This window comes from Streptomyces ovatisporus (assembly GCF_042653885.1).
Taxonomy (GTDB): Bacteria; Actinomycetota; Actinomycetes; order Streptomycetales; family Streptomycetaceae; genus Streptomyces; species Streptomyces ovatisporus.
Window position 1 is genome coordinate 172878 of record NZ_JBHSFH010000005.1, and the last position, 57075, is coordinate 229952.

Sequence of the window (57075 nt, forward strand, 5' to 3'; positions counted from 1 at the left end):
GCCGACGAACTGTGGGACATACTGAGCGACGGCCGGGACGTCACGAGTGAGACGCCCGCCGACCGCTACGACGTGGACGCCCTGTACTCCCCCGCGGGAGAGCCCGGGACGGTCCGCAGCCGCCGCGCGGGATACATCGAGGACATGGCCGACTTCGACGCCGAGTTCTTCGAGATGTCCCGCACCGAGGCCGTCGAACTCGACCCGCAACACCGCCTGTTGATGATGGCGACCTGGGAGGCGCTGGAGGACGCCGGGCAGCGGCCCGACGCGCTCGCCGGCAGCAGAACGGGCGTCTACGTGGGCAACGCCCGGGCGGACTTCCTCGAACAGCGGTTCAGGGAGGGCCTGGAGAGCGTCACCCCGTCCGCGTTCCACAACTTCCGCTCGCTGCTTCCCGCCCGTCTCTCCTACGTGTTCGACTTCCGGGGCCCGAGCGTCACGATCGACACGGCGTGCTCGTCCTCGCTGGCCGCCGTCCACGCGGCCGTCCAGAGCCTGCGCGCCAAGGAGAGCCCCCTGGCGATCGCCGCCGGGGTGAACCTCGCGCTCCGTCCGGACGAGACCGTGATGATGACGCAGGCCGGGACCCTCGCCGGCGACGGCCGCAGCAAGTTCGGCGACGCGGACGCCGACGGCTTCGCCCCGAGCGACGGCGTCGGAGTCGTCATCCTCAAGCCGCTCACCGACGCGCGCGCCGACGGCGACCGCATCCGCGCGGTGATCCGCGGCAGCGCCGTCGGCAACGACGGGCGCACCAGCGACTCCCTGCTGACGCCCTCGCTGGCGGGCCAGGTCGAGGTGCTCAGGTGGGCCTACGAGGACGCCGGCGTCGCCGCGTCGGAAATCGACTTCGTCGAGGCCCACGGCACCGGCTCACCGGCGCTCGACCCGCTCGAACTCTGCGCGCTCGGCCAAGTCCTCGGTGAGGGAAGGCCGTTCGACCGTCCCTGCTACGTCGGGTCGGTGAAGACCAACATCGGGCACGCGGAGGCCGCGGGCAGCATGGCCGGTCTGATCAAGACCGTCCTGTGCCTCGAACACGGCCAGCTGCCGCCGACTCTCCACCACGAGTCCCCCAATCCGCTCGTGCCCTGGGAGGACCTGCCCCTGGAGGTCCCCACCAAGCTCCACGACCTGTCGGACCACGGCAGACCGGTCCTCGCGGGAATCACCGGGCAGGGCGCGTCCTGCCTGAACGCGCACCTCGTGGTCGCCCAGGGCGAGACCACCGCGGGCGGCAACACTCCGCTGCTGCGGCGGCCGCGGCTGACCAGCAAGGCGTACATGCTGCCGCTCTCGGCCCGGACACCCGCGGCGCTGGAGACACTCGTCCGCACCTACATCCGGTACCTGGGCCCCGAAGGAAAGGGCTCCACCTACCCGCTGCGCGACATCTGCTTCAGCGCCGCGACCCGCCGCCAGCACCACGCGCACCGGGTGGCTGTGACGGGCTTGTCGCACGACGAGATCGTCACCGCTCTCGAACGCTTCCTGAACGGCGAGGAGCAGGTGGAGGACAAGCGCACGAGGAAGCTGTCCGCCTTCGTCGAGCAGTACCTGGCCGGGCGTCCCGTCGACTCCGACCAGCTCTTCGGCTCCGGCTGCCGGTTCGTGCCGCTGCCGACGTACCCGTGGCAGACCCAGCGTTACTGGCCGGGCGAGCAGGACCCGTCGGAGGACAGCGCCGACCTGGCGGCAGCGGTGCTGCGCGAACACGCGCGCAACCCGCAGACGGAGTTCACCGACAGCTCGCTGCTGTCGGAGATCGGCATCGACTCCCTGGCGCGGCTGCAGATCACCGTCAAGCTGGCGGGCGACCACAACTACGACGTCGACGCAGAGGAACTGGCCGAGCTGCGCACTGTGGGCGAACTGCGGCATTGGCTCAACGGACTGGAGGCGCAGGCCGTATGAGCGACGCTGCGTACCGCACCACGAGCACCGGTCCACGGACTCTGTACGAGTGGTTCGCCGAGTCCGCAGTCGGATTCAGCGAGGAGACGGCGCTCGAAGTGGGCCGGTCCGCGCTGACGTACCGCCAACTGCATTTTCTCGCCGAAGAGTTGGCAGGGCGGCTGATCGCCGCCCACGGCGGGGCAGCTCCCCGCCGCGTCGGTCTCCTGGCCGGCCGTTCGGTGACCGCCTACGCCGGCTACCTCGCCGTACTGCGGACCGGCGCCGCCGTCGTACCCCTCAACCCGGACTTCCCGGCCACCCGCAACGCGGCGATGGCCGCGGCGGCCGGACTCGACCTGATCGTCACCGACACGCAGCAGTCCGCGGAGGCGGTGGCGGAGCTGGACGTGCCGCTGCTCACCGTCGATCCGGTGCAGTTGACGGAGACGGCACAGACGGCACAGCCAGGGGCAGAGGCCGGGGCCGGTCGGCGGGACGCTCTCCCCCCGTGCCCGTCCACCCCCGACGACATCGCCTACATCATCTTCACATCGGGATCCACCGGCACTCCCAAGGGAGTTCCGGTACTGCACCGCAACGTGGCCGCATACCTCTCCCATGTGGTTCCCCGGTACGAGGCCGGCCCCGGCAGCAGACTCTCCCAGGCCTTCGACCTGACCTTCGACGGCTCCGTGTACGACCTGTTCGTCGCCTGGGGTTCGGGCGGCACGCTCGTCGTGCCGATGCGCAGCCAGCTGATGTCCCCGGTGAAGTTCATCAACACCCGGCGGATCACCCACTGGTTCTCGGTGCCTTCGCTCGTCTCCTTCGCCTCCCGGCTCGGCACGCTCGTACCGGGGAGCATGCCCACCCTCCGCTGGAGCGTGTTCGGCGGTGAACCGCTGCCCATGGCACAGGCGTTGGAGTGGCAGGCCGCCGCCTCCCACAGCGCGCTGGAGATCCTGTACGGGCCGACCGAGGTCACGGTCTCCTGCACCGAGTACCTGCTGCCGCGCGACCCGCAACGGCTGCCCAGCCCCTCCAACGGGACCGTCCCGATCGGGACCTGCTACCCGTCCCTGGAACACCTCGTGCTGGACGAGGACGGCAGGCCGGCGGGCGAGGGCGAGTTGTGCGTCCGCGGCCCGCAGCGCTTCCCCGGCTACCTCGACCCCGCCAACAACGCGGGACGCTTCCTGTCCTTCGGCTCCGACGGCACGGTCCGGCCCTTCACCGGCGAGACACCTCTGACGGAGGAGCACTGGTACCGCACAGGTGACCGCGTCGGCCTCCAGGACGGTCAACTCGTCCATCTGGGACGGGTCGACCACCAGGTCAAGATCCGCGGCTACCGGATCGAGCTCGGAGAGATCGAAGCCATGCTCAGGGAACAGTCCGGCGTGCGGGACGCCGTGGTCCTGGCCGTACAGGGCCGCGACGGGCAGAACGACCTGGAGGCGGCGGTCACCGGGACGGGCGACCCCGAGCAGATGTACAAGGCGCTCAGCACGCGGCTGCCCGCCTACATGGTTCCCCGCAGAATCACAGTCGTCGACGAACTCCCGCTCAACGCGCACGGCAAGACCGACCGCAGAGCCCTCGCCGCGACGCTCGGCAGCCGCAGCCCCGACGGCGGCAGTCCCGACCGGGGCGACACCGCCGGAGCAACCGGTACCGGCGGCGCCCGCACTGCCGCGACCGGCACGGCGAGCAGCGTCCCCCGCTGACTCGACGGCCGACGGCCTCCGGCAGCTTCGGCCGGATGCCTCGGCCGGAAGCTTCGGCCGGAAATGGACTTGCAGCCGACGACGCCCGGCCAAGCACGGCCCGGCATGGGGCCGCGTTGCCCGGAACCTCGTATATTCCTTCTCTTTCGCGCCCTTCCCGCTCGTCCCCGTCAGGCCCCGCTGCCTCCCCCCGTTCCTGCGCGCCGACCTCTGTGAGGACAACATGTTCGATGCGATCGTCGTGGGGGCCCGCTGTGCCGGTTCCCCAACGGCCATGCTGCTGGCCCGCGCGGGATACCGGGTGCTGATGCTGGACCGGGCCGGATTCCCCTCCGACACGCTCTCCACGCACCTCATCCACCAGCCCGGCGTGGCCGCACTCGCCCGCTGGGGCCTGCTGGAGCGCGTACGCGCGTCGGGATGCCCGCCGCTGGACCAGGCGGTCTACGAGGTCGCCGACGTCCGCCTCGAAGGCTGCAGCCGGGGAGTCGAGGGTCAGCGCTGCGGCTATGCACCGCGCCGCCACGTGCTCGACGCGATCCTCGTGGACGGCGCTGTGGCCTCCGGCGTCGAGTTCCGGCCGCACTGCTCGGTCAGCGGGCTGCTGCGCGACGACTCCGGCCGGGTCACCGGCGTGGAAGGCACGTACGAGGGCCGCCGCTTCACCGAGCACGCGCACCTCGTCATCGGCGCCGACGGCATGCGCTCCCGGGTCGCCGCGCACAGCGGCGCGCAGTTCACCTCGCAGAAGCCGCGGCTGACGTGTGCCTACTACGCGTACTGGGAGGACGTGCCGGCCGACCTGGAGCTGTACGAAAGCCCCCGGAGCTGGGTGGCCGCGGTGCCGACCAACGACAACGCGACGCTCGTCCTCACCTACTTCCCCCAGGAACGCTTCGACGAAGTCCGTGCCGGTGCGGAGAACGCCTACCTCACCCAAGTACGCGAAGGGGCACCCGCGTTGCACGAGCGCCTCCGGGGCAGGAAGCGCGTCGAGCGGCTCCGCGGCACCGGCGACCAGCAGAACTTCTTCCGGCAGGCGGCCGGCGCGGGCTGGGCCCTCGTCGGTGACGCCGGACACCACAAGGACTCCATCACCGCACGCGGCATCAGCGACGCCTTCTTCCAGGCGGAGTGCCTGACCCGGCACATCGGCGACCGGCTCGGCGACCCCGCGCGGCTGGACGCCGCGCTGCACTCCTACGGGCAGGAGCGGGACGAGCAGCTGAGCGAAGGCTTCGAAGCGACGCTGTCCGCCGCGCAGTTGGATCCCCACGAGAAGCGCCTCGCACTGCTGCGCGCGGTACAGCGGGACCCGGAGCTCACCGCGACGTACTTCGACATCGTCGCCGGCATCAAGTCCGTCACGGACCTCTACACACCCCGGCTGCTGGCCCTGCTGTGACCCCCGTACGGCAGTCGGCCCGGCCGCCGTACGCGGAAGCGGAGATACCCGGACTGCCGGTCCGATGCGGTTCTTGAGGTGCCGGCCACTGGAAGGAATGCCGGGTACGGGAGGAATTCCCGTTTTCCGGCCCGGCCTTCCGTCCGGTCGTGTCCGGGCATGCCCGGAACGCTGCCGACGCGGACCGGGCCCGCTCTTCTGCATTTCCGGGAGAATCCACCGGAATCCCCGCCTCCCGCCTTTCCCCGGGAACTGATAGAACAAGGTTCCGTGAGAAGGAACTCCGCCCGGATCGACGGCCGCACGTACGCGGGAAGGTCCCGTCGTTCAGCGACGCCGACCCGCATTGTGCAAGGTCGCGGAGCAAGTGGCCTGCTCACGGCTACAGTTCGCGTTCGGGCTTCCTGCCGACCCTGGTACCGTGCACCGGGTCGGTCAACCGTTGGTGACGCCCCCTCAGCTCGTGGGACGACGCTCGCGGCACACCGTACGGACATTGTGCTCAGCTTCTCCGCACCTCCCTTGCACCTCCTCCATCGCCACCATCGTTCCGCTGCCGCACGAGGAATCAGATGCCAGGCATACGCGACCGGCACACAGTGCCCAGGGCCCTTCACCGCAGATCTCTGCGTTACTCGGTGGCCCTGCCCATCGTCATTCCCATGCTCGCTCTCACGGGATTGTGGGGATATGCGGCGAACGACCTCGTCCAGGAAGCGCTGACATTAAGGGCGGATGCGGAAACGGCCTCCACGGCGGGCAAGCCGGCTAACGCTCTCGCAGCACGGCTGCAGGACGAACGCCGGCTCACCGCCGCGTGGCAGGCCGCGTCCACCAAGTCCGCCCGTACCGCGCTGGACAACGCGCGCAGCGGCACCGACTCGGCGATCGCCGACTTCCGTGAGGCACGTGTGGGCCTGCAGTCCGCCGACCCCGCGGTCCGTGACCAGGCGGAGAACCTCAACGAGGCGCTGGGCAAGCTCTCCCAGCAGCGCAGCACCGTGAACGCCCGCAAGGTCTCCGCCCCGAGCGCCCTGCGCTACTACTCCGACATCACCGCGGAGGCCACCGGGCTGCTGGCGGCGTCGGCCCGCACGGACGACGGGGACCTGGCGCGCGCCTCGGCCGCGACGGCGTCGCTGGCGGACTTCACCGAGCTCCTCTCCCGGGAGGAGGCGCAGCTGGCCGGCCCGCGTCCGAAGGTCGCCCCGAATCCGCTCGCCGAGAACCCCACGGAGGCCGCGGAGCGCGCCGAGTTCGGCCGGTACCTCGCGGTCCAGCGGCAGAACCGCGCCGCGCTGCAGCCCGGAAACCTGCCCGCGGACGCCGCCGAGGCGTACGAGCAGCTCACGGAGACCGAGCAGTGGAAAACGCTGGTCCAGGCGGAGGAGACCGCCGCGTCGCGTCCCTCGGCGCTGACGCGGGAGACCGACGAGTGGCAGGAGTCGGCCGGCGTCGTCGGCAAGGAGCTGCGCCAGATCAGCTCCGACTCCCTCGACGGCGTCGTCGAGGGCGGTTCCGGCCGTGCGGACAGGCTGCTGCTCGGCGCGGCGATCGGCACCGTACTCGCCCTCGGAGTCCTCGCGTTCGCCGTCGTGCTGGCCGTGCGCTTCGCACGCTCCCTGACGGGACGCCTCTCCCGCCTCCAGCACGCGACCGGCGAGTGGGCGGGCACCACGTTCCCCCAGCTGATCGCGCAGCTCGACGAGGACGAGAGGTCCGAGCCCGCGCCGCAGCCCTCGCCCGGCGACTACGGCAGCGACGAGATCGCCTGGCTCGCCCAGGAGATCCAGCGGCAGTGGCAGACCGTCGTCGAGACGACGGTCCAGCAGGCGCGGGGCCGTGAGGGCGCGGAGACCGTCTTCCTCGGCCTCGCACGGCGTACGCAGGTCCTCATCAACCGGATGATCCCCAAGCTCGACAAGCTGGAGCGGGAACACGAGGACTCCAAGCTGCTGAAGGACATCTTCGCGGTCGACCACCTCGCAACCCGCGTGCGGCGGCACACGGAGAACCTGCTCATCCTCGGCGGCGCCCTCCCGGGACGCCGCTGGAGCAAGGCCGTACCCATCTACGACGTGCTGCGCAGCGCCATCTCCGAGACCGAGGACTACAGCAGGGTCGAGGCCCTGCCCGCCCCGCCGGTCTCGCTGGTGGGCCAGGCCGTCGCCGACGTCGGCCACCTGCTCGCCGAACTCATCGAGAACGGCACGTCCTTCTCCCCTCCGGACACCCGGGTGTGCGTCAGCGCCGAGAAGGTCGCCAAGGGCCTGGCACTCGAAGTCGTCGACCGCGGTCTGGGCATGCCCACCGAGCAGTACGACGAGTTGAACCGCATGCTCGCGGACCCGCCGAAGCCGGACATGATGACGCTGGGCGAAGCACCGCGCCTCGGTCTCTTCGTCGTGGCCCGGCTGGCGAACCGGCACGGCCTCGAAGTGACACTCCAGAAGTCGGCCTACGGCGGCACGCTGGCCGTCGTGCTTCTGCCCGGCGAACTGCTGGAGGAGACGCAGTCCCTGCTGTCGAGCCTCGTCACGGAGGCGCGTCAGGAGCCCGGGGAGCGGGAGGAGCTCCCGGCGGCTCCCGCCGCACCGGCGATCGCTTCCGCGTCACCGGCGCACGAGCTCACCAGCGCACCCGACACCTCGTTCGCGGAGCCGGTGCCGGCCGGCGCGGGCACGTACGCGAGCGCGCCCTCCGGCACCTCGGGACGTACGGCGGAGAGCAACGGGACGCGCCCGGCACCCGAGACGTACTCCAGCTCGGAGGACGCCACGCCGCGGCCCCACCTCGACCAGCACGGCGGCTACCCCGCATACGCGGGCGCCGGTCTGCTGCCGTCCACTCCGGGGGCCGACTCCCCCGAAGCCCTGGGCACGGCTCCGCTGAGCCCGGGAACGCTCAGCGTGCCGGGTCCGGGAATGCTCGACACCATCGGCCGGGGTATCAGTCTCGGCTCGATGACCATGAGTTCGCCGGGCTCCGGCAGGAGTCCGCACGGCGCGGGGCTCCACCCCGGGCCTGTGGACACGGACCCCTCCGTGGAGGACGCCCCCATGCCAGCGTCGCGGCCACACCCCCCACACAGCCTCACCGGCGAGGCGGAACCGCCCGGACCCGTCACGGGCCAGGCGCCCCAGGAGACGCGCGACCAGCCCCTGGCGTCCCCCGCCAGGCTCCCCGTCAGAGTGCGGGGGGAACACCTCGCCGAGCCTTTGCGCCAGTCGTCGCAGAGCTTCCCCGAGCCGGAGGACCCCACGGCCGGCATGTCCACCCCGGACAGAGCGGGAGCGACGATGGCCGCCATCCAGTCGGGAAGCAAACGCGCCCGCTCCTCGACGCCTGCAGAGCCCGACGGTGATCCGCAGGCGGAAACGCCCGGTCATGGAACGGGCGCCGATGATTCTGTGTGGAAGGACCTGTGATGACTGACCGGAACCAAACCGACGGCCGCCTGAATTGGCTGCTTGACAAGCTGGTGACGGGGGTCCCCGAGACTCACCACGCGATCGTGCTGTCTCAGGACGGGCTGCTGCTCGCGCGTTCCAAGGACCTCAGCAGGGACGACGCCGAGCACCTGTCAGCGGTGGCCTCCGGGCTGCAGAGCCTCTCCCGCGGTGCCGCACAGCGCTTCGAGGGCGGCCAGGTCCGTCAGACGGTCATCGAGATGGAGAACGCGTTCCTCTTCGTCACCAACGCGGGCCAGGGAGCACGGCTCGCCATGCTCGCCTCCTCCGGCGTCGACGCCGGGATGGCCGCGTACGAGATGACCAGGATCGTCCAGCAGGTCGGTGCCTACCTCAGCGCCGCGCCTCGCACGGGGGTCCCGGGGGTCCCGGCCGCCGGGCAGCCGCGGTAAGGGTCTGTGGCCTCGAAGAAGACGTCCTGGTTCGATGAAGGGTCCGGATACCTGATCCGGCCCTATGCCATCACCGGCGGACGTACACACCCAAACGGCGCCGACTTCCCGCTCATCACGCAGGTGGCCACCACAGGCTCTGCGAAGAGCAGTGAAGTCCAGGGCGTGCAGCCGGAGTTGGTGGCAATTCTCGATTTATGCCGGGAGCGGCCGCTGGCGATCGTCGAGATCGCGGCGCTTCTGGACCTGCCGGCCAGCGTGGTGAAAGTGCTCTGCGGGGACTTGCTCGCCAAGTCCCTGATCGCCATCAAGACGCCGGGCGAGGAGACAAGTGCCCCCAGCGTGGAACTACTTGAGAGGGTAATCCGTGGTATCCGCAAGCTCTGAGCGGCCGGGTGGCTCCGTCGCCATGCCGACAGCGCTGAAAATCCTGGTAGCAGGCGGCTTCGGGGTGGGCAAGACCACCATGATCAGCTCGGTGAGCGAGGTCCCGCCGCTGGAGACCGACGAGTACATGACGCAGGCCAGCCTCGGCGTCGACGACCTCGCCGGCACCCCGGACAAGTCGACCACGACCGTCGCCATGGATTTCGGCCGGATCACACTGGACCTCGACCATGTGCTCTACATGTTCGGCACTCCCGGCCAGGAGCGCTTCTGGTTCATGTGGGACGACCTCGCCCTGGGCTCGCTGGGCGCCGTCGTCCTCGCCGACCCGCGGCGCCTCACCGACAGCTTCGCGTCCGTCGACTTCTTCGAGCAGCGCCAGATCCCGTTCGCCGTGGGCGTCAACTGCTTCTGGGGGCAGTCCGACTTCTCGGCGCGGGAGGTCCAGACGGCCATGAACCTCCGCACCCCCGCCCCGGTCGTCATGTGCGACGTACGGCACCGGGGCTCCAGCAAGCAGGTGCTGCTGGCCCTGCTGGAGTCCGCCAAGGCCCAGGCGGCCCGCCGCCTCTCCCCGTCCCCGGGCTACTGACGGCGGGACGCTCCCGGCCCGGCTTGTCCCCGTCCGGTGCCGGGGCCACGGGCCGGCCCGGTCACGGTCACGGTCGCCGTCCCCATGCCTCCAGGTGTGCCCTGAGCAGGGCATCGAGCGCATCGTGAACTCCCGCTCCGCCGGCCACTGTCAGCGGGGCGCGCACGATCGCGGAATCGCACTCGCACTCGTGCGCCGCGACGACGAGACCGACGCTGTGGAGTGCGGGGCGGGCGCGGCGGGCCGGCGGGCCGGCGGGCCGGCGGGCCGGCGGGCCGCTTCGGGCTCCCTCAGGCGTACGGGCCCGCATGCCGACGGGGATGCCGAACATGTGGAGCCAGGCACGGGAGATGACGCTCGACCAGCGGCCTGAGGCGAGGTGCGGCCCCTTGCCGGCAAGCTGTGGCAGTTCCGCAACTGCGACGCGATGTCTCCGCTCAGAACGCAGTTGCCATACGAATGCCGCTCACGTCTTGCAGATGCGAAACTTTGCCCATACCTTGCGGGCATGCAGAGCTACACGATCGGCCAGGCGGCCCGCCTGCTCGGCGTCAGCCCCGACACAGCGCGCCGCTGGGCCGATGCGGGCAGAGTCGCCACCCACCGCGACGAAGGGGGCCGCCGCCTCGTCGACGGCAGGGATCTGGCCGCCTTCTCCGTCGAAGTGGGCCAGGGCGGCACCGGCGAAGAGGACGACTCCTACACCTCGGCCCGCAACGCCTTCCCCGGCATCGTGACCGCCGTCAAGGTCGGTGACGTCGCCGCACAGGTGGAGATCCAGGCCGGCCCGCACCGGCTCGTCTCGCTGTTGACGCGGGAGGCCGTCGAGGAACTGGGCCTGGAGGTCGGCATGCAGGCCACCGCCCGCGTGAAGTCGACCAACGTGCACATCGACCGCGCCTGAGCGCACGGATGCCATGAACCGCTTCAGCCGTCAGCCTCCCCGCCCGGCGCCCGCCCCTCCGGTTCCGCCCTTCCCTCCGCACCGCCGAGGAGCCTCGTCCCGCATGCCGTCCACGGTCATATGGCGACGTACCGCCGCCGCGCTCACCGCCGCCGCGCTCCTCGTACCGCTGACCTCCTGCGGCGGCGGCAAGAAGGACGGCGGCACCGAGGACGAGCCGGGGAGTGCGACGAAGGCCGAGCTGACGGTGCTGGCCGCCTCCTCGCTCACCGACGTCTTCAAGACCGCCGGGAAGACCTACGAGAAGAAGAACCGGGGCACGGAGGTGAAGTTCTCCTTCGCCGGCTCCCAGGAACTGGCCGCCCAGGTCGAGCAGGGCGCACCCGCGGACGTCCTGGTCACGGCGGACACCAGGACCATGGACGGACTGAAGTCCGACACCGGCGTCCCCACCGTCGTCGCGAAGAACCGTCTCGTCATCGTGACGGGCAAGGACGACCCGGAGAAGGTCGGGAAACTCGAGGACCTCGCCCGCCCCGGGCTGAAGGTCGTACTCGCCGCACCCGGGGTGCCCGCCGGCCGCTACAGCCGGCAGGTGCTGGACGCGCAGGACATCGACGTCGAGCCCGTCTCCCAGGAGCCCAACGTCCGGGCTGTCCTGAGCAAGGTCGGACTCGGAGAGGCCGACGCGGGCATCGTCTACAAGACCGACGCCTCCACGGCCCCCGGCAAGGTCGACACCGTCGGGATCCCCGACGGCCGGAACGCGGTCGCCTCGTACCCCGCCGCTGCCCTGAAGTCGTCGGAGAACCCCGGGGCGGCCGCCGCGTTCGTGAAGTGGCTGCGCACCGCGGAGGCGCAGCAGCTCCTCCGCGGCGCGGGCTTCCAGAAGCCGTGAACGCGCCGTCGGCCGCCCGGGGCCGTCCGGTGAGAGCGCCGGACGGGCCCGGTCCGCAGACAGCCGCAACCCCCTCGACCCCTGATCCCCGGACCCGTCGATGAGCCGCCTCCGCGTTCCCGGCACCCGCACGCCGACTGCTCTCGCGCTACCCGCGCTGCTCGCGGTCGCCTTCCTGCTGCTGCCGTTGGCCGGCATCCTCGCCCGCACCGAGTGGGGCGCGGTCGGCTCCCATCTGACCAGCCCCGGTGTCACCGACGCCCTCGGCCTCTCGCTGGTGGTGTCCTTCTGGGCGCTCGGGCTCTCCCTCGTACTCGGCGTGCCGCTGGCCTGGCTCCTGGCGCGCGTCAGCTTCCGCGGCAAGGCACTGGTGCGCTCGCTGGTGCTGCTGCCGATGGTGCTGCCGCCGACTGTCGGCGGTGTCGCCCTGCTGCTGGGCTTCGGCCGCCGTGGCCTGCTCGGCCCCTGGCTGGAGAGCGAACTCGGAATCGTCCTGCCCTTCCACACCTCCGGTGCCGTCGTCGCGGCGACCTTCGTCGCCATGCCGTTCCTGATCATCAGCCTCGAAGGCACCCTCGCCGGACTCCGGCCGAGCTACGAGGAGACCGCGGCCTCTCTGGGCGCCTCGCCCGTGCGGGTGTTCTTCACCGTCACCCTCCCCATGGTCGCCCCCGCGCTGGCGGCCGGGTCGGCCCTCACCTGGGCCCGTGCGCTCGGCGAGTTCGGCGCGACCATCACCTTCGCCGGGAACCTCCCCGGGACGACCCAGACGCTCCCGCTCCAGGTCTACCTCCTCCTGCAGGAACAGCCGGAGGCAGCGACCTCCGTCTCCCTGCTGCTGCTCGCGGTCGCCATGGCCGTCCTCGTCGCCCTGCGCGGCCGCTGGACCGGCATCGCCGGCGACCGCGCCCCGAGCAGGGACAGGCCGCCGGAGGAGGACGCGGAGCAGGCCGAGAACGCACGCAGCACTCCACACCCCCCGGCGGCACCCGCCACGCTGCAGCAGTGCTCCCTGCACACCGAAGTCAGCGGCTTCGACAACCTCACCCTCGACGCCCCGGCCGGCACCACCATCGCCGTGGTCGGACCCAACGGCGCCGGCAAGACGACACTTCTGCGCGCCCTCCTGGGACTCACCCCCCGCGCACACGCCGAGCTGCGCCTCGGCGACACCGACGCGACAGCCCTGCCCCCGCACCGCCGTGGAGTCGCCTGGGTACCGCAGGACGGAGCACTCTTCCCGCACCTCACCGCACTCGCCAACACCGCCTACGGGCTGCGGGCCCAGGGCGTGAACAGGGACGAGGCCCGCCGTACCGCGCAGGACTGGCTCGGCCGGCTCGGCGTCGGACACCTCGCACACCGCAGACCCGCCCAGCTCTCCGGCGGTCAGGCCCAGCGCGTCGCGCTGGCACGGGCGCTTGCCGCCCGCCCCCGGCTCCTGCTCCTCGACGAGCCCCTCGCCGCCCTCGACCAGACCACCCGCGCCCAGGTCCGCCACACCCTGCGCACACACCTCGAAGGCTTCGGTGGAGTCTGCCTGCTCGTCACCCACGACCCCGTCGAGGCCATCTCGCTGGGCGACCGCGTACTCGTCCTCGACGGCGGCCGGACCCTTCAGGACGACTCACCGGCCCAGGTGTCCCGGCATCCCCGCTCGCCGTGGGTGGCCCGGATGCTCGGCAGCAACGCCTGGCCGGGAACCGCCACTTCCGAGAGGACCCTCTCCCTCGACGGCGGAGGCACCCTCGTCGTCGCCGACCCCCTGACCGAAGGGACACAGGCCCTGGCGGTCATCGCCCCCGAAGCCGTCTCGGTGCACCGCCGCCGGCCCGCAGGCAGTCCCCGCAACGTGTGGCCCGGAACCGTCCGGGAGATCACCGCGGTCGGCAGCCGCCTGCGCGTGGTGGTCTCTTCGGACGAGAGCCCCGACCTGATCGCCGAAATCACCCCGCAGGCGGCGAGCGAACTCGCACTCGGCGACGGCACGGACGTGTGGACCAGCGTCAAAGCCACAGAAGTCACCGTCGTCACTCGGTGAGCGCCGCTGCGAGCCACGGTCGGTGATCGCGCTGGACCGCGGCTCCGTGGACCGAGCGGCCTCCGATCGCGTGCGACCGGTACCCGATGCCCTTCGACGTGGGCGGGTCGCTGATGTCCGCGACGCTGTCCAGCGGTACCAGGACGCTGGTCTCCGGACAGTACGAGGCAACGGAGTCACGCGCCGTGGGATACGCCACCACGCGGAGACCCTTCGCCCGACGCTCCGCGCCGTCGCGTCCCGCATCGCTCCGGGAGTCGTCCCAGCGGTCGGAGAGAGTCGGAAAGCTGAGGCGGCGTACCCGCGCACGTCCTGACGTGTGCCGCGGGTACGCCGGTCCTCAACGGGCGGACTCCACGGCGGTCTTGATGCGCTTGCCGAAATCGTCGGCCTCCTTGCGGGCCGCTTTCAGCGCGGCGCCGACGATCAGCTTGCCGGGACCGTGTCCCGTCAGTGTGTTGAACAGGCGCACCCGCGTCCTGCCGTCGCCCACGGGCTCCAGGTCGTAGCCGCCCTCCCCGGTGACCAGGTTCTTCGACGTCTCCGTCCAGCGGATCCTGCGGGGCGCGTCGAAGCCGGTGATCCTGAACTCCCTGCGGGTCTTGATCCCGGCGTCCTTGACCGTGCTCCGATAGACGGTGCCGACGCCCGCCGGCCCGTCCGTCGTCTTCGCGATCTCCAGGACCCGGGGGCTGAACTCCGGGTCGTTCTCACCATCCGCGAGGAAGGCGAAGACCTCCTCGATCGGCCGGTCGACCTCCGTAACCACATCGAACTGTCCAGCCATCACCTCTCCGCTCCGTCGAAAGCACGGCACCGTCCTTGTTCTGCGCGACGACGGTCAGGTCGAGGTCGCCGCCGAACTGCTCATCCGGTGGCGGCTCGCGCCGGCCCGTCGGTCAGACGGCCTCAGGGGCTCCCAGCATCGCGGAAGCCTGCTGGAACGGGTCGAGGACGCGCGTGGGCGCGGCCTGGGGAAGCCCGTGGCAGGTGAAGCCGAGCTGGGTCATGGCCCGGAGGACTTCGCGGGCGGTGAAATCGCGGCGGTCCTGGCCTGTGACGACCTGCCCGACCTGCTTGACGGGGTAGGTGCGGCGGCCGATGATCACGGACTCGCCGAAGACCTGCTCGGGCCTGACGCCCTTCATCGATTCCAGGACGCCGCTCTTGGTGAGGTCGAAGGGGAAGCGGGCGATGATACAGCGCATGATGCCTCACAGGGATCAGAGCGAAGGGGGATGGTTCTGCCGCGGTGAAATGGTTCAGCGGGCAAGGGCGTGGCGCCCGGAGCTCTGCCTTGTTCGTGGGCGGCAGGCAGGGCTTCGAACTGGGGGTAGAGCATCGTGTGCTCGGTTTCGGTCAACGTGGTCACGGGTGAGGTGAAAGGCCCGCGGCCGCCGGAAGTGTCACGCAGCTGGACACGGTCCGTGTGCTCGGAACCGTCGCGGACTGCGCCGAGCCGGGCCGGGGTGACCAGCCCGGCGCACCGTCCACCGCGCACGGGGGGCCGCTCGCCGAGCCGGGCTGCATCTGAACCAGCATCAGAACATGCCTCCTGCAGAGGTGCGTCAGCTTCCTGATCACGAAAGTTCTAGGCCGCCGCATCGAAGGTGGACTGCCGCACGGTCACGCGCCGGGCAGCCGCGGGGCGGCGTCGGCCGCGTGAGGGCGCGCTGCGCCCACGCCGCTCGGCCACCGGCGCGGTGATCGTCACGGGGATGCCGGAGGGGGCCTGGGCGCCGGTGATCCGGGCGAGTGCCTCCTCGCCGGAGCGGACCTGCGTGGTCCGGGGCACGATGCCGGCGGCCGCCATGAGACGGGTCATGGTGCGGCGCTGGTTGGGGGTGACCAGGGTGACGACACTGCCGGACTCGCCGGCCCGCGCGGTACGTCCGCCGCGGTGGAGGTAGTCCTTGTGGTCGGTCGGAGGGTCGACGTTGACGACGAGGTCGAGGTTGTCGACGTGGATGCCGCGCGCCGCGACGTTCGTCGCCACCAGCACGGTGACGTGCCCGGTCTTGAACTGGGCCAGGGTGCGGGTGCGCTGCGGCTGCGACTTGCCGCCGTGCAGGGCGGCCGCCCGCACCCCGCTGTTCAGCAGGTCCTGCGTCAGCCGGTCGACGGAGTGCTTGGTGTCCAGGAACATGATCACCCGGCCTTCGCGTGCCGCGATCTCCGTCGTCGTCCGGTGCTTGTCCGCCCCGTGGACGTGCAGCACGTGATGCTCCATCGTGGTCACCGCACCTGCGGACGGGTCGACGGAGTGCACGACCGGGTCGGTGAGGTAGCGGCGGACCAGGAGATCGACGTTGCGGTCGAGGGTCGCGGAGAACAGCATCCGCTGGCCCTCGGGGCGGACCTGGTTCAGGAGCGCGGTGACCTGGGGCATGAAGCCCATGTCGGCCATCTGGTCCGCCTCGTCCAGGACGGTGATCGCGACCTGGTTCAGCCGGCAGTCGCCACGGTCGATGAGGTCCTTGAGACGGCCCGGCGTCGCGACGACGACCTCGGCGCCGCCGCGCAGCGCACCGGCCTGCCTGCCGATCGGCATTCCGCCTACGACGGTGGCCAGGCGCAGCTTCACCGAGCGGGCGTAGGGGGTCAGGGCGTCGGTCACCTGCTGTGCCAGCTCACGCGTCGGCACGAGGATCAGGGCCAGCGGCTCGCGGGGCTCGGCGCGCTGTCCGGCGGTGCGGGCCAGCAGGGCCAGGCCGAAGGCGAGGGTCTTGCCGGAGCCGGTGCGCCCGCGTCCGAGGACGTCGCGGCCCGCGAGGGTGTTGGGCAGGGTCGCGCCCTGGATCGGGAACGGGACGCTCACGCCTTGCGCGGCGAGTGCGGCCAGCAGCCGCTCGGGGATGTCGAGGTCGGCGAACGCCTCGACTGCGGGCAGCGCGGGAGTGACCGTCTTCGGCAGGGCGAACTCGCCCTGGACCGCTGCGGGCCGCCGAGCGTGGCCGTCCGAGCGGCGCGGCCCCCCGGAACGGCTCGGGGCGGGCGGGCCGAAGCGGCCGCCCCGGCCCCTGCCGGCGCCGGAACCGGAGCCGGCAGCGGGTCCGCCGGTGCGCCTGCGGGAGGAACGCTCATTCGTACGTGCGGGATTCATTCAGGACCTTTCCTTGATGCGGCACGGCACGCAGCAAGGAATTCCCACCGCGGAAGGGCAGCGCGGGAATCACAAGAACGGGCCGAATGGAATGCGGATCTGGCCGGCAGTGAATCCGGTGCCGGTCCGGGTGATGAAACGAGTGACGTCAAGTGGACGTGTGAACCAGGACGTCGGCGGGTGAAGCTCCGATGGGGCCCGCGTCCCGGAGAACGGCCTGCGAAGGTGCTCGTCCACGGGTGTAGACACTGCGGAAATGCCACAGCCGGGACGTACCCCGAGGGATGCGGGCCCAGCTGCAACGTGCGCGTCAGTATCAGGCGGGAACGATGTTCTCGGCCGTCGGGCCCTTCCGGCCCTGCGCGATGTCGAAGGTGACCTTCTGGCCTTCGAGCAACTCACGGAAGCCCTGGGCGGCGATGTTCGAGAAGTGGGCGAACACGTCGGCGCCGCCGCCGTCCTGCTCGATGAAGCCGAAACCCTTGGCTGCGTTGAACCACTTCACGGTGCCGGATGCCATGTCATATCTCCTTCGGGACAGTACGCCGGGACCCGCAATGCACGGACGCCGGGTCGCCGCGATGATGCCCCGCCCGGAAAAAGACCGGAATACAAAAACGCATCCAGCGGCAGAAAAATATCGCCGAAGGCGTTGGAAGTTCTGGGAACCAAGACTGCAACTGAGATCGACAGTAGCATGCGGTAGCGGCCTGCGTACTTCGAAGAATTCCACTCTGTTCGCCGAGGTAAGAACACTCCCCGCCCGACGGGTCAAACCCTCACCTCGCGGTCATAGATATTGACCCACCCGGAGCGCAGAGTTCTGGGAGGCCGTCCGGCTGTCAGGTCGAGGGCGCGCATGCGAAGCCCGCGGGCTGTGATCATGCATGGCCCCCTCGACGCCGTCCGGCTCGCGATCGGTCCAGGGTGCGGGTGCCGCCGCCGTGAACGCAGGACATCGGTGACGGCGCCGAGCCGTGCCCCGTCCTGCAGCTCGTCAACCCGGCGGTGACAACCTTGCCCGCATCCTTCGCCGCCCGAGGTCGATTACCTCACCTCTGGACAGACGAAAATCTATGCTGGCCGGAGTAGACATTGCTTCTGGGTCCTGGTGCCGGACGGCACCGGGACCCTCCACGCATTCACAGAGAGGCGCAATGGGCCGCCGAAATGCTCGGCACCACACAGGACTTCCTCCGCGCCGTCGGCGAAACCCCCCTCATCACCCGCTCCGGTCCGAAGGCGGCCACCACCGCTGGCCGCCGCACCGTAACGGCCTGCCCGTCCCCCCGACCCGTGCGGGCTTCTGACGAGGTGTCGGGGCTGTCGTGGCAGGACGTGGACCTGGGAGCGGCAGCGATCAAGGCAGTCACCGTAGTTGCTGTACTTCGCTGCTGTACGGCACGACGAAGCCCCCGCCGGATCTCTCCGACGGGGGCTTCGACTTGCTGTGCTGTGGACCTGAGGGGATTTGAACCCCTGACCCTCTCGTTGCGAACGAGATGCGCTACCGGACTGCGCTACAGGCCCTTGCGACGGGTGAAACCTTAGCATCCCCCTCGGGCTGCGAGGAAATCCGATACAGCGCTGGTCACCGCCCCCGCTCCGGCCCGGAAGCGCCCTCGCGGCACGCTGTCCGCCCCTCGGCAGGGGCGGACAGCGTCACCGCGGGTCACTCGTTGGCTGCACGCGGCCGGTCCTCGTCCTCGTACTGGTCGAAGAGCGGCGTACGGCCGTGCCCGCGGCCGCGGCGGGGCGCGGGAGCCGGGTCGTCGGGGCCGTCGTTGCCGCCGGTCTCGCCGCTCACGGTGCTGGACCGGGCAGAGCTCCAGGTGCCCGGCTCCTCCAGGTCCACTCCGCGCGTGGCGCGCGGGGCGACGGGAGCGCTGACGTACGTGGGCAGCGGCACCGGCACCGGGTCCCAGCCTTCGCCGGACTCGCTGTCACTGTTCCGCTGCTGATCGACCCACTCGGCGTGATCCGTCTGTTCGACGAGGGCGCGCCGGTCGGCCGCCGCAGGCTCCTGGGCCGACCTCGGAGCGGACCGTGCAGCCGACTGCGCACCGGGCTTCGCAGCAGCCGGCTCCGGTGCCCGCTCGTTCACCGGAGGGCCCGCGAGGGCCTCTGTCTCAGGGTCCGGGCCCGCCGGACCGGCCGGCTGCCTCTCGTGCAGACGGTGCGCCGCGGCCTCCGCCCGGCGCTTGTCCATGGTGACGGCGAACCGGCGGCGCTCCTGCACCCGCAGATGCACGATGTACGCGCTCAGCAGCAGCCCCGGTCCGCCCGGCGCCCACAGGAACGTGATCCCGCCGACCCCTGCGACGACTGTGCCTGCGGTGAAGGCGAGGAAGAGCACCATCGTGGTGCGGCGGCGCCGGGCGAGCACCTTGGCGCGCGTGCTCTTGCTGCTCCCCCGGGCCTGGCCGCGCTCGGAGGGCTGCCGTGCCCCTTCGCTCTGCCGGAGCTCACTCCGGCCTTCGCCGGTCGGGCCGTTCCCGCTCTCTCCTTCACCGGCGCGGTCGCCGGCTCCGGCCAGAAGCTCGGTGGGGGCACCCTGACTGCCCTCTCCCACCATGGTCTTGGGGTCGGCGTAGGCCCGGACGTCCACTGCTTCGTCAGATGCGTCGTCGAGAACGCCCTCGTGCGCACCGTCGTCCTCAGGGAAGCCGCCCACTCGGCCCGCGGCGTGCTGACGGGCGTCGAGAGGATCACTCAGCGGGTCGCCGAAGTCGTCCTGGTCCTCCGGGACTTCGCCTTCGCGCTCCGCCTCCTTGGCATAGCGCCGTTCCATCGCCGCCTTGCCGGACAGCAGCCGGATGGCGGTGCTGAAGCGTTCGGTGGGACGGGACTCGTTCAGTTCGTCCTGCCTGCGGAGCCACATCGGCACCAGATAGGCGGCCCAGGCCCCGACGATGACTGCGTAGATGAGGCCGCTGCTGTTCACCCTCACACGGTAGAGGGGTTTAGCCGCACCCATCTGCCAAATACCGCGGTGTGTCGCACGATCTGGCTGATCTCTCCAGCATTTTTTCGGATCGACGCGCGCCGGACGGGCGTCGTCAATTCCGAAGCCGCCGGGGGCTGTTAGGCAAACGAGCGCTGATTTCGAACAGGTATTTCATTTACTGGACGTGCGCGGGGCCGAGCGGTGCCAGCGGGAGAGCAGCCCTTCCGGCACTTCATCAGCAGTCAGCGCGAACACCAGATGGTCACGCCACGCACCGTCGATATGCAGATAACGGGGCCTCAACCCCTCTTCGCGGAAGCCCAGTTTCTCCACGACCCGGCGGCTGGGGGCGTTCTCGGGGCGGATGCAGATCTCGATGCGGTGGAGCCCAACCGTGCGGAAACAGTGGTCCGTTGCGAGCGCGACAGCGGTCGGCATCACTCCGCGTCCCGCTACTTCGCGGTCGACCCAGTAGCCGATGTGTCCCGAACACATCGACCCCCAGGTGATCCCCGCGACCGTCAACTGACCTGCCAGGCGCCCCTGGTGCTCCACGACGAACGGCAGCATCCGCCCCGCCTGAGCCTCCCCCCGGAGGTGCCGCACCATCTGCCGGTACGTCGGTCGGCGCGGCGGCATGAGCCCCGCGGGCGCTGGCGGGATCGTGGCCTCCCAGGGGCGCAGCCAGTCGCGGTTGCGCTGGTTCACCTCGCGCCAGGCACGCTGGTCGCGCAGCCTTATGGGACGGAGGGCGGTGGCACCGTCCGTCAGTACGACCGGCCAGGACGCGTTCAGTTGGGGGCCCCTCTGGGGTGATCGCCTCCGTGGATCTGGTCGACTGCGTGAACCAGCAGGCGACGGAGGACGGCGAGCCCGTCGCGTACTCCGCCGGACGAGCCCGGCAGGTTGACGATCAGAGTGCTGCGGGCGACGCCCGCAACTCCCCGCGACAGGGCCGCAGTCGGCACCTTGCCGGCCCCCTCCGCGCGGATCGCCTCCGCGATCCCCGGGATCTCGTAGTCCAGGAGCCGGCGCGTCATCTCGGGAGTCAGGTCCGTGGGGGAGAGTCCGGTACCGCCGGTGGTGAGGATGACGTCGTAGCGGGCGTTGACCGCTGCGGTCAGCACCTCGGCGACGGGTTCGCCGTCCGGTACGACGCTCGGGCCCTCCGTCTCGAAGCCCATGGCGGCGAGGCCCTCGACGAGGAGCGGGCCGCCCTCGTCCTCGTAGACCCCGTCGGCGGCCCGGTTCGAGGCCGTGACGGCCAGGGCACGGTAGGAGTGCTGCGCGGGGTTCATCAGCCGGTTCCCTCCTGAGTGGGCCGCCCGCCCTCGGAATCAGCCGGGGACGGGCTCGAATTCGCTCCGGATCGCGTCCAGTTGCCGGATCGGCCGCCGGACTTCTCCTCCACCCGCACGTCCGCGATCACGGCTGACTTGTCGACGGCCTTCACCATGTCGATCACGGTGAGGGCGGCGACGGTCACGGCCGTCAACGCCTCCATCTCCACACCCGTACGGTCCGTGGTCTTCACCTGTGCGGTGATCTCGACGGCGTCGTCCGCGACCGAAAGATCGACTTTGACGCCCGAGAGTGCGAGCGGATGGCACAACGGGACGAGATCCGGTGTCCTCTTTGCTCCCATGATGCCCGCGATCCGGGCCGTGGCCAGTGCGTCGCCCTTGGGGACCCCTTCACCGCGCAGCAGTTCCACCACGCGTGGCGAGACGAGGACTCTGCCGGCCGCACGCGCGGTGCGAGCGGTGACGTCCTTCGCGGAGACATCGACCATGCGGGCGGCCCCACCCTCGTCGATGTGGGTCAGGTGCTGCTGTTCGGCGCTGTTCAATCGTTCTCCCGGAACCGTCCCTGTGACCGGATACGGTACCGGGCCGACGGCGCCCCGGCGCCGTCCCGGGCGTACCGCCCAGGACGGGAGCCGGGCCGGGACCCCGGGTCGGGGGAGGTCCGGGGCCGAGGACGGGGCCGATGACGGGGCCGATGACGGGGCTTGCCGTACGGGCGGGGACGTGCCCTAGTCGAGCAGCACGACGGTCACCTCTTCGCCGGCAGCCAGGAGCGTCGTCTTCTCCGGGACGTCGATCAGTACGTTCGCCTGCGCGAGGGCCGCGATCAGGTGGGAGCCGGAGCCCCCGACGGGACGCACCGCGCCGTGGGTCTCCCCCGCCGCCGGCGGGAGGTAACTGCCGCGGAGGAACTGCCGTTTGCCGTCCGGGGAGGTGAGGGGCTCCTCGGTCTCCAGCCGGGCACGGGCGGTCTCGCGGCGTACGGAGGCGCGCCCCATCAGCGCCCGCACCGCGGGCCTGACGAACAGCTCGAAGGAGACGTACGCGCTCACCGGGTTGCCGGGCAGAGCCAGCACCGGCGTGCGCTCCGGGCCGATCAGGCCGAAGCCCTGGGGCTTGCCGGGCTGCATGGCCAGCCGGCGGAACTCCACGCTTCCGCTGCCCTCGTCGATCTTGGAGAGCACTTCCTTGACCACGTCGTACGCGCCCACGCTGACACCGCCGCTCGTGACGATGAGGTCCGCCCGGATGAGCTGGTCCTCGATCGTGGCGCGGAGCGTGTCCGCGTCGTCGGCGACGGCACCGACGCGGTAGGAGATCGCGCCGGCGTCGCGGGCCGCGGAGGTCAGTACGAAGCTGTTGGAGTCGTAGATCTGGCCGGAACCCAACTGCTCGCCGGGCGGCACGAGTTCGCTCCCCGTGGAGAGGACGACCACACGGGGGCGCGGGCGGACCCGTACGCTGCCGCGTCCGATCGCGGCCAGCAGACCGACCTGGGGCGGGCCCAGGACCGTACCGGCGCTGAGCGCGAGCGCCCCCGCCTGGACATCGCTGCCGCGGGGACGGACGTGCCGGCCCGCCGGGACGGGGCGGTGGACGCGGACCTCGCCGGCACCGCCCGCCGGGTCGGCGCTGCGGGCGTTCATGGAGTCCACCGGGCCGCCGCCGAGACCGCCGTCGGTCCACTCCACGGGGACGACGGCCTCCGCGCCCGGCGGCATCGCGGCACCCGTCATGATGCGGGCGGCCTGGCCGGGGCCCACGACGGGGAGGTCTCCGCTGCCCGCCGCCACGTCCCCTATGACGGCCAGCACCGCGGGGAATTCCTCGGAGGCCCCCTCGACGTCGGCGGTACGCACGGCGTAGCCGTCCATCGAGCTGTTGTCGAAGGGAGGCAGCGACGTCGGCACCGGGACGTCCTCGACGAGCACGCACCCCTGCGCGTCGAGGAGTTGGAGCTCGATGGGCTCCAACGGGCGCACGCTGCGCAGGATGTCGTCCAGATGCTCCTCGACCGACCAGGTCTCGCTCAACGGCTCACATCTCCTCGGTGACGAAACTCCGCAGCCAGTCCCGGAAGTCCGGGCCCAGGTCCTCACGTTCGCATGCCAGTCTGACGATGGCGCGCAGATAGTCTCCCCGGTCTCCGGTGTCGTAGCGCCTGCCGCGGAAGACCACACCGTGCACCGGTCCGCCGAGTGAGGGCTCCGCGGCGAGGGTCTGCAGGGCGTCGGTGATCTGGATCTCGCCGCCGCGGCCCGGTTCGGTCTTGCGCAGCACCTCGAAGACGGCCGGGTCGAGCACGTAGCGGCCGATGATCGCGAGGTTGGAGGGCGCCTCCGCGCTCGACGGCTTCTCGACGAGATCGGAGATCTGGACGACGTCCTCCTCGCCGGTCGGATGCGCGGCTGCGCAGCCGTAGAGGTGGATGCTCTCCGGCTCGACCTCCATGAGCGCGACGACGCTGCCGCCGTGCTGCTCGCGCACCTGCGTCATGCGTGTGAGCAGCGGGTCGCGCGGATCGATCAGGTCGTCGCCGAGCAGTACGGCGAAGGGTTCGTCGCCCACGTGCGGCGCCGCGCAGAGAATGGCGTGCCCGAGGCCGCGGGGGTCGCCCTGGCGCACGTAGTGCATCGTCGCCAGGTCGCTGGACTCCTCCACCTTGCTGAGCTTGGTCGCGTCGCCCTTGTCGCGCAGAACCTGTTCCAGTTCGTAATTGCGGTCGAAATGGTCCTCAAGAGGGCGCTTGTTGCGGCCGGTGACCATCAGAACGTCGGACAACCCGGCGGAGACGGCTTCCTCGACCACATACTGGATCGCTGGCTTGTCGACGACCGGCAGCATCTCCTTGGGCGTGGCCTTGGTGGCCGGCAGGAAGCGGGTGCCCAAACCCGCTGCCGGGATGACAGCCTTGCTGATCTGTGCTCGGGAAGTAGTCATGTCCCGCACGATAACCGGAGGCTTTGCCCGGAAGGTAAGGCTTCGCTCCGATATGTAGCGGTGTGAGCATGCATGCTCATGCCGGAAGGGACCGGCCCGCCAGTGAGCCCGACCGACGGTAGTAAGCGCGCGTTGCGGGAGAGCATCCTCGCGGTGAGAGCCCGGTTGACTGCCCACGACGCGGAGGCGACGGCGACCGTCCTCTCGGAGCGAGCCCTGGAACTGCCCGAGTTGGCGGAGGCACGGAGCGTGGCGGCGTACGTCTCCGTGGGCCGTGAACCGGGGACGCTGCCCCTGCTGGAGGCTCTGCACGCGCAGGGCGTGCGCGTGCTGCTGCCGGTGCTGCTGCCGGACAACGACCTGGACTGGGCCGCGTACGAGGGTACGCACCGGCTCGAACGGGCCGGGCGGGGGCTGCTGGAGCCGGACGGGCCGCGGCTCGGCCCGGACGCGGTGACGGAGGCCGACGTGGTGCTGCTGCCCGGACTCGCCGTCGACGGGAAGGGCATCAGGCTGGGGCGCGGCGGCGGGTCGTACGACCGGGTGTTGGCACGGATCGGGGCGTCCGGCGCGCGGCCCGCCCTCGCCGTCCTGCTCTACGACGCCGAACTGGTCGGCAGCGTACCGGCGGAGCCGCACGACCTGCCCGTCGCCGCCGCGGTGACGCCCTCCGGTATCCACCGCTTCGAGGCTCCGCCGCCGCACCACCGCGGCTGAACGGACGCCCGGCGGGCCCGGAGACGAAGACCTCGACTGCCACCGGGCTGCAACTCCGCCCCGCCTACGGCGTGAACGCCATCTTGTCCTCGGTGGCCTTCTCGACGGCCTTCTCGCTGAACGCCCACTTCAGCGTCGCGCCCTCGGACCATTTGTCCATCTGGTCGACGTAGTGCGGGTTGTAGGTGTGCCCGGAGGCGCCGGTGAGGTTGATCCAGCGCGACTTGTCGAAGTTCTCGAGGTTGACGACCATCCGCATCGAGGGCACCCACACCACTTCGTAGCCGCCGGCGGCGTTCCACCCGGTGGCGTTGACGGCGTCCTCGCCGCCGCCGAGGTCCCAGGGGCCGCGGTTGAGAAGCCACTGCATGAAGCCCGGACCGTCCGTTCCGATGGTCTGGTTCTTCAGCAGCAGGTGGTGCAGGCGACCCCAGCTCCAGGTGTCTATGTCCTTGCCGAGCTTCGAGGTCAGCTCCCAGCGGGCGTTCTTCATGGCGTGCGCGAGGAGCTCGTCACGGTTCTGGTCGCCGGGACGGCCCTTGTTGTCGGGGGTCTTCCACCAGTCGCTGTCGGAGTCCTTGATGAGCTTGCGTACGACTTCGTACCAGCGGTCCCCGCCGTCGGGCTGTCCGGACGCCGCGTCCCGTACGCCGCATTCGCGCACCAGGCGGGTGTTGCCGCTGAGATCGTCGACAGGGGCGGAGTCGTCTGTGGGACGTACGTTCAGACAGTCGCCCTTGACGCGCAGCTCCTTGGGGAGCTTGTTGCCGAAGGCGAGAAGCAGCATGTTGCGCCATACGGCGTTGAAGTACGCGGCCGGTGCCGAATCGCGGTCCTGGGTGTAGTCCCAGCCTTCGAGCAGCCGCTGCGCCTCGCGTACGTAGCCGTCCTTCACGTCGATCTTCAGCAGGTACGGCACGAGCAGCTTGGCGATCTCGCTGCTGTTGTCCATCTGCATGGTCTGCATGTCGTTCGTGGAGATCTTGCCGCCGTCTTCGATCTTCGACTTGATCAGGTCGTTGATCCGCTGGCTGCGTGTGCCGTAGCTCCAGTCCTTGGTGAGCATGTAGGGGTACTTCTTCTCATCCACGACGGCCTGGTTGGCGGTGACTATGTAGCCGCGTTCGGGGTTGTACTCCCAGGGCAGCGCGTCCTGCGGCACGTAACCCTTCCACCGGTAGCGCGAGTCCCAGCCGGGGACGGGGTAGCGGCCGTCGCCGGCGGCGCGCACGGGGATGCGGCCGGGGGCCTGGTAGCCGATGTTGCCCTTGGTGTCGGCGTAGATCAGGTTCTGTGAGGGCACCGCGAATTCCCGTGCCGCTGCGCGGAAGTCCTTGAAGTCGGACGCCCGGTTGAGCTGGAAGATCGCGTCCATGGACTTGGAGGGACTGAGCGCCGTCCATCGCAGGGAGACCCCGTAGCCGTCGCCGCGGTCGGGGGCCGCGTTGTCCACGGGGGCTTCATCGCCGACCTTGCGCAGTTCGCTGTCACGGTCGGAGATGACGGGGCCGTTGTTCGTCTCGCGCACGGTGATCTCACGGCTCGGCCCGTCGGCCACCTTGATGGTCTCCTGACGGGTCCTGTACGCACGCCGCTTGCCGTCGTACAGATAACCGCCGTCGCGGAACTTCTCCAGGTACAGGTCGGTGACGTCCGCGCCGAGGTTGGTCATGCCCCAGGAGATCTCCTGGTTGTGGCCGATGACGACACCCGGGAGGCCGGCGAAGGTGAATCCCGAGACGTCGTACGGACAGGCCTTGCTCACCGTCCGGCAGTGCAGCCCCATCTGGTACCAGATGGACGGCAACTGCGGCGCGAGGTGCGGATCGTTGGCCAGCAGCGGCTTACCGGTCGTCGTGTGCTCCCCCGACACGACCCAGGAGTTGGAACCGATACCGCTGTTGCTGGGGCCCAGCAGCGCGGGCACCTTGTCGAGCTGCGTCGCCACGGAGCTCAGCTGGGAGTTCGCGTTCCGCACGGCCTCCTGGGCCGCGCCCGCGCCGCCGCGGGGCGTGACGGAAGAACTTCTGCCCGGGACGAACTTCTTGCTGCCGGCTCTGGCTTCGCTGTCGACGATCGGCTCGTGCCGGTCCACGGGATATTCCGGGTACAGCTCCTCGATCTGCTGCCGGGTCAGCCGGCTCGACATCAGCGACCGGTCGATCTCGGACTTCATGTTCGTGCGGAGATCCCACGCCATGGCCTTCAGCCAGGCCACCGAGTCGACGGGGCTCCACTTGTGCGGGGTGTAGTCGTTCGAGAGCTCCAGGGCCCCGTACTCGACGGAGGCGGCGGTCCCCTTGTGATCCTTCAGGTAGGCGTTGACACCCGCGGAGTACGCCCTGAGGTTGGCCTTCGCCGACGGCGAGAGACTCGCGTACTCCTTCTCCGCGACCCGGCGCCAGCCGAGCGTGCGCAGGAAGGCGTCGGTCTTGACCTGACTCGCGCCGAACATCTCGGACAGACGTCCGGCTGTCGTGTGCCGTCGTACGTCCATCTCCCAGAACCGGTCCTGGGCCTGCACGTACCCCTGGGCGGTGAAGAGATCCCTCGAACTGTCCGCGTAGATCTGGGGGATGCCCTCACGGTCCCGCTGGACGGTCACCGGGTCGTCGAGCCCCTTGAGCTTCAGCGAACCGGTTGTCTGCGGGAACGAGTCCCGCACGGAACTTATGGACCAGAACGTGCCGCCCCCGATACCGGCCACGAGCAGCAGCACGACTGCGATCACGATCAGACGGGCGCGTCGCGAGGTCTTCTTGGCGGGCATCTCTGTCCTTCGAGGGCAGGGTGGACCTGGGGCGTGCAGACCGGGTTCGAATTCACGCTGGAGCAACCATAGGCGGAGCCTTCCCAGCGCTACACAGGGAGTCACCGGCGAACCCGGAGGGAAGTTCAAGCGATGGTAAATTGTTAGCCACGCGAACGATTTGGCGGATCTGCAAGGGACTTCGCCGCGATCAGGAAAGGATCTGCCCCTGACTGTCGACCGCCTCAACCAACTCCTGCTCCTCAGCACCCTCGTCCTGCTCTTCGCGGTCGCCGCCGTCAGGCTCTCCTCCCGCAGCGGACTGCCGAGTCTGCTGGTCTACCTCGGGATCGGGATCGCCATCGGCCAGGACGGTCTCGGCGTGCAGTTCGACGACACCGCACTGACGAGGACCCTCGGCTACGCCGCCCTCGTCGTGATCCTCACCGAGGGCGGACTCAGCACCAAGTGGCGGGAGATCCGTCCGGCCGTGCCGGCAGCCGCGGTGCTGTCGACCGTGGGCGTGGCAGTGAGCGTCGCAGTCACAGCATCCGCCGCCCATTACCTCGTCGGCCTCAATTGGCAGACGTCGCTGCTGATGGGCGCCGTGGTCTCCTCCACGGACGCGGCGGCCGTCTTCTCCGTACTGCGCAAGGTTCCGCTGCCGAAGCGGCTCACCGGCGTGCTGGAGGCGGAGTCGGGATTCAACGACGCCCCCGTCGTGATCCTCGTCGTCTCCCTCTCCGCGCACGACTTCGCCTCGGTCCACTGGTACGTGCTGGTCGCGGAGATCGCGCTGGAGCTGGCCATCGGGCTGATCGTCGGACTCGCGGTCGGCAAGCTGGGCGAACTGGGCCTGGGGCGGGTGGCCCTGCCCTCGTCGGGCCTCTACCCGATCGCTGTGATGGCGCTGTGCGTGCTGTCGTACGCGGGCGGAGCGATCGCGCACGGCTCCGGGTTCCTCGCGGTCTACGTCACGTCACTGATCCTGGGCAACGCGCGGCTGCCCCACCGTCCCGCTGTACGCGGCTTCGCCGACGGACTGGCGTGGATCGCACAGATCGGCCTCTTCGTCCTGCTGGGCCTCCTGGTCACCCCGCACGACCTGCTCGACGACGTCGCACCCGCGATCGTCGTCGGCCTGGTCCTCACCGTGATCGCACGTCCACTGTCGGTGGTGTGCAGCATGCTGCCCTTCGACCAACGCTGGCGGGACCAGGCACTGCTGTCCTGGGCAGGACTGCGCGGCGCCGTGCCCATCGTGCTCGCGACGATCCCGCGGGTGGCCGAAGTCCGGGACAGCGAACGGATCTTCAACATCGTCTTCGTGCTCGTGATCATCTTCACGGCGGTGCAGGGCCCGACCCTTCCGTGGCTGGCGCGGAAGCTGCAGCTCGGCGACAGCGAGGAACCGCTGGACATCGACATCGAATCCGCCCCGCTGGAACGGCTGCGCGGCCATCTGCTCTCTGTGGCGGTCCCCGGACACTCCAAGATGCACGGTGTCGAAGTCGGCGAACTGCGCCTGCCACCTGGCGCCGCGGTCACTCTGGTCGTACGCGACGGCAACAGCTTCGTGCCACTGCCGACGACCATGCTGCAGCACGGAGACGAACTGCTGGTGGTGGCGACCGACCCGGTACGCGACGCGGCAGAGCAACGGCTGCTGGACGTCGGCCAGGGCGGCAAGCTGGCCGGCTGGCTGAAGCCGGACCGGGAAGGCCGGGCCGGCAGCCGGGATACGCGCGGCCCCAGGCGCCGCCGGGACTCCGGCTCGGGCCCCGGCCCACGGGACTCCGGCGGTTCCCGGAAACCCTGGGACCTGCGGAAGCACTGAGCGGCTGAGCGCCGGCCCAGGACGGGCTGTGCGCTGCGTCGGGAAGTTCTCGCCTGCTCACGGGGATTCCCCTCGTGGCACAGGCCGCTATCCTGCGTGACGGCAAGACATTTCACCGATCCTGCCTGATGCAGGGCTGGCGCGACCGGAGGTACGCGCAAGAGGACAGCCCTCGGCGGACAGCCCTCGGTGCGAGCGGCGCGCTACCAGGCGGCAGAGAGGCCCGGCCGTGACGACTCCGGCCACCCCGACCGACGAACGCCGCCCCGGCTACCGCGACTTGCTGCGTACGCCAGGGGCGTGGCGCTTCGTGATCCCGGGCTTTCTGGCGCGGCAGCCGATCGCCATGCTGGGCATCGGCACCGTGCTGCTCGTCGAGCACACAACCGGCTCGTACGGAGCCGCAGGCATCGTCACAGCGATTTCCGGTGTCGCCATGGCACTGATCGCGCCGCAGAGCGGAAAGCTCACCGACCGTTTCGGGCAGAGAGCGGTCCTTGTACCGGCCGTCCTCCTGCACGCGTTGACGGTGTCACTGCTGATCGTGCTGGCGCTGCGCGACGCGCCTCTGTGGGCTCTGTTCGCCGCAGCCGTGCCCGCCGGAGCAACCACCCCGCCCATCAGCCCGATGGTGCGGGCCCGTTGGTCGGCGTCCCTGGACGACAGTTCGCCGCTGATGACGACTGCGGCTGCTTTCGAGTCGGTGACGGACGAGTTCACCTTCATCGTGGGACCCGTGCTGACGACCGCGCTGTGCACGACGGTGCATCCGGCTGCGGGGCTGGTCGCGGAAGCGTTCCTGATCCTGGGCGGGGGGCTCTTCTTCGCCGCTCAGCGGGGGACACAGCCGCCGAAGGCGCTCGGGCAGGAAGGGACGAGCGGGAAGAAGGCCCGACGGGACAGTGCCACGCGTACGGACAGTGGTTCCGGTCCGGACAGTGGTCCGGGTGCGGGAGGTGCCCGTCCGCATGCGAAGGACGGCGGGCGGTCCGCGCTGAGCCTCCCGGGCGTACGCGTTCTCATCCCGGCGCTGCTGGGCATCGGCAGCGTCTTCGGAGGCATGCAGGTCTCTATTGCGGCGGTCACACAGTTCGCCGGCCAGCCGGAGCTCAACGGCGTGCTGTACGGCATATTCGCCACCGGCAACACGCTGGCCGCAGTGGCCGTGGGGACGATCCGCTGGAGGCGCAGCGCACAGGCCCGGCTGCTGATCGCCTACCCCGTGCTCGTGCTGGCGACCGCGGCGCTGGCCGCCGCGGCGCAGCTGACCCCGTGGCTGGCGCTGCTGGGTGCGCTCGGGCTGGTGGCGGGGCTCTGTGTCGCACCGTCCATGATCACCGGTTTCACACTCGTCGAACTGCTGGTGCCCGCGGCAGTCCGTACGGAGGCGTTCACCTGGCTGACAGGAGCGGTGGCGCTCGGACAGGCCGCCGGCTCGATGGCGGCCGGACAGCTGACGGACGGCTTCGGCGCCGGCGCGGGATTCCTCGCCCCTGCGGCCGGTACTGGGCTGGCACTGACCGCGCTCGTCGTCTTCCGCCGTCGGCTGGCCGACCGGCGCGGCGGGCGGGGCTCCGCGCGTGGGGTGAGTCACCGTGCACCTGTCACGGTGGACTGACGCGCGGGAATACTGCAATATGGAGCGTCGTTAGCACTCACCGAGTAAGAGTGCCAGGAGGAAGAGACGTGCCGACGTACCAGTACCAGTGCACCCAGTGCGGCGAGGGCCTCGAGGTGGTGCAGAAGTTCACCGACGACTCACTGACCGAGTGCCCCGCGTGCGAGGGCCGCCTGAAGAAGGTCTTCTCGGCTGTCGGCATCGTCTTCAAGGGCTCCGGCTTCTACCGCAACGACAGCCGCAGCTCCACGTCGACCTCGGCGTCCGGGTCCTCGGGCTCCTCCGACACCTCCGCCAAGAGCAACGGCGGCAGCTCGTCGTCCTCGAAGTCCCCGGGCGACTCCGGTTCCTCGAGCTCCGGTTCGGACGCCTCGAAGTCGGGCTCGTCCGGCGACAGCAGCTCCAAGAGCACCAGCAAGGCGGGCACTTCGGCCGCCTGACGGTTCCGCCGGGCTCCGCGCCCGGCACCGTCCCGCTCACTCCGGGCCTGGCCTTAGGGTGGTCCGTATGAGCGAACAGGCTGAGATCGGCGTCATCGGCGGCTCCGGCTTCTACTCCTTCCTCGACGACGTGACCGAGATCACGGTCGACACCCCGTACGGCGCCCCGAGCGATTCGCTCTTCCTGGGCGAGCTGGCCGGGCGGCGGGTCGCCTTCCTCCCCCGCCACGGCCGTAAGCACCACCTGCCACCGCACCGCATCAACTACCGCGCCAACATGTGGGCGTTGCGCTCCGCGGGCGTACGCCAGGTGCTGGGGCCGTGTGCCGTCGGCGGGCTCCGGCAGGAGTACGGACCGGGCACGCTGCTGATACCGGACCAGCTGGTCGACCGGACGAAGGCGCGCGTACAGACGTACTTCGACGGGGAAGCCCTGCCCGACGGGTCCGTGCCGAACGTCGTGCACCTGACCTTCGCCGACCCCTACTGCGAGACCGGGCGCCAGGCCTGCCTCTCCGCTGCCCGTGAAGACGGCTGGGAGGCGGTGGACGGCGGCACGCTGTGCGTCGTCGAAGGTCCCCGTTTCTCCACCCGCGCCGAGTCCCACTGGCACGCGGCTCAGGGCTGGTCGGTCGTCGGCATGACGGGCCACCCCGAGGCGGCACTGGCCCGCGAACTCGGGCTCTGCTACGCGTCACTCACCCTCGTCACCGACCTGGACGCCGGGGCCGAGACGGGAGAGGGCGTCTCGCACGAGGAGGTACTGCGGGTCTTCGGGGAGAACGTGGGGCGGCTGCGGAAAGTGCTCTTCGACGCGGTCGGCAAGCTGCCTGCGGAGCGCTCGTGCAGCTGTTCCGAGGCGCTGGGCGGACTGGACCCGGGCATCGAACTGCCGTAGCCGGCGAAGCGGCCGGCGCGGTGCCTGTGCCTGTGCTTGTGCCGGTGCCTGAGTAGCCAGCCCTCGGCCACGGGCCCGGAAGGACGACGGCTCACCGGCACCCGTACGGGTGCCGGTGTTGTCCACAACTGCCTTGCTGTCCACAGTTTTCAGCTGATTTCGAAGACGCCGGGCGAATTGCTGCACTGTGACGTCAGAAGCGGGAAGCAGAGATCCTCTGACGGCAGGCGGTGAGCGTGGTGTCCCGGAATTTCCAGCCCGGGCGGGGGTCCCGGCGCGAGCGCGGCGGCGACGAGCCGGACGGCCGCGGCAGGAGTGGCGGCGGTGACCACGGCGGGAGCGGCGGAGAGCGCGAAGGGACCGGTGCGGATCGGAGCGGCGGTGGTCCCCGCACGCAGGGACGGGGAAACGGCGTCGTTCCCGACCTCACGCCGGTGCGTGCGGGCGGGGGCGGCAGTCACCGCATGCGGCGGCTCGTCCACGGGCGGCGGCGCGCCGCAGCGGCCGGACTGGCAGTCGTCGCAGCCGCGTTGGCGGCCTCCGCCGCCCGCGGAGAAGGTGCCGGCGAGAGCCGGGCGAGCCGGCCGGACGGCGCTGGGTCCACCCGCGCGGATTCGGCGTCAGGGACGCGTGCACACCGCCCGCGCGCGCCTGATCCCGGGCCCGCTCCGGCATCCGTCTCCGCCCCGGTGCGCATTGCGGACGCCGCCACCGTACGGCTGCTGCGTCCCGGCGACAGGGTGGATGTGGTCGCGTCCGAGGAGGGTTCCGCTTCCCCGCGGACAGTGGCGAGGGGGGCCAGGGTGGAGAGGCTGCCCGAGCACATGGAGACTGATCCGGTCGACGGAGCGCTCGTCGTGCTGGCCGTGCCGCGCAGGACTGCGACCGCACTCGCCGGGGCGGCGGTCACCTCCCGGTTGGCGGTGACGCTGTGCTGAGAGCCGCGCCGGGGGCGAACCGTCGGCCGATACGGAACGAGCTCGGAGAGAGGCGGGGCAAAGATCGTTATGCCGGATTCCGAAAGCGAGAAGAAGAGTCTGCTGGCGGGGTTCAGGGAATTCCTGATGCGCGGCAACGTGGTCGAACTGGCCGTGGCCGTCGTCGTGGGAACCGCCTTCAGCAAAATCGTGGATTCGGTCGTCAAGGGCCTGATCAACCCGCTTGTGGGGGCCATAGGAACGAAGGACCTGGACAAGTACAGGTCCTGTCTGAAGGCGCCTTGCGAGATCAACAAGGCCACCGGCGAGGTGACGAGCGGTGTGCCGATCAACTGGGGACCGGTCCTCAGCGCCTCGCTGACGTTCCTGATCACCGCCGCGGTCGTCTACTTCCTCATGATCCTGCCGATGTCGAAGTACAAGGAACGGCAGGCCGCCAAGAACGCGACGCCCGAGGCACCGGCGGAACTCAACGAGGTGGACCTGCTGGCCGAGATCCGCGACCTTCTCGCGGCGCAGCAGACCGGCTCGGTCAACTCGGCCGGCACCGCGGACGTGGCGGGTGCCGTAGGAGCACAGCGGGACGGCCCGGACATCCGCAAGGAATAGGTCCTCCCGTCCGGCGTCAGGAGGGACGAAGCACGCACCGCCTGCTGGGAGACGCAGGTCACATCCGTCCCTGTCACATCCTGCCGAGCCGTTCCGTCATGGGTGTGAAAGCACTGACAAACGGCAGAGGAGTCCTTCATGGAAGCCCGCTTGAACGTCTTCGGCAGCGCGATGGCAGAGAAGGTCGTGAAGCACCTCGTCGCGGCGAACCAGGTGGTCTCGCAGTCGACGCTGCCTGGCTCGACGCAGGAGCTGATGAAGCTCCGGGCGAGTCAGATCAACGGCTGCGGCTTCTGCACCGACATGCACACGAAGGACGCCGTCGCCGCCGGTGAGGATTCGGTGCGTCTCAGCCTGGTCGCTGCGTGGCGTGAGGCCAAGGTCTTCACCGAGGCCGAGCGCGCAGCTCTGGAGCTGACGGAGCAGGGCACCCGCATCGCGGATGCGGCCGGTGGTGTCACGGACGAGGCCTGGGCGAATGCCGCCAAGCACTACGACGAGGAGCAGCTCACCGCGATGGTGTTCCTGATCTCGCTCATCAACGCCTTCAACCGGACGAACGTCATGGTCCAGCAGCCCGCCGGCGACTACCAGGTGGGTCAGTTCGGATAGGGAGCGCCTGCCCCGGAGCGCCGGTGTCGCGGCCCTTGCCCGTGGCTCGTCAGCAGGGCGACCCCGTCGTCTGACGGTCGCTGCCCCGGGCGCCGGACGCCGGGCTCCCGGACGCCTGCCCGGCGCTCCGGCGGCCCGGCCGACGAGAAGCCCTGCCGGCCAGACGCAGGTCTCTTCGGAGGGCGTCACAGGTGGTGCGGTGGCTTCTCCTCCAGAAAACGGGCGAGATCCGCCGCCGCGTCTCCCCCGCTGCCGCCGGGCGCTGCACCGCTGCCGCCGGTCCGATCTCCCCAGCCGCTGTCGGTGTCGTCCGCGGAACGCATGCTGAGCGGATCGCCGAAGTCCAGCGCGGCGGCGGCGTCGGGGGTCCGTCGGGAACCGGTCGTCATGCCACAAGCGTACGGGCCGCCCGCGACCCTGGTATCCATGCCGCATGACGACTCAGGACGCACTGACAGACGTGCGGGGCCTTCGGGTGGGGCACGCGCAGCGGACCGGGGACGACCGGCCGGGCTGGCTGAGCGGTACCACGGTGGTGCTCACTCCGGAGGGCGGTGCCGTCGCCGGTGTCGACTCCCGCGGAGGTGCTCCGGGCACGCGGGAGACGGACGCGCTGGATCCGCGGAACGTGGTGGAGCGCATTCACGCGGTGGTGCTGACCGGCGGCAGCGCCTTCGGGCTCGACTCCGTCGCGGGCGTGATGAGCTGGCTGGAGGAGCAGGGCCGCGGCGTACCGGTCGGGAGCCACCCGGCGCAGGTCGTCCCTGTCGTGCCTGCGGCTGTCCTCTTCGACCTCGGACGTGGTGGGGGCTGGCGGTCCCGGCCGGACGCGACGCTGGGACGGGAAGCGGTGGAAGCCGCAAGCCGGACGGAGCCCGGAGCGCCGGTTCGCCAGGGCAATGTGGGGGCGGGCACCGGTGCCGTGGTGGGCGGGCTCAAGGGCGGGATCGGCTCGGCGAGCACCGTGCTCCCTTCCGGGGTGACGGTGGGCGTACTGGCGGCCGTCAACGCGGCCGGTTCGGCGCTGGACCCCGCAACCGGCGTCCTCTACGGGGAGATGTGGGACGGGCGTCCGCCCCGCGTGCCCGGCTCCGCCGCGCACGAGGAGGCGCAGCGTCGGCTGGCACAGGCGCAGCAGGAGACGGGCAGACGCTCGGCCGGGGTGCTGCGTCCCCCCTTCAACACGACGCTGGCCGTGGTGGCGACGGATGCGGCGCTCACAAGGGCACAGGCACAGAAGCTGGCGGGCACCGCTCACGACGGGCTGGCCAGAGGTGTACGGCCCGTGCACCTCATGCACGACGGGGACACCGTCTTCGCCCTCTCGACCGGCGAACGCCCCCTTGAGGGAACGGAGTTGAACGACGTGCTGGCCGCGGGGGCCGACGGGCTGACCCGTGCTGTGGTGAAGGCCGTGCTGGCAGCGGACAGCGTGGACGGACCCGGTGGGGTCTTCCCCTCGTACCGCGACCTGTACGCCCGTCCGGCGGCGGGGTCGGAAGGGCCGGCCGTCTCCGGCAGTGCCTGACCTCGGGAGTTCAGGCCGGAGCGAGCACCTCCAGGTGCGCACGGCGATGTTCGGGGGCGCCGACGGGCGAAGTCCGAGGCGGGACCGCACCTGACAGGCACCGGCATGTGCTCGCTCCAGCCAGGAGCGCTGCGGCCGAGGCTCCTGCTGGCGCACGCGGCAGGCGAGGCTCACGCGGGTGCGCCCGCGCGGCTGCAGGCGAGGCTCAGGCGGGTGCGCGGACGCCGCCGTCTCCGGGTCCGCTCGCGTTCCCTGAGGTCTCATCGGGACCACCGTTCCCCCGGCCGTCACCGCCGGCTGTCCTCGCCCTGCGGCCGGCCGGTTCCGTCGAGGCGGGCGCGGAACCGCCCCGTCCCCGGGCGCCCTTGAGGACGAGGACCAGCGCGGTGGTGACCGCCGTTCCGGCTGCGACAGCGACGAGGTACAGCAAGGGGGAGCCGATGAGCGGCACGACGAACACTCCGCCGTGCGGTGCGCGCAGGGTGCTGCCGAAGGACATCGTCAGTGCGCCGGTCACCGCGCCGCCGGCCATGGAGGAGGGGATGACCCGCAGCGGGTCGGCCGCGGCGAACGGAATGGCTCCTTCCGTGATGAAGGAAGCACCCAGCACCCAGGCCGCCTTCCCGTTCTCCCGCTCCGCCCTGGTGAACAGCTTGCTCCGTACGACGGTGGCGAGCGCCATGCCGAGGGGAGGGACCATGCCGGCGCCCATCGCGGCGGCCATCGCCGTCAGACTGCCGTTGCCGGGGTCGGCCGTCGCGATGCCGCCGGTGGCGAAGGTGTAGGCGACCTTGTTGACCGGACCGCCCAGGTCGAAGCACATCATCAGCCCGATCAGCAGGCCCAGCAGGGCGGCGTCGGTACCGGTGAGCCCGCCGAGCCAGTCCGTCATGGCCTTCTGGGCCGAGGCGATCGGCGTACCGATCAGCACGAACATCAGCGTGCCGACGATCACGGACGAGATCAGCGGAATGACGACCACCGGCATGATGCCCCGCAGTGCGGGCGGAATCGTCACGCGCTGGACCGACATCGCCACGGCCCCCGCAAGGAGACCGGCGACGAGTCCGCCCAGGAAGCCCGCCTCGATCTCGACGGCGACGGCACCGCCGACGAAACCGGGGACCAGTCCCGGACGGTCAGCCATCCCGTAGGCGATGTAGCCCGCGAGCACCGGCACCAGGAAGCTGAATGCGAGGCCGCCGGTCTGGTTGAGCAGCGCGGCCCAGCTGTGCGCCTCGGTCCAGACGAAGTGGTCGGCGACGGACTTGGCGTCGGTGATCTCGTAGCCGCCGAGAGCGAAGGAGAGGGCGATCAGCAGTCCCCCCGCGGCGACGAACGGGACCATGTAACTCACGCCGGTCATCAGCCACTTGCGCAGCTGCGTGCCGAATCCGTCCCCCGGGTCGCCCGCGTCCCGCATGGGGACGGGCGGAGCTCCGGCCGCAGAGGTCCCGCCGTGCGCGGCCCGGGCCCGTACCTCGGCGACGAGTTCGGCCGGCCGGTTGACGGCGGCCTTCACGCCGACGTCAACAGTGGGCTTGCCCGCGAAGCGGTGCTTCTCCCGGACCTCGACGTCGTGCGCGAAGATCACGCCGTCCGCCGCGGCGATCACCGCGGGGTCGAGCCGGTCGAACCCGGCCGAGCCCTGGGTCTCGACGACCACTTCGACGCCCGCCTCCTGCCCCGCCCTGGTCAGGGACTCCGCAGCCATGAACGTATGCGCGATGCCGGTGGGGCACGAGGTCACGGCGACGATGCGGAAGGGGGACGACTGCCCTTCCGCCCCTGGTGCCTCGCCCGGTCGGCCCTGCCGCTCCCCCTCACGGTCCGGCGACTCCCGGCCCGCAGAATCGCGCGCGGGCCCCGGCTCGGCCCCGGCGTGCGGCGCGTCGTCCGGCGTGGCATCCGTCTCCCGTGCCCCGGTATCGGCCGCGGCTGCCTCCCGGGTGACGGGTGCGGCTTCCGGTGCGGCTTCCGCTCCGGCTTCCGCTTCCGCGTCACCGCGGATGAGCGCCGCCGCCCGCTCCGGTTCCGGCACCGAGCGCAACTGGGCGGTGAAGCTCTCGTCGGCCAGCCGTCGCGCGAGGCCGGAGAGGATGCCGAGGTGGTCCCGATCGCCCCCTTCGGGAGCGGCTATGAGGAAGATCAGGTCGGCCGGCCCGTCGGAAGCCCCGAAGTCGACGGGTACGGCCGGGCGGCCGAAGGCCAGGGTGGGTTCGGTGACGTGGGCGCTGCGGCAGTGCGGTATCCCGATGCCGCCTTCGAGCCCGGTCGGCATCCGCGCCTCGCGGGCTGCTACGTCCTCCAGGAATCCGTCGAGGTCGGTGACGCGTCCTTGTGCGGACATCCGCTCGGCGAGCGAGCGCGTGGCTTCTTCCTTGGTGCCCGCGGTCAGGTCGAGGTCGACCAGCTCCGCGTTGATCAGCTGGCTCATCGAACGGCTCCATCGGCGTCGTTGGCGGTGTTGGCAGTGTTCTCGGGGCCGGCGGTGTTCTCGGTGGCGGCGGTGTTCTCGGGGCCGGCGGCAAGTTCGGCCTCGTCCGGAGGAGGACCGGCGAGGGGACGGCCCAGGGGGTGGTCCAGCGGCGGGCGGGTCGTCACAGAGACGGCTTCGGGACGCACATCGGCGGGCCGGGGCATGGCGCTGCCGGGCAGCTGGACCGCCGCCGCTCCGTACGCCACCGCCGAGGCCAGCGCTCCCGGACCGGAACCGCCCGCCGCGAGGAAGCCCGCGAGCGAGGCGTCACCGGCTCCGACATCACTGCGTACGGCGGGGGCAGGGGCGCTGGCGAAGTACGTACCGGTGGCGTCGGCCAACAGCTGTCCGGTGGCCCCGAGGCTGGCGAGGACGGCACGTGCGCCGGAGGTGCGCAGTTCCTCGGCCGCCTTCACCGCGTCGCCGACGGTCGCGAGGGGGCGGCCGACTGCCTCGGCCAGCTCGTCGGCGTTGGGTTTGACCACATCCGGCCGCTCACGCAGCGCGGCCCGCAGCGCCGGTCCGGAGGTGTCGAGGGCGACGCGGACTCCCCGGAGATTGCACCGCCGGACGAGCTCGGCGTACCACCCGGAAGAGAGCCCCCCGGGGAGGCTGCCGCAGCAGACGATCCAGGCAATGCCCACGGCGGTCCCGTCCGCGGTTCCGTCCGCGGCGCCGTTGGCGGTCCCGTCCGCGGTTCCGTGCCCGGCTCCGTTGACGGTCCCGTCCGCGGTTCCGTGCCCGGCTCCGTCCGTCCCCGCCCCGCCCGCACGGGCTCCGTCCGCAGCCGGCGCCGCAGCGCAGCCACCCGGCGCTTCCACCCTGTCCAGCAGCGCCCCGGCTTCGCGTCCGGTGAGTTCGGGCCCGGGGGCATTGATCTTGGTGAGCGTCCCGTTGGGTTCGGCGAGTGAGATGTTCACGCGGGTCGACCCCCTCACGGGGACGCCCGCCACCTCGATGCCCCGCTCCTCCAACAACCGTGCGAGCAGCGCTCCTTCGGGTCCTCCGAGGGGCAGGACGGCGATGGTCCGCCGCCCCGCGGCGGTCAGCGCACACGAGACGTTGACGCCCTTCCCACCAGGGTCGACGCGGTCCGCGCCCGCCCGCAGCACGGCGCCGCGGGCGAGTCCGGGTATCTCGTACGTACGGTCCAGGCTGGGGTTGGGCGTGACGGTGAGGATCGTGCCGTGGGCGCGGCCGGCCGTGCCGCTCATACCCGCCTCACCTGGGGCCCCGCTGCCTCGATGGCACGTGCCGCCTCGGCCGGCAGCCCGGTGTCCGTGATGAGCAGATCGACGTCGGCGAGTCCGCCGAACCGCGCGAAGTGTTCCTGTCCGTACTTGGCGGAGTCCGCGAGCAGCACGACCCTGCGTGCCGCCGCTGTCACCGCGCGCTTGACGGCCGCCTCGGCGAGGTCGGGGGTGGTGAGGCCTCCGTCGAGGGAGAAGCCGTTCGTGGCGAGGAAGAGAAGGTCGGCGTTGATCTCGGCGTAGGTGCGCAGCGCCCAGGCGTCGACGGCGGCGCGCGTACGGTGCCGCACCCGGCCGCCCACGATGTGCAGGTCGATGCCGGGATGGTCGGCGAGCCGCGCCGCCAGCGGGAGGGCGTGGGTGACGACGGTGATCCCGCAGTCCATGGGCAGAGCGGCGGCGAGGCGGGCAGTCGTGGAGCCCGCGTCGAGCAGCACGCTGCCCGTGGTGGGCAGTTCGTCCAGCGCGGCCTGGGCGATGCGGTCCTTCTCGGCGGTGGCCTCGGCCTCCCGCTCGTTCAGGTCGGGTTCGAAGTTGAGAGTGCCCGCGGGAATGGCGCCGCCGTGGACGCGCCGGATGACTCCGGCCCGGTCGAGGGCCTTGAGATCGCGCCTGACCGTCTCGCCGGTGACCTGGAACTCCCGCGCCAGGGACAGCACCTCCACGCGGCCCCGCTCGCGTGCGAGCCGCAGGATCTCCTGTTGGCGCTCCGGTGCGTACATGTGGCTTCGAGTCCGTTCCGTGCCCGAGAGTGTGGCTTCGTGGGTACGGTACGGCCGCACACAGGGGAAAGTAAACACAACTGGGCATGCGTTCCAACCAAATCAACGCACCCGCCACTGCGTGCAGGCCGGTCCGCCGGTGACCCGGAACACGGTTCTGCACGGGAGGCACGCCCGCACGCCTGCATCCCGCCCCGCCCGTACGTCTACGTCTGGAGGCAGCACGCAAAAGAGTCCCGGCGCTCGGGGGAGGGCGCCGGGACTCGTCCGGGTGGCGGCCCTGGAGCAGCCGCCTCGTGGGGAGTTCAGTTGTCCGCGCGTGGCGCGAGTGCTGCCGCCGCGGAGTGATCGCGGCGCGACCCGGTTCAGGTCACCTCGCCAGGTCCTCGGGTCACCCCGCCGGATCGGCGACTTCGGATCACCGTATTCGGATCAGGCAGCGGCGTCGAAGCCGGTGTCCGTGGCCAGCTTCTTCAGCTCCAGCAGGGCATGCTTCTCGATCTGCCGGATCCGCTCCCGCGTCAGGCCGTGCTGCTTGCCGACCTCCGTGAGCGTGCGCTCCCGGCCGTCGACCATGCCGTAGCGCGCCTTGATGATGGAGGCCGTACGGGAGTCGAGGCGGCCGATGAGCCCGTCGAGCTCCTCCCGGCGCAGCAGCGTCAGGACCGACTGCTCCGGCGAGGCCGCGGAGGTGTCCTCCAGCAGGTCGCCGAACTGCGTCTCGCCCTCGTCGTCGACCGACATGTTGAGGCTGACGGGGTCGCGCGCCCAGTCCAGCACGTCGATCACGCGTTCCGGTGTGGAGCTCAGCTCGGCGGCGACCTCCGTGGGCTCCGGCTCCCGGCCGTACTCCCTGTTGAACTCCCGCTGGACGCGCCGGATGCGGCCGAGCTCCTCCACCAGGTGGACGGGCAGCCGGATGGTCCGCGACTGGTCGGCGATCGACCGCGTGATGGCCTGCCGGATCCACCAGGTCGCGTACGTGGAGAACTTGAAGCCCTTGCGGTAGTCGAACTTCTCCACGGCACGGACGAGGCCGGCGTTGCCCTCCTGGATCAGGTCCAGCAGCGGCAGTCCGCTGCGGGGGTACCGCCGGGCGACCGCGACCACGAGCCGGAGGTTGGAGCGGATGAAGACGTCCTTTGCACGCTCACCCTCGGCGACGATCGCTTCCAGCTCCTCGCGGGCCGCGGTCGCGCTGGCCGAGTCGGGGCTCAGCGGCTTCTCTTCCTGATCCAGTATTCGGCGGGCGTACACGCCTGCCTCGATGGCGAGCGAGAGCTCGACTTCCTTTGCCGCGTCGAGCAGTGGCGTGCGGGCGATCTCGTCGAGATACATGCCGACCAGGTCGCGGTCCGCGACTTCGCTGCCTGCGGCGCGAACACTGCTTGCCGCGTCAGCTGCACCTGTCGTGCTGGCCTGACGACGGGCGACGGCACGGGTTGCCATGCGTGCTCCCTTGCGAGTGGACTCAATCTGGTCGGTGGCTTGGGGCGGACACTCCCCGAGTGCCCCCATCCGAAGGAAACAACGAGTGGAAACCGGACTTAATTCCCAACCGCCGCGTCAATTTCGTGATCATGCAGTACCCTGTCCGGCCACCTGAAGGGATCCAAGGTGAGCGAGTCGTCAGAGGTACTGGTCAGAGCGGGGACCGAGGAAGACCTGAAGCCGCTGACCGACATCTACAACCACTACGTCCGCGAGTCGGCCGCCACGTTCGACACCGAGCCGTTCACACCCGGGGAACGGCGTGACTGGCTGCTCTCCCACCTTGAAGACGGCCCGTACCGCCTGTTGGTTGCGCAGGAGCGCCACATCACAGGAGGAGGCAGGGCGGCGGCCGGGGGCCGTACCGACAGCCCGTCCACCCCACCCGGCACGAGGGGTTCCGCATTCGGCCAAGTTCTCGGCTACGCGACCAGCAGCCAGTTCCGGCCGAGGCCCGCCTACAGCACCTCCGTCGAAGTCAGCGTCTACCTGGCACCCGAGGCGGCGGGCCGCGGGATCGGCTCCCTGCTCTACGAGCACCTCTTCGAAGCTCTGAAGGGGCAGGACCTGCACCGTGCGTACGCCGGGATAACGGTGCCCAACGACGCGTCCGTGCGTCTGCACGAGCGCTTCGGCTTCGAGCATGTCGGCACGTACCACGAGGCGGGCCGGAAGTTCGGCCGCTACTACGACGTGCAGCGCTACGAGAAGGCACTGGGTCCGTGACCTGGGACGGGCCGCCGGGAGCGGCGTGAGGCGGGAGAACTTCCCCGCTCCACACCGTGAACTCCCCCGCTCCACACCGCGGTTGTGGCCCGGATCACACCCATTCAACAGCCGGGACCGGGTAGTTCCACCTTCAACGACTTCTTCGCGAAGCCGTGCGCGACGGCTGCCCGTCGCTCCACAGCACAACGCACAGCACGCGCACCACACTTGGACAGGAGTTCGCTTTCATGAGCACCCCGACTCCGGCCAGCCCGGCACCCGTCAAGGTCGCCGTCATCTACTACTCCTCGACCGGCACGATCGCCGCGCTCGCCAGGGAGATCAGCGACACCGCCGAGAAGGCCGGCGCAGAGGTACGGCTGCGCCGCGCGCCCGAGCTGGCGCCTCGCTCGGCAGTCGAGTCCAACCCCGCGTGGGCGGAGAATCTGCGGGCCACGGCGGACGTCCCGGAGGCATCCCCCGCCGACGTGGAGTGGGGCGACGCCGTGCTCTTCGGTACGCCCACGCGCTTCGGGAACGTCTCCGCCCAGCTCAAGCAGCTGCTCGACCAGCTCGGGCCCCTCTGGGCGGAGGGCCGGCTGGCCGACAAGGTCTACAGCGGATTCACTTCCTCGGCCTCGCCGCACGGCGGCCAGGAGTCGACGCTGCTGGCGCTCTACAACACCGTCCACCACTTCGGCGGTCTGGTCGTCGCCCCTGGCTACACCGACCCGTCCAAGTTCGTCGACGGCAATCCGTACGGCACCTCGCACACCGATGCCCAGGGGAACAACCCTGTGGACGAGACGGCCCGTACAGCTGCGCGGGTGCAGACGGAACGGGTGGTCCGCGTCGCAGGCGCCCTGAAGGCCGGACTGACCGTCGCCTGACGCGGCGACGCAGGGCGACGGCCCTCCCCCGCACATGAGGTGCGGCATCGCCGGCCCGTGCCGAAGGGACGACTGTCCCGGCGGCACGCCCGGGGAGCCTCCCCGGAGGGGCGGCGATGCCGCGCACCCGCCCGTACAGCACGGTTCATCCGTCCCTGCCCCACTCGCGCAGTGAGACATTCCGCCACCCCTGTGGCGCCCCTGTGGCACCGTCCCGACCGGGCGTTCACCCGACCGCCGCCACTGGACTGGACCGATGAACTTCAGCGCGGCGTCTGGTCCTTCACAACCCCGCACTGCGAATATGTGCGCTCCCGTATGCCCGGCTCCACGTCGCCCGTTCGAGTCGCCCGTTTGAGGAGCACCACGATGCAGCAGACGCCGCCGCAGCCGCCCCAACCCACCACCCGCAGACAGATCCTCACCGGTGCCGCAGGTGCCGCGGCCGCCTTCGGTCTCACCGCCGGCGCGGCCGGCCCCGCCCAGGCAGCCGGCGGTGCCGCCGGGGACGCAGACCGCGTCCGGCGCACAGCCCGGACGATGCTCGGCCGGATGTCGCTGAAGGAGAAGATCGGCCAGCTCTTCGTAATCGAGGTCTACGGCACGCGAGCCGACACAGCGCACGCCAAGAACAAGGAGCTGTACGGGGTTTCGACACCCGCCGAGGTCGTCGCCAAGTACCGTCCGGGCGGCGTGATCTACTTCGACGCCCGCCGCGGCCCCGACAACCTCAAGGACCCCCGTCAGGTCGCCGGACTCTCCAACGGGCTGCAGCGGGCCGCTCTCCGCTCCGGCGCCCGCATCCCGCTGCTGGTCTCCATCGACCAGGAAGGCGGCAGCGTCGTCTTCCGGATGCTGGAGCCGGCCACGCAGATGCCGGGCAACATGGCGCTGGCCGCGGGGCGTTCACGTACGGACGTCCGCCGCTCCGCCGAGATCATCGGCAGCGAGCTGGCCGCGATGGGCATCAACCAGAACTACGCCCCCGTCGCCGACGTCAACATCAACCCGAACAACCCGATCATCGGCGTCCGCTCCTTCGGCTCCGACCCGCAGCTGTGTTCCACGCTCGTCGCCGACTCCGTGCGGGGCTACCACCGCGGCGAAGTGGCAAGCGCCGCCAAGCACTTCCCCGGCCACGGAGACACGGACGTCGACAGTCACACCGGTCTGCCCGTCATCACGCACACACGCGAAGAGCTGGAGAGCATCGACCTGCCGCCGTTCCGCGCGGCCATCGCACGCGGCGTCGACACGATCATGACGGCGCACATCGTCGTCCCCTCGCTGGACGCGAGCGAGGTCCCCGCGACCATGTCCAAGCCGATCGTGACGGGCCTGCTCCGCGAGGAGCTGGGCTTCGACGGCCTCATCGTCACGGACGCCCTCGACATGGGCGGCGCCACCGAGGACTTCCCGCCGGACGTCGCCCCCGTACGGGCACTGCAGGCCGGCTGCGACCAACTGGTACTGGCCCCGAAGACCGACACCGCACACGCCGCCGTGCTGGCAGCCGTCGAGTCCGGCGACGTACCCGAGTCCCGTCTGGACGCCTCCGTGCTGCGCATCCTCGAACACAAGCTGCGCAACGGGCTCTTCCCCCGGCCGTACGTCGACGAGGCACGCGCCGAGCGCTTCGTCGGCAACCGCCGGCACGCCGCGGACGCCGCTCGCATCACCGACCGCACAGTCACGCTGGTGCGCAACGAGGGCAGGGTGCTCCCCCTCTCCGGTGAGAAGCGTTCCGTGCTGGTGGCCGGCTGGGGAGCCGATCAGGTCGCGGCTCTCGCCGACGCTGTCAGCAAGCGTCCCGGACAGTCAGCCACCCCGCTGGAGACCGGTCCGGCTCCCTCCGAAGCGAAGATCGCGGAGGCCGCCTCCGCAGCGCGGGACCACGACGTGACCGTCGTGGTGACCAACGCCGCCGCGTCCGCCAAGGACAAGGGCGCCGCCCAGGCTGCCCTGGTCAAGGCCCTGATGAAGAGCGGCACTTCGGTCGTCGCGGTCGCCGTGCGCAACGCCTACGACATCCAGCGCTTCCCCGACGTCCCGGCGTACCTCGCCACGTTCTCCTACGGCGACCTCTCCATCGCCTCGGCCGCCGACGCCCTGTACGGCGATCTCAACCCCTCCGGGAGGCTTCCCGTCGGCATCCCCACCCTCGACGACCCGGAGAAGACGCTCTACGACTTCGGCGACGGACTGAGCTACTGACGCGAAGCTCCGCACGCGCTCCCCACGGGACCACGGGGACCGACGGAGACAGCGCAACGCGGACAGCGGCGGCCACGGCCCCCTGAAGCAGCACCCCGTCCGGGAACCTCCCGGGCGGGGTGCTGCGTCGTGCGCCGCAGCGTTACGAGGGGTCTGCGGGGTCCCGAGGAGGGGCGCCGCCGTTCATCTGCTCGCTCGTCGAGGCGTCCAGGGACATTCGGCCCCTCTTCCGGTTCTCCCGGGCCCTCGGCGCTCGTACGTCAGGGCAGCAGGCTGTCCAGTGAGACCGGCGTCTCTCCGCCGGCGGAGCAGAAAGGACGGCAGGAGGCACTCATGCATCCCACCTCATTCGCCGACGACGAGGTGGTCGAAAGTCTTGTCCGCGATGCCTCTACGGCACCGTCCATGCACAACGCGCAGCCGTGGCGATTCCGCTACAGGCGGGCCGACCACTCCATGACCCTGCACGCGGATTTCGAGCGCGGCACGTCGCAGGCCGACCCGCAGCTGCGCTCCCTGCACGTCGCTTGTGGGGCGGCGCTGTTCAACTTGCGGGTCGCCGCTCACCATGCCGGGTTCCGTCCCGTGCTGCGTCTGCTGCCCGACCCGGCCGCCCCTCAGACGCTGGCCACCGTGAAGCTGATCGAGTCGCCCAACACGCCCGACCCTGATGTGGCACGGCTCCACAGTGCGATCGCAGAGCGGCGCACCAGCCGCTATCCGTACGCCGAGAGGACGATCCCGTCCCCGCTTGTGAACCTCCTCGTCGACCAGGTCCGGGCGGAGGGTTCGCGGCTGACCTTCATCTCCGGCCGGCACCTGGCACTCGTCCTCGATCTGATCGAGCAGGCCGAGCTGGACGCGGACCGGCTGGGCGGCCCCGACGAAGCACGCAGGTTCCGTACCGGGGTGACCTTGGAGAACGCGTCACCGGCCGGCCCGGACGCCGTGCACGGCATGCCCGCGTACGCCCCGGGCCCCGAGCGCCCCGGGCACACACCGCCGCCTGGCTTCCCCCGTGGCCAGGGCGAGAGCGACCGCGGCTCGGGAGACGTCGAGCACGTACCGCACCTCGGTCTGCTCTACACCGAACGGGACGACCCGATCGACTGGCTGACGGCGGGACAGGCCATGGAACGTCTGCTGCTGACGGCCACCAGAGAGGGACTGGCCAGTTCGTTCGCCACCCAGGCGCTGGAGCGTACGGAGCTGCGCTGGCTGCTCCGCGACCCCGTGTGGGGGACAGGTCCCGTGCAGACGGTGATCCGGCTGGGTTACGGGGCGCGGGGAGAGCCCACTCCGCGGCGGCCTGTCGAGGACGTGCTCGACATCGTCCCCTGACGCTCGACACCGTCCCCTGACGAGAGATCCGCAGACGAAAGACCCCCTGTCCGGGAAGCGCCGGGACGCCGGTCAGCCGACTGTGGCGTCCGAGCAGTCGGCGGGTCCGGATACCTGTGCCGAACAGCTACCGCCGAGACGTGGCGCTCTCCGGGTGGTCCCGGCCGGACGGTCCGCGTGCGGCCCGAGGATCGTCCTCGTACTGGGCGTACTCGGGCGCCTCCGACTACGCAGCGTGCCGTGCCGGGCGTCGCGAGCCGGTGAACCTTCCCGGTCGCAGCGCTATTCGCGGCGAGTCCACCAGGGCCCGACGGCAGCCCACTCCCGTTCCCAGTCCTTGTCCCGCGCGGCATCGATCCGGCGCCGCGTGAGCCAGCACCCGCCACCGATCACGAAACACGTGGCCACTGCCGCGGCGCTGCCCGCCGCAGCGCTCTCCCCCATGATCTCCGTGGCACCCGGAGGCGGCTGCCGCGGTACGCCGCGGCTGTCGAGCCACACTGTGACGTTCGTACGTGCGGGGGTGCCCGCCTCCACCGGTGCACGGGCGGTCCTGGAGTGCCCGTCCGCGGACTCCCACCGGACCTTCGCGGGAACCCTGGCGTCGCCCGTCACGGTGGCGAAGCTGTCCGTGGTCGGGGCGTTCTCCGTCAGCACGGCCTTCGTCCGGGTCAGCTGCGAGTTCTCGCGCAGACTGTCACCGAGTGCGTCGGACGCCATCGCGCCGGTGACCGGCGCGCTCGCCGCCATGACGACCCCGGCCGCGAGACCCACCCACGCCTCGACCCGGTCGGAGCGGCGCTTCAGCGGGTTGTTCCGCCAGCGCCACAGCCACTTTCTGGTCCTCATCAGCCGACTCCCCTCACCGGCGGCTCCGGCCTCACGCACCAGGTGATCTGTCTGCGGGCTCCCAAGGGGGCCGAACGGCCACCGATCGGTGGACGACCGGCCTCTTCTTTGCCCTGGTCGGGTCCGTTCGGCCCTATTCCCGCGGTGAACCGGGGAGTGACGATGCGGACAGACGGCTGTGACGCGACAGCTGTGACGGGTGAACACAAGCGGAATCACGAGGGCCGACATGAGCGATCTGCGCACGTTCTCCGAGCAGAACCCCATCAGAGTCCTGCTGCTGGACGATCACGAGGTGGTACGGCGCGGAGTGCACGACCTGCTGGAGTCGGAGGCGGACATCGACGTCGTCGGCGAAGCGGCGACAGCCGAACAGGCCCTCACTCGTGGGCCCGCGCTGCGACCGCACGTCGCGGTCCTCGACGTACGTCTGCCCGACGGCGACGGCGTCGCCGTCTGCAGGGAGCTGCGCTCCCAGATGCCGGACCTGGCGTGCCTGATGCTCACCTCCTTCGACGACGACGACGCGCTGCTCGACGCGATCATGGCGGGCGCGTCGGGATACGTGCTCAAGCAGATCAAGGGCTCCGACCTGATCTCCGCCGTACGGACAGTGGCGGCGGGGCAGTCCATGCTCGACCCCGCCACGACGGCACGGCTGATGGGCAGTCTCCGCGGCCCGGACGCGCACAAGGACGAACAGGGACCTGTCGCCTTCGCGGATCTGTCCCCGCGCGAGCGCGACATCCTCGCGCTCATCGGTGAGGGGATGACGAACCAGGAGATCGGCAAGCAGCTCTATCTGTCGGAGAAGACCGTCAAGAACCACATCTCGCGGCTGCTGGCGAAGCTGGGCGTCGAACGGCGCGTACAGGCTGCCGTACTGGCCACTCAGGCTCACGCGCAGGAGGAAGCCCGGCTGCACCATCCGCGCTGAGGCCCGGTGCACGACGGCGGGCGCCCGGCTGCACGATCGTGGCCCAGTGGTTCGGCCACTGAACCTGCAAGCCTGTTCGGACGCGGCTCAGAGGCTCAGCCAGTCGACCTGTGCAGCGGCACCCGCCACAGCAGCCGGGTGCCGCCTGCCTCCGGCGTCTCCATGTGCAGCTCGCCGCCCAGCCCCTCGGCTCGTTCTGCGAGGTTGTGCAGGCCGCTGCGCCGCGCCCCGGCGGGAACCCCCACGCCGTCGTCCTCGACCGACAGGCGGAACGCGTCCCCCGTCGCCTCCGCCGCCACCTGGACCGCACCCGCTCCGGAATGCCGCGCCGCGTTGGACAGGGCTTCCCGCAGTACGGCGACGGCCTGATCGGCGATCTCCGAGGGGACCTCTGTTTCGAGCAGCCCCTCCATGCGCAGCGCGGGCGTGAACCCCAGAGCGGGTGCGACGTCCTGCACCGCGTCCGTGAGGCGGCTGCGCAGTCCCTCCCCGCCCGGCTCCGTGTCGTGTGCCCGCAGTCCGAAGATGGTGGACCGGATGATCTTGATGGTGGCGTCGAGGTCGTCGACGGCCCGCATCAGCCGCTCACCCGCCTTGGGGTGATCGACGAACCGCATCGCGCTCTGCAGGGTCATCCCGGTGGCGAACAGCCGCTGGATCGCCAGGTCGTGCAGGTCGCGTGCGATGCGGTCGCGGTCCTCGAACAAGGCGATCTGTTCGGCGTCCCGCCGTCGTTCCGCCAGTTCCATGGCGACCGCCGCCTGCCCCGCGAAGGCGCTCAGCGGCGCGGTCTGGGTGTCGGCGAAGGGCTGGCGCGGTTTGGAGCGTGCGAGCAGCAGCACCCCACGGGAGGCGTCCTCGGCGATCATCGGCACTGCCACTGCCGGCCCCAGACCTGCCCAGCGTGGCGGACCCGCGGTGATGCGGGGATCGTGCTCGACGTCCACGCTCGTGGTGACCTCCCCCGCGTCGACCGCGGCGCCCGCGAACGATCCCTCCCTGGGCAGCAGCAGTCCCCGGTGGGCCTCGGCGTCGGTGCCGGAGGCGACGGCGACTCTCAGCGCCGCGCCGTTCTCCTCGGGCAGGGCCAGCACGCCCAGGTCGGCGGAGAGGATGTTGCGCGCCAGTTCGACGATCAGCCCGAGAACCCGCCTCTCACCGACACCGGAGAGCAAGGCACGCGTGACCTCCGCATTCGCCTCCATCCACCGCTGCCGGTAGTTGGCCTCCTCGTACAGCCTCGCGTTCTCGATGGCGACTCCGGCCGCCGCGGCGAGCGTCGACAGCACGGTCTCGTCCTCGCTGTCGAACTCCTTGCTGTCGCGCTTCTCCGCCAGATAGAGGTTGCCGAACACCTCGTCGCGTACGCGGATCGGGACCCCGAGGAAGGAGCGCATCGGAGGATGGTGCGGGGGAAATCCCTGCGAGGACGGGTGCTGGGCGAGGTCGGGCAGCCGCAGGGGCATCGGGTTCCGGATGAGTTCGCCGAGCAGTCCGTGACCTGTGGGCAGCGGACCGATGGCCTGGGCCTGCTGGTCGGTCACGCCGACGGGGATGAACTGGGCGAGCGTGCCGTCCTCTGCGATCACTCCGAGCGCGCCGTACTCGGCGTCGACGAGCAGCACGGCCGCTTCTGCGATGCGCTGCAGCACCTGGGAGAGCTCCAGTTCCCGCCCCACCGAGAGCACTGCTTCGAGGAGGCTGTGGATGCGGTCGCGCGTGCCGCGCACGGCGTCGATCCGTACCTGCAGCTCCTCCAGCAGGTCGTCGAGCTGCATACGGGGCAGGTGGCCGGTGGATCCGTCGTCTTGGTACTGCACAGCGCTCATCGACCTCCGCCCGGAACGGGAGGCTTGGGAAGAACTACCGGTGATTATCGGTTTCGGTTCTTTTGTCCACACAGTAGCCGCGAGCCCGCGCAACGGCATGGGAAGGGCTCCGGACGGGCCGGGGGCCCTTCTCATGCCGTTGCCGACCGCCACGGACCGGTCGGACAGCACGAGCATGCGGCCGGTCCCGCGAGGACGGGACCAACAGCCGCACGTTCCGTGTCGTTCGCCCCTGCCGCGGGACCGCCGCCCGTGACGAGACTTGAGGGAGATCCCGGCCCCGGCCCCCGGCACCCGCACGGACCGGAACCGGTGAGGGAGGTGGAGCCGATGCCGTACAGCAGCGTCGTTGACCTGATGACCGCTCCGGGCATCGGGGTGCGGCGTGACACCGGCCTGGAGGAGGTCGCCGCGCTGATCGCCGACCACGGGATCCACGCCGTCGCTGTGGTCGACGAGGAGGGGCACCCGGTGGGCGTCGTCTCACAGCGCGACCTGCGGTACGGCGGAGGCCGGCCCCTCGGTACCCGCGCGCCGTCGGCACTGCGGTCGCCCCCGGGCGGCTTCGCCGGAGCAGGTCAGCAGGGTCGCGCCGCTCCGACCGCCGGCGATGTCATGACGAGCCCCGCGGTGACGGCACTGCGCACGTCGTCCCTGCCGGAGGCAGTACGCACGATGGAACGACGCCGGGTCGGACGTCTCCCGGTCGTCGACACGGCCGAACAGCTCGTGGGCTTCCTGAGCAGGACCGACATCCTGCGCTTCTTCCTGCGCGAGGACGAAGACGTACGGACGGAGATCGTGACCGAGGTTCTCGAAGACACCCTCGGTCTCGGTCCGTCACAGGTGAGAGTCACGGTGACGGACGGACGGGTGACACTGCAGGGGATCGTCGCTCACCGGGATCTGCTGCCCGTCGTGGAAAGGCTCACCCGGGGAGTGGCCGGCGTGGTCGAGGTACGCAACCACCTCGCCTACTTCACCGACGCCCCGTCCGACCGTTCGGCGATCCAGACGGCGGCTCGGCGCTGACCGGGCGCCGGGGGATCGGCTGGGTCAGTCGCCGGGCCATCGGCTGGGTCAGGCGCCCGGTCAGCGCCCGGTCAGGGGTGCTCGCCCACGCCCGTGCGCAATTCGCGCAACCGGCCGCCCCCCGGCATGCGCCGGGCCAGCGTGGGGGTGTCCATTCCGGCGACGGTCCGCAGGCCGTGCAGGAACTCGGCCACTGCTTCCTCCGACGTCCACCTGGGTGACCAGCCCAGCTCCTCCCGGGCCTTGCCGGAGTCCATCAGCGGCAGCCGCAGCACCGCGTCGAACAGCTGGGGCGACGCGGGCAGCAGATGCGAGTGCCACCCCGCGGCGAGAGCTGTGCGCACGGGACGCAACGGCATCCGTACCACCCTGGCGCCCAGCAGCCGGGCGAGCAGATCGGCGTCGACGACCGGTTCGGCCGCGAGGTTGTAGGCGCCGCGTCCACTCCCCGTGGCGGCCAGCCGGTAGGCCTCGGCGGCGTCGTCGGTGTGCATCGTCTGAAAGCGCAGACCCGGCAGGTCCGGAACGACCGGCAGCACTCCCGGGCGGACCAGCCGCTGCGGCACGAACGGTCCCGCGAACAGCCTCCGCTGCTCGCTCGCCGCCTCCTTCTTGAACAGGAAGCCGGGCCTCATGCGCACGACACGGATGCCGGGGTGCTCGCGCTCGTAGCTGTCGAGAACACGCTCCAGATACGACTTCTCACGGCAGTACGCCGCTTCCGGCCAGCCGTGCGTGGGCCAGCTCTCGTCGACCTGGCGGTCCTTCGGGCCCGGCGCGTACGCGCCCACGGAAGAGGCGTGGACCAGCGCGGGGACCCCGGCGTCCGCCACCGCCTGGAAGACCCTGAGACTGCCGAGCACGTTGGTGCGCCACGTGATCAAAGGACGGTGCGTCGGCTGGAACAGCCACGCGAGATGCACGACCGCGTCGGCGCCCTTGAAGAGGCGGACGAGATCGTCCTTCGCCTCGTCCCCGGGCCCGGGGGCGAGCCCGGCCTCGCTCGCCCCGGCGGCCCCCGCGCCACCGCCTCCGGCTCCGTCGTGCGGCCCGCCGATGTCCACGGACGCCCAGTCCGTCTTCGGCGGCGACCAGCCCGGAAGGCGCCGTGCGATGCCGAGGACCGATCCGACATGCGGGTCGTCGGACAGCGCCTTCACCACGCTCGTCCCGACGTTGCCCGTGGCGCCGACCACGACGATGCGCAGTCCGCCGCCGCTCGTGCCGCCAGCAGCGGATCCGCCGCTGCCCTCAGTCGCTCTGCCGTCCGCGGAAGTCCCAGGGGTCATGTGCGTCTCCTTCTCTCCGCCGGGCCGACTACTGCCCCGCATCGGTCACCTGCCACCTGCCACCTGCCTGACCTGCCTCGCCTGCCTGCGCGCCGCGCGGCTCACTGTCCGGCCGCGTCGCCCGGCGCACGGGCACGGCCGGAGGGCAGGACGTCCCGGATGTCCGGCGGGAGTGCGGACTCCAGCTTCTGCATGAGTTCGGGAGCCACAGCCGCGTCCAGGACATCGAGGACGGCCGCTGCCCGTATCAGGGCGTCCTGCTCGGACGTCTCCGCCCGCCACGCCACGCGTCCCGCGAAGACGGGCAAGTCGAACGGCTCACCCCGCACCCGTGCCTCCGCGCGCTGGTGCGGCGACGCCTCGTGCTCGGCGACCGCACGCCGCAGCGGCTGCGCCGCCTCGTGCGGGAGCTGCGCGGCCAGGTGATCGGCCAGGCCGTCGGGCACACGTTCCGCGACGGTCTCCAGAGTGGCGCGCACGGCTGCTTCGGCCGCCTGCCGGCTTCCCAGCCCGGCACGCGCCTGCACCTGTCCGGTGAACTCCTCGTAGCGCATCGGTTCTGCCACCCCTTCGGGTCCGCTTCATCCGCTCCCCCCGGGTGACCGTTCACGGCGCTCCGACACCCGCGCCCTCGCGCCGGCCGCCACGCGGGCATCCGCGGCGCAGCTCCGTCCCCGGTCACGCCCGTGCCACCGTCCGCGCCGCCCATGCCCCCCGCGCCGCCCGTGCCCCCCGTGTCGACCGGAGCGTGACGGACCGGAGCACCGCCCTCGCCCGCCGATCAATGTCCGCCGCGCACGGCCCACGTATGGGTGAAGTACTCCATTCCGGAGGAACGGAAGGTACGAACGTCGTGAAACCGGCATCACAAGTTCCCCCGCAGTCGTACGGGTTGCGGCGGACGAAGACGCACGAAGGCGCAAGCAAAGGGGCCCAACATGTCAGTGCTGACCGAGCCGCCACGGGAGCGGGCCCGTGAACGCACACCAGGTGTCGTGGCGGTTTCGTGGCTGACCACCACCGATCACAAGAAGATCGGCTCGCTGTACATGGTGAGCGGCTTCGTCTTCTTCCTCCTCGGAGGGCTCCTCGCACTGCTCATGAGGGCCGAACTCGCCCGTCCGGGCATGCAGTTGATCTCCGCCGAGCAGTACAACCAGGCGTTCACGATGCACGGCACCATCATGATGCTGTTCTTCGCGACCCCGCTGTTCGCCGGTTTCGCCAACGCGATCATGCCGCTGCAGATCGGCTCGCCCGATGTGGCGTTCCCCCGCCTGAACATGCTGTCGTACTGGCTGTACCTCTTCGGCGGTCTGATCGCGGTGGCCGGTTTCCTCACCCCGCAGGGAGCCGCCGACTTCGGCTGGTTCGCTTACACGCCGCTCTCCGACGGTGAGCACACCCCCTACATCGGCGGGGATCTGTGGGTGATGGGGCTGGCGCTCTCCGGGTTCGGCACCATCCTCGGCGCGGTCAACTTCATCACCACGATCATCTGCATGCGCGCCCCGGGCATGACGATGTTCCGCATGCCGATCTTCACCTGGAACGTGCTGCTGACGAGCGTGCTCGTGCTGCTGGCGTTCCCCGTGCTCGCAGCGGCGCTCTTCGCACTGGAGGCGGACCGCAAATTCGGCGCACACGTCTACGACGCGGCCAACGGCGGACCGCTGCTGTGGCAGCACCTGTTCTGGTTCTTCGGGCACCCCGAGGTCTACATCATCGCGCTGCCGTTCTTCGGCGTGGTGACGGAGATCTTCCCTGTCTTCAGCCGCAAGCCCACGTTCGGCTACGTCGGGCTGGTGGGCGCCACCATCGCCATCACGGGACTGTCGGTCACGGTCTGGGCCCACCACATGTTCGCGACCGGAGCGGTGCTGCTGCCGTTCTTCTCCTTCATGTCGTTCCTCATCGCGGTCCCCACGGGCGTGAAGTTCTTCAACTGGATCGGCACCATGTGGAGAGGTTCGCTGTCGTTCGAGACGCCGATGCTGTGGAGCGTCGGCTTCCTCGTGACCTTCCTCTTCGGAGGTCTGACCGGCGTGCTGCTGGCGTCTCCGCCGATGGACTTCCACGTCACCGACAGCTATTTCGTCGTGGCCCACTTCCACTACGTGGTCTTCGGGACGGTCGTCTTCGCGATGTTCGCGGGCTTCTACTTCTGGTGGCCGAAGTTCACGGGGCGGATGCTCGACGAGACACTCGGCAAGATCCATTTCTGGACCCTCTTCATCGGTTTCCACACGACGTTCCTCATCCACCACTGGCTCGGCGCCGAAGGAATGCCACGCCGGTACGCGGACTACCTCGCCCGCGACGGATACACCGCCCTCAACACCGTCTCGACCATCGGCGCCTTCGTGCTCGGCCTCTCGACCCTGCCGTTCCTCTACAACGTGTGGAAGACAGCCGTGTCCGGCGAGAAGGTCACTGTGGACGACCCGTGGGGATACGGCCGTTCCCTTGAGTGGGCGACGTCCTGCCCCCCTCCCCGGCACAACTTCCTCACCCTGCCCCGCATCCGTTCCGAGTCCCCCGCCTTCGACCTGCACCATCCCGAACAGGCGTCGCTCGAACCGCCCGCGGTGGTCAATCCGCCGCGTGAGAGCTGACGGCACGGCCGATGCCGCGATCCGTCACCGGCCGGGACGAGACAGCCCGGGGCATCGCCCAGCTCGAGGGCTACCTCCTGAGTCAGACGTACCGGCAGAACGCGCGTGCCGAGGCCGAAGCGTTCGCAGACCGGCTGCCGTGGCTGACATCCGCCCAGTACGACGAGGTCGTGGAGCTCTACACCGCCGAACGGATGGCGCTCACTCGGCGCGTACTTGAGGCAACGGTGCAACGGTGCGGGGAGCTCCGGCAGGAGTACACGGAGCGCTACGAGCAACTGCGCGGCCGGCTCCTGCACCGGGTGACCGTGGCGCTGCTGGCCGGTTTCGCCGCGTGCGTCATGGCACCTGCGGTGCTGCTCCTCGTCCGCCGCTGAGAGGAGCGGTGCTCCGGGCTGCGCTCCCCGGCGCCGGAAGCGGCAGCCGCCCGACCCGTATCGCCGGCTGCTGCAACGTTGCCCCCGGTCGCGTCGGGGGTGGCTCCCCCGACGCGACCGGCGTGCCCGGAGCGTCCGATCAGCCCGCCGTGGCCACCAGGGACGACCTGTCGGCCCGGTAGACCTGCGGGCCCCTGAGCGCGATCTTCAGTGCGCCGGTGTCCTCCGCGCCCGCGAAGACCTCGTACGCCTCCTCCATCGCTTCCAGTTCGAAGACGTGCGTGATCATCGGCGACGTCGTCAGCCTCCCCGCGTTGAGCATGCTCAGCAGCATGGGCACCGAGGAGGTGTCGACGAGTCCGGTCCGGATCGTCAGGTCCTTGAGCCACAGGTCCTCCAGGTGGAGCGCCGCCGGCTTGCCGTGCACTCCCACGTTGGCGACGTGTCCCCCGGGGCGGACCATGCGCGTGCACATCTCGAACGTCTCCGGGATGCCCACCGCCTCGATCGTCACGTCGGCTCCGAGGCCGTCCGTGAGGTCCTCGACGAGCTGCTCGGGTTCGTCGGACGCGAGCACCCGCGCGTCGGCACCGAACCGGGCTGCCGACTCCAGCCGGCCGGGCAGCCGGTCCACGGCGATGATCCGGTCCGGGGAGTACAGCCGAGCGGTGACGATGGCCGCGAGCCCGACGGGCCCGGCGCCCACCACAGCGACCGTGTCGCCGGGACGCACCGAACCGTTCAGGACCCCGACCTCGTAACCCGTGGGGAAGGTGTCGGCGAACAGCACCGCGTCCTGACTGTCGACGGCACCGGGCAGAAGATGCACCGAGTGGTCGGCGAAAGGCACCCGTACGTATTCGGCCTGTGCACCGTCGATGCGGTTTCCCAGCAGCCAGCCACCACCGCCGCGGCACTGTCCGTAGGTGCCTTCCCGGCAGTACCGGCAGCGTCCGCACGCCGAGATGCAGGAGACGAGCACACGGTCACCGGGGCGGACCGTACGCACTTCCCGTCCCGTCTCGACGATCTCCCCCACGGCCTCGTGGCCGAGTACCGTCCCCGCCGCCACCTCCGGGACGTCCCCCTGGAGG

General features: G+C 70.6%; 48 protein-coding genes, 1 tRNA gene and 1 pseudogene (2 of these 50 running past the window's edge). 27 read left to right on the forward strand and 23 right to left on the reverse strand.

Going from position 1 to position 57075, the window contains the following annotated elements:
• The 10 genes from ACFPA8_RS09215 to ACFPA8_RS09260 form a co-directional block, all read left to right on the forward strand.
• Positions 1-1917, forward strand: partial view of a beta-ketoacyl synthase N-terminal-like domain-containing protein gene (locus tag ACFPA8_RS09215; protein WP_386445126.1) — the 3' portion only. It extends 81 nt beyond the left edge of the window; 1917 of the gene's 1998 nt are visible here — the last part of the coding sequence; the start codon falls outside the window, past its left edge; it ends in the stop codon at positions 1915-1917.
• Positions 1914-3626: an amino acid adenylation domain-containing protein gene (locus ACFPA8_RS09220; protein WP_386445129.1), complete on the forward strand. Its 1713-nt coding sequence runs from the start codon at positions 1914-1916 to the stop codon at positions 3624-3626. The genes ACFPA8_RS09215 and ACFPA8_RS09220 overlap by 4 nt, the downstream gene beginning before the upstream one ends.
• Positions 3627-3849: 223 nt before the next feature.
• On the forward strand, positions 3850-5031 hold the full coding sequence (locus ACFPA8_RS09225; RefSeq protein WP_386445132.1) for an NAD(P)/FAD-dependent oxidoreductase: 1182 nt from the start codon (positions 3850-3852) through the stop codon (positions 5029-5031).
• A 572-nt stretch (positions 5032-5603) separates the two neighbouring features.
• On the forward strand, positions 5604-8459 hold the full coding sequence (locus tag ACFPA8_RS09230; RefSeq protein WP_386445135.1) for a sensor histidine kinase: 2856 nt from the start codon (positions 5604-5606) through the stop codon (positions 8457-8459).
• Positions 8459-8893: a roadblock/LC7 domain-containing protein gene (locus ACFPA8_RS09235; protein WP_386445137.1), complete on the forward strand. Its 435-nt coding sequence runs from the start codon at positions 8459-8461 to the stop codon at positions 8891-8893. Before ACFPA8_RS09230 ends, ACFPA8_RS09235 begins: the two co-directional genes overlap by 1 nt.
• A gap of 6 nt (positions 8894-8899) precedes the next feature.
• A complete protein-coding gene (locus ACFPA8_RS09240; protein ID WP_386445140.1) occupies positions 8900-9280 on the forward strand; it encodes a DUF742 domain-containing protein in 381 nt (126 codons plus the stop codon).
• Positions 9261-9872 carry a GTP-binding protein gene (locus tag ACFPA8_RS09245; protein ID WP_465270231.1) on the forward strand — a complete coding sequence of 204 codons (612 nt, stop codon included), beginning with the start codon at positions 9261-9263 and terminating at the stop codon, positions 9870-9872. Before ACFPA8_RS09240 ends, ACFPA8_RS09245 begins: the two co-directional genes overlap by 20 nt.
• A gap of 508 nt (positions 9873-10380) precedes the next feature.
• Complete coding sequence (locus tag ACFPA8_RS09250; protein WP_386445146.1) at positions 10381-10776, forward strand: TOBE domain-containing protein; 396 nt, start codon at positions 10381-10383, stop codon at positions 10774-10776.
• 103 nt (positions 10777-10879) lie between these two features.
• Positions 10880-11674: a molybdate ABC transporter substrate-binding protein gene (modA, locus tag ACFPA8_RS09255; protein ID WP_386445148.1), complete on the forward strand. Its 795-nt coding sequence runs from the start codon at positions 10880-10882 to the stop codon at positions 11672-11674.
• 100 nt (positions 11675-11774) lie between these two features.
• Positions 11775-13715, forward strand: coding sequence for an ABC transporter permease (locus ACFPA8_RS09260; protein ID WP_386445151.1), 1941 nt, complete (start codon positions 11775-11777; stop codon positions 13713-13715).
• Here ACFPA8_RS09260 and ACFPA8_RS09265 read toward each other — a convergent pair.
• From ACFPA8_RS09265 to galU, 12 genes and pseudogenes are all read right to left on the reverse strand, one after another.
• Positions 13705-13950, reverse strand: a pseudogene (locus tag ACFPA8_RS09265) (hypothetical protein); the annotation flags it as partial. The gene ACFPA8_RS09260 and the pseudogene ACFPA8_RS09265 overlap by 11 nt on opposite strands.
• A gap of 105 nt (positions 13951-14055) precedes the next feature.
• Positions 14056-14502 carry an SRPBCC family protein gene (locus ACFPA8_RS09270; RefSeq protein WP_386445154.1) on the reverse strand — a complete coding sequence of 149 codons (447 nt, stop codon included), beginning with the start codon at positions 14500-14502 and terminating at the stop codon, positions 14056-14058.
• Between the two features lie 112 nt (positions 14503-14614).
• Positions 14615-14923, reverse strand: a complete 309-nt coding sequence (locus ACFPA8_RS09275) for an SCO5918 family protein (RefSeq protein WP_386445157.1) — start codon at positions 14921-14923, stop codon at positions 14615-14617.
• 383 nt (positions 14924-15306) lie between these two features.
• Positions 15307-16818 carry a DEAD/DEAH box helicase gene (locus ACFPA8_RS09280; protein WP_386445160.1) on the reverse strand — a complete coding sequence of 504 codons (1512 nt, stop codon included), beginning with the start codon at positions 16816-16818 and terminating at the stop codon, positions 15307-15309.
• 316 nt (positions 16819-17134) lie between these two features.
• Positions 17135-17338, reverse strand: coding sequence for a cold-shock protein (locus ACFPA8_RS09285; RefSeq protein WP_351076900.1), 204 nt, complete (start codon positions 17336-17338; stop codon positions 17135-17137).
• 936 nt (positions 17339-18274) lie between these two features.
• Positions 18275-18348 (reverse strand) — tRNA-Ala (locus ACFPA8_RS09290).
• 142 nt (positions 18349-18490) lie between these two features.
• Positions 18491-19762 (reverse strand): divisome protein SepX/GlpR, encoded by a 1272-nt coding sequence (sepX, locus tag ACFPA8_RS09295; RefSeq protein WP_465270232.1) that lies wholly within the window; start codon positions 19760-19762, stop codon positions 18491-18493.
• A 174-nt stretch (positions 19763-19936) separates the two neighbouring features.
• Positions 19937-20560 (reverse strand): GNAT family N-acetyltransferase, encoded by a 624-nt coding sequence (locus ACFPA8_RS09300; RefSeq protein ID WP_386446275.1) that lies wholly within the window; start codon positions 20558-20560, stop codon positions 19937-19939.
• A complete protein-coding gene (locus ACFPA8_RS09305) occupies positions 20557-21063 on the reverse strand; it encodes a MogA/MoaB family molybdenum cofactor biosynthesis protein (RefSeq protein ID WP_386445167.1) in 507 nt (168 codons plus the stop codon). Before ACFPA8_RS09305 ends, ACFPA8_RS09300 begins: the two co-directional genes overlap by 4 nt.
• Positions 21063-21557, reverse strand: a complete 495-nt coding sequence (gene moaC / locus ACFPA8_RS09310; RefSeq protein WP_386446278.1) for a cyclic pyranopterin monophosphate synthase MoaC — start codon at positions 21555-21557, stop codon at positions 21063-21065. Before moaC ends, ACFPA8_RS09305 begins: the two co-directional genes overlap by 1 nt.
• A gap of 243 nt (positions 21558-21800) precedes the next feature.
• Entirely contained in the window at positions 21801-23105 is a 1305-nt protein-coding gene (glp, locus tag ACFPA8_RS09315) for a molybdotransferase-like divisome protein Glp (protein ID WP_386445170.1), read from the reverse strand.
• A 4-nt stretch (positions 23106-23109) separates the two neighbouring features.
• Positions 23110-24012, reverse strand: coding sequence for a UTP--glucose-1-phosphate uridylyltransferase GalU (gene galU, locus ACFPA8_RS09320; protein WP_386445173.1), 903 nt, complete (start codon positions 24010-24012; stop codon positions 23110-23112).
• 78 nt (positions 24013-24090) lie between these two features.
• Here galU and ACFPA8_RS09325 point away from each other — a divergent pair, with 78 nt between their 5' ends.
• A complete protein-coding gene (locus ACFPA8_RS09325) occupies positions 24091-24729 on the forward strand; it encodes a 5-formyltetrahydrofolate cyclo-ligase (RefSeq protein WP_386445176.1) in 639 nt (212 codons plus the stop codon).
• A gap of 64 nt (positions 24730-24793) precedes the next feature.
• On the opposite strand, the gene ACFPA8_RS09330 is transcribed toward ACFPA8_RS09325, so the two are convergent.
• Positions 24794-27499: a penicillin acylase family protein gene (locus ACFPA8_RS09330; RefSeq protein WP_386445179.1), complete on the reverse strand. Its 2706-nt coding sequence runs from the start codon at positions 27497-27499 to the stop codon at positions 24794-24796.
• Between the two features lie 160 nt (positions 27500-27659).
• Between ACFPA8_RS09330 and ACFPA8_RS09335 the strand changes: the two genes are divergently transcribed.
• From ACFPA8_RS09335 to ACFPA8_RS09365, 7 genes are all read left to right on the forward strand, one after another.
• Entirely contained in the window at positions 27660-29315 is a 1656-nt protein-coding gene (locus tag ACFPA8_RS09335; protein ID WP_386445182.1) for a potassium/proton antiporter, read from the forward strand.
• A 229-nt stretch (positions 29316-29544) separates the two neighbouring features.
• Positions 29545-30933 carry an MFS transporter gene (locus tag ACFPA8_RS09340; RefSeq protein ID WP_386445185.1) on the forward strand — a complete coding sequence of 463 codons (1389 nt, stop codon included), beginning with the start codon at positions 29545-29547 and terminating at the stop codon, positions 30931-30933.
• A 68-nt stretch (positions 30934-31001) separates the two neighbouring features.
• Positions 31002-31373 carry an FmdB family zinc ribbon protein gene (locus ACFPA8_RS09345; protein ID WP_386445188.1) on the forward strand — a complete coding sequence of 124 codons (372 nt, stop codon included), beginning with the start codon at positions 31002-31004 and terminating at the stop codon, positions 31371-31373.
• A 67-nt stretch (positions 31374-31440) separates the two neighbouring features.
• Positions 31441-32271, forward strand: coding sequence for an S-methyl-5'-thioadenosine phosphorylase (locus ACFPA8_RS09350; protein ID WP_386445191.1), 831 nt, complete (start codon positions 31441-31443; stop codon positions 32269-32271).
• 689 nt (positions 32272-32960) lie between these two features.
• Entirely contained in the window at positions 32961-33209 is a 249-nt protein-coding gene (locus ACFPA8_RS09355) for a hypothetical protein (protein ID WP_386445194.1), read from the forward strand.
• Positions 33210-33278: 69 nt separating this feature from the next.
• Positions 33279-33818: a large conductance mechanosensitive channel protein MscL gene (gene mscL / locus ACFPA8_RS09360; RefSeq protein ID WP_386445197.1), complete on the forward strand. Its 540-nt coding sequence runs from the start codon at positions 33279-33281 to the stop codon at positions 33816-33818.
• A gap of 138 nt (positions 33819-33956) precedes the next feature.
• Positions 33957-34430, forward strand: coding sequence for a carboxymuconolactone decarboxylase family protein (locus tag ACFPA8_RS09365; RefSeq protein ID WP_386445200.1), 474 nt, complete (start codon positions 33957-33959; stop codon positions 34428-34430).
• A 185-nt stretch (positions 34431-34615) separates the two neighbouring features.
• Here the strand turns inward: ACFPA8_RS09365 and ACFPA8_RS09370 are convergent, their stop codons facing one another.
• Complete coding sequence (locus ACFPA8_RS09370) at positions 34616-34819, reverse strand: hypothetical protein (RefSeq protein ID WP_386445203.1); 204 nt, start codon at positions 34817-34819, stop codon at positions 34616-34618.
• 44 nt (positions 34820-34863) lie between these two features.
• On the opposite strand from ACFPA8_RS09370, the gene ACFPA8_RS09375 reads away from it, so the two are divergent.
• Positions 34864-35958 (forward strand): P1 family peptidase, encoded by a 1095-nt coding sequence (locus ACFPA8_RS09375; RefSeq protein WP_386445206.1) that lies wholly within the window; start codon positions 34864-34866, stop codon positions 35956-35958.
• Positions 35959-36163: 205 nt separating this feature from the next.
• Here ACFPA8_RS09375 and ACFPA8_RS09380 read toward each other — a convergent pair whose 3' ends face one another.
• From ACFPA8_RS09380 to ACFPA8_RS09395, 4 genes are all read right to left on the reverse strand, one after another.
• Positions 36164-38395 (reverse strand): PTS fructose transporter subunit IIABC, encoded by a 2232-nt coding sequence (locus tag ACFPA8_RS09380; RefSeq protein WP_386445209.1) that lies wholly within the window; start codon positions 38393-38395, stop codon positions 36164-36166.
• On the reverse strand, positions 38392-39651 hold the full coding sequence (locus tag ACFPA8_RS09385) for a 1-phosphofructokinase family hexose kinase (protein ID WP_386445212.1): 1260 nt from the start codon (positions 39649-39651) through the stop codon (positions 38392-38394). The genes ACFPA8_RS09380 and ACFPA8_RS09385 overlap by 4 nt, the downstream gene beginning before the upstream one ends.
• Positions 39648-40409, reverse strand: a complete 762-nt coding sequence (locus tag ACFPA8_RS09390) for a DeoR/GlpR family DNA-binding transcription regulator (RefSeq protein ID WP_386445215.1) — start codon at positions 40407-40409, stop codon at positions 39648-39650. Before ACFPA8_RS09390 ends, ACFPA8_RS09385 begins: the two co-directional genes overlap by 4 nt.
• A 432-nt stretch (positions 40410-40841) precedes the next feature.
• Positions 40842-41858: a sigma-70 family RNA polymerase sigma factor gene (locus ACFPA8_RS09395; RefSeq protein WP_386445218.1), complete on the reverse strand. Its 1017-nt coding sequence runs from the start codon at positions 41856-41858 to the stop codon at positions 40842-40844.
• Between the two features lie 168 nt (positions 41859-42026).
• Here ACFPA8_RS09395 and ACFPA8_RS09400 point away from each other — a divergent pair, with 168 nt between their 5' ends.
• From ACFPA8_RS09400 to ACFPA8_RS09415, 4 genes are all read left to right on the forward strand, one after another.
• A complete protein-coding gene (locus ACFPA8_RS09400) occupies positions 42027-42626 on the forward strand; it encodes a GNAT family N-acetyltransferase (protein WP_386445221.1) in 600 nt (199 codons plus the stop codon).
• Positions 42627-42856: 230 nt separating this feature from the next.
• Positions 42857-43498 (forward strand): NAD(P)H:quinone oxidoreductase, encoded by a 642-nt coding sequence (gene wrbA / locus ACFPA8_RS09405; protein ID WP_386445224.1) that lies wholly within the window; start codon positions 42857-42859, stop codon positions 43496-43498.
• Positions 43499-43867: 369 nt separating this feature from the next.
• Complete coding sequence (locus ACFPA8_RS09410; RefSeq protein WP_386445227.1) at positions 43868-45712, forward strand: glycoside hydrolase family 3 protein; 1845 nt, start codon at positions 43868-43870, stop codon at positions 45710-45712.
• A gap of 333 nt (positions 45713-46045) precedes the next feature.
• Positions 46046-47053 carry an Acg family FMN-binding oxidoreductase gene (locus ACFPA8_RS09415; protein ID WP_386445230.1) on the forward strand — a complete coding sequence of 336 codons (1008 nt, stop codon included), beginning with the start codon at positions 46046-46048 and terminating at the stop codon, positions 47051-47053.
• A gap of 282 nt (positions 47054-47335) precedes the next feature.
• Here ACFPA8_RS09415 and ACFPA8_RS09420 read toward each other — a convergent pair whose 3' ends face one another.
• Positions 47336-47902, reverse strand: coding sequence for an Rv1733c family protein (locus ACFPA8_RS09420; protein ID WP_386445233.1), 567 nt, complete (start codon positions 47900-47902; stop codon positions 47336-47338).
• 229 nt (positions 47903-48131) lie between these two features.
• Here ACFPA8_RS09420 and ACFPA8_RS09425 point away from each other — a divergent pair, with 229 nt between their 5' ends.
• Positions 48132-48839, forward strand: a complete 708-nt coding sequence (locus ACFPA8_RS09425; RefSeq protein ID WP_386445236.1) for a response regulator — start codon at positions 48132-48134, stop codon at positions 48837-48839.
• A gap of 95 nt (positions 48840-48934) precedes the next feature.
• On the opposite strand, the gene ACFPA8_RS09430 is transcribed toward ACFPA8_RS09425, so the two are convergent.
• On the reverse strand, positions 48935-50668 hold the full coding sequence (locus ACFPA8_RS09430; protein WP_386445238.1) for a sensor histidine kinase: 1734 nt from the start codon (positions 50666-50668) through the stop codon (positions 48935-48937).
• A gap of 330 nt (positions 50669-50998) precedes the next feature.
• On the opposite strand from ACFPA8_RS09430, the gene ACFPA8_RS09435 reads away from it, so the two are divergent.
• Complete coding sequence (locus ACFPA8_RS09435; RefSeq protein ID WP_386445241.1) at positions 50999-51700, forward strand: CBS domain-containing protein; 702 nt, start codon at positions 50999-51001, stop codon at positions 51698-51700.
• A 71-nt stretch (positions 51701-51771) separates the two neighbouring features.
• Here the strand turns inward: ACFPA8_RS09435 and ACFPA8_RS09440 are convergent, their stop codons facing one another.
• Both ACFPA8_RS09440 and ACFPA8_RS09445 read right to left on the reverse strand, forming a co-directional pair.
• On the reverse strand, positions 51772-52989 hold the full coding sequence (locus tag ACFPA8_RS09440; protein WP_386445244.1) for an NAD-dependent epimerase/dehydratase family protein: 1218 nt from the start codon (positions 52987-52989) through the stop codon (positions 51772-51774).
• Positions 52990-53090: 101 nt separating this feature from the next.
• Positions 53091-53555, reverse strand: coding sequence for a DUF2267 domain-containing protein (locus ACFPA8_RS09445; protein WP_386445247.1), 465 nt, complete (start codon positions 53553-53555; stop codon positions 53091-53093).
• 372 nt (positions 53556-53927) lie between these two features.
• On the opposite strand from ACFPA8_RS09445, the gene ctaD reads away from it, so the two are divergent.
• Both ctaD and ACFPA8_RS09455 read left to right on the forward strand, forming a co-directional pair.
• Positions 53928-55604, forward strand: coding sequence for an aa3-type cytochrome oxidase subunit I (gene ctaD, locus ACFPA8_RS09450; RefSeq protein ID WP_386445250.1), 1677 nt, complete (start codon positions 53928-53930; stop codon positions 55602-55604).
• Positions 55605-55615: 11 nt separating this feature from the next.
• Positions 55616-55981, forward strand: coding sequence for a hypothetical protein (locus ACFPA8_RS09455; RefSeq protein WP_386445253.1), 366 nt, complete (start codon positions 55616-55618; stop codon positions 55979-55981).
• Between the two features lie 139 nt (positions 55982-56120).
• On the opposite strand, the gene ACFPA8_RS09460 is transcribed toward ACFPA8_RS09455, so the two are convergent.
• Positions 56121-57075: the 3' portion of an alcohol dehydrogenase catalytic domain-containing protein gene (locus tag ACFPA8_RS09460; RefSeq protein ID WP_386445256.1), read on the reverse strand. It continues 131 nt past the right edge of the window; the window shows 955 of its 1086 coding nt (coding positions 132-1086); its start codon lies beyond the right edge, outside the window; it ends in the stop codon at positions 56121-56123.

Excerpts from the sequence above, each read along its gene's own strand:
- ACFPA8_RS09250 (WP_386445146.1), top strand. The coding sequence starts at position 10,381 with ATGCAGAGCTACACGATCGGCCAGGCGGCCCGCCTGCTCGGCGTCAGC.
- ACFPA8_RS09280 (WP_386445160.1), bottom strand. The coding sequence starts at position 16,818 with ATGAATCCCGCACGTACGAATGAGCGTTCCTCCCGCAGGCGCACCGGC.
- ACFPA8_RS09350 (WP_386445191.1), top strand. The coding sequence starts at position 31,441 with ATGAGCGAACAGGCTGAGATCGGCGTCATCGGCGGCTCCGGCTTCTAC.
- mscL (WP_386445197.1), top strand. The coding sequence starts at position 33,279 with ATGCCGGATTCCGAAAGCGAGAAGAAGAGTCTGCTGGCGGGGTTCAGG.
- ACFPA8_RS09220 (WP_386445129.1), top strand. The coding sequence starts at position 1,914 with ATGAGCGACGCTGCGTACCGCACCACGAGCACCGGTCCACGGACTCTG.
- ACFPA8_RS09395 (WP_386445218.1), bottom strand. The coding sequence starts at position 41,858 with ATGGCAACCCGTGCCGTCGCCCGTCGTCAGGCCAGCACGACAGGTGCA.
- ACFPA8_RS09410 (WP_386445227.1), top strand. The coding sequence starts at position 43,868 with ATGCAGCAGACGCCGCCGCAGCCGCCCCAACCCACCACCCGCAGACAG.
- modA (WP_386445148.1), top strand. The coding sequence starts at position 10,880 with ATGCCGTCCACGGTCATATGGCGACGTACCGCCGCCGCGCTCACCGCC.
- ACFPA8_RS09235 (WP_386445137.1), top strand. The coding sequence starts at position 8,459 with ATGACTGACCGGAACCAAACCGACGGCCGCCTGAATTGGCTGCTTGAC.
- ACFPA8_RS09375 (WP_386445206.1), top strand. The coding sequence starts at position 34,864 with ATGACGACTCAGGACGCACTGACAGACGTGCGGGGCCTTCGGGTGGGG.
- ACFPA8_RS09365 (WP_386445200.1), top strand. The coding sequence starts at position 33,957 with ATGGAAGCCCGCTTGAACGTCTTCGGCAGCGCGATGGCAGAGAAGGTC.
- ACFPA8_RS09415 (WP_386445230.1), top strand. The coding sequence starts at position 46,046 with ATGCATCCCACCTCATTCGCCGACGACGAGGTGGTCGAAAGTCTTGTC.
- ACFPA8_RS09440 (WP_386445244.1), bottom strand. The coding sequence starts at position 52,989 with ATGACCCCTGGGACTTCCGCGGACGGCAGAGCGACTGAGGGCAGCGGC.
- ACFPA8_RS09435 (WP_386445241.1), top strand. The coding sequence starts at position 50,999 with ATGCCGTACAGCAGCGTCGTTGACCTGATGACCGCTCCGGGCATCGGG.
- ACFPA8_RS09330 (WP_386445179.1), bottom strand. The coding sequence starts at position 27,499 with ATGCCCGCCAAGAAGACCTCGCGACGCGCCCGTCTGATCGTGATCGCA.
- ACFPA8_RS09275 (WP_386445157.1), bottom strand. The coding sequence starts at position 14,923 with ATGCGCTGTATCATCGCCCGCTTCCCCTTCGACCTCACCAAGAGCGGC.
- ctaD (WP_386445250.1), top strand. The coding sequence starts at position 53,928 with ATGTCAGTGCTGACCGAGCCGCCACGGGAGCGGGCCCGTGAACGCACA.
- ACFPA8_RS09390 (WP_386445215.1), bottom strand. The coding sequence starts at position 40,409 with ATGTACGCACCGGAGCGCCAACAGGAGATCCTGCGGCTCGCACGCGAG.
- ACFPA8_RS09225 (WP_386445132.1), top strand. The coding sequence starts at position 3,850 with ATGTTCGATGCGATCGTCGTGGGGGCCCGCTGTGCCGGTTCCCCAACG.
- ACFPA8_RS09230 (WP_386445135.1), top strand. The coding sequence starts at position 5,604 with ATGCCAGGCATACGCGACCGGCACACAGTGCCCAGGGCCCTTCACCGC.
- ACFPA8_RS09305 (WP_386445167.1), bottom strand. The coding sequence starts at position 21,063 with ATGAACCCCGCGCAGCACTCCTACCGTGCCCTGGCCGTCACGGCCTCG.
- ACFPA8_RS09285 (WP_351076900.1), bottom strand. The coding sequence starts at position 17,338 with ATGGCATCCGGCACCGTGAAGTGGTTCAACGCAGCCAAGGGTTTCGGC.
- moaC (WP_386446278.1), bottom strand. The coding sequence starts at position 21,557 with ATGGTCGATGTCTCCGCGAAGGACGTCACCGCTCGCACCGCGCGTGCG.
- ACFPA8_RS09385 (WP_386445212.1), bottom strand. The coding sequence starts at position 39,651 with ATGAGCGGCACGGCCGGCCGCGCCCACGGCACGATCCTCACCGTCACG.
- galU (WP_386445173.1), bottom strand. The coding sequence starts at position 24,012 with ATGACTACTTCCCGAGCACAGATCAGCAAGGCTGTCATCCCGGCAGCG.
- ACFPA8_RS09325 (WP_386445176.1), top strand. The coding sequence starts at position 24,091 with ATGCCGGAAGGGACCGGCCCGCCAGTGAGCCCGACCGACGGTAGTAAG.
- wrbA (WP_386445224.1), top strand. The coding sequence starts at position 42,857 with ATGAGCACCCCGACTCCGGCCAGCCCGGCACCCGTCAAGGTCGCCGTC.
- ACFPA8_RS09260 (WP_386445151.1), top strand. The coding sequence starts at position 11,775 with ATGAGCCGCCTCCGCGTTCCCGGCACCCGCACGCCGACTGCTCTCGCG.
- ACFPA8_RS09455 (WP_386445253.1), top strand. The coding sequence starts at position 55,616 with ATGCCGCGATCCGTCACCGGCCGGGACGAGACAGCCCGGGGCATCGCC.
- ACFPA8_RS09425 (WP_386445236.1), top strand. The coding sequence starts at position 48,132 with ATGAGCGATCTGCGCACGTTCTCCGAGCAGAACCCCATCAGAGTCCTG.
- ACFPA8_RS09420 (WP_386445233.1), bottom strand. The coding sequence starts at position 47,902 with ATGAGGACCAGAAAGTGGCTGTGGCGCTGGCGGAACAACCCGCTGAAG.
- ACFPA8_RS09270 (WP_386445154.1), bottom strand. The coding sequence starts at position 14,502 with ATGGCTGGACAGTTCGATGTGGTTACGGAGGTCGACCGGCCGATCGAG.
- ACFPA8_RS09380 (WP_386445209.1), bottom strand. The coding sequence starts at position 38,395 with ATGAGCCAGCTGATCAACGCGGAGCTGGTCGACCTCGACCTGACCGCG.
- ACFPA8_RS09370 (WP_386445203.1), bottom strand. The coding sequence starts at position 34,819 with ATGACGACCGGTTCCCGACGGACCCCCGACGCCGCCGCCGCGCTGGAC.
- ACFPA8_RS09430 (WP_386445238.1), bottom strand. The coding sequence starts at position 50,668 with ATGAGCGCTGTGCAGTACCAAGACGACGGATCCACCGGCCACCTGCCC.